Annotated in this window: 41 protein-coding genes and 1 pseudogene (1 of these 42 running past the window's edge); 17 read left to right on the top strand and 25 right to left on the bottom strand. The window is 65.7% G+C overall.

Going from position 1 to position 57,671, the window contains the following annotated elements; genetic code table 11:
• The 3 genes from GAK28_RS05760 to GAK28_RS05750 all read right to left on the bottom strand — a co-directional run.
• A protein-coding gene (locus GAK28_RS05760) for a PA domain-containing protein (RefSeq protein WP_291776095.1) crosses the window boundary here: on the bottom strand, positions 1-999 show its 5' portion. Its footprint begins 981 nt before the window's first position; 999 of the gene's 1,980 nt are visible here — the first part of the coding sequence; the start codon lies at positions 997-999; its stop codon lies off the left edge, out of view.
• Positions 996-1,439, bottom strand: coding sequence for a hypothetical protein (locus GAK28_RS05755; protein ID WP_291776094.1), 444 nt, complete (start codon positions 1,437-1,439; stop codon positions 996-998). The genes GAK28_RS05760 and GAK28_RS05755 overlap by 4 nt, the downstream gene beginning before the upstream one ends.
• 146 nt (positions 1,440-1,585) lie before the next feature.
• Positions 1,586-3,550, bottom strand: a complete 1,965-nt coding sequence (locus GAK28_RS05750) for a S8 family peptidase (RefSeq protein WP_291776092.1) — start codon at positions 3,548-3,550, stop codon at positions 1,586-1,588.
• A 336-nt stretch (positions 3,551-3,886) separates the two neighbouring features.
• On the opposite strand from GAK28_RS05750, the gene GAK28_RS05745 reads away from it, so the two are divergent.
• Positions 3,887-4,672: a TatD family hydrolase gene (locus GAK28_RS05745; protein WP_291776090.1), complete on the top strand. Its 786-nt coding sequence runs from the start codon at positions 3,887-3,889 to the stop codon at positions 4,670-4,672.
• A gap of 15 nt (positions 4,673-4,687) precedes the next feature.
• On the opposite strand, the gene GAK28_RS05740 is transcribed toward GAK28_RS05745, so the two are convergent.
• Positions 4,688-6,343 (bottom strand): Na+/H+ antiporter, encoded by a 1,656-nt coding sequence (locus GAK28_RS05740; protein WP_291776089.1) that lies wholly within the window; start codon positions 6,341-6,343, stop codon positions 4,688-4,690.
• A 526-nt stretch (positions 6,344-6,869) separates the two neighbouring features.
• On the opposite strand from GAK28_RS05740, the gene GAK28_RS05735 reads away from it, so the two are divergent.
• Both GAK28_RS05735 and GAK28_RS05730 read left to right on the top strand, forming a co-directional pair.
• Positions 6,870-9,923 (top strand): TonB-dependent receptor, encoded by a 3,054-nt coding sequence (locus tag GAK28_RS05735; RefSeq protein WP_291776088.1) that lies wholly within the window; start codon positions 6,870-6,872, stop codon positions 9,921-9,923.
• 475 nt (positions 9,924-10,398) lie between these two features.
• The gene (locus tag GAK28_RS05730) at positions 10,399-13,509 is read left to right on the top strand and encodes a TonB-dependent receptor (protein WP_291776087.1); all 3,111 of its coding nucleotides are present in this window, start codon (positions 10,399-10,401) and stop codon (positions 13,507-13,509) included.
• 159 nt (positions 13,510-13,668) lie between these two features.
• On the opposite strand, the gene GAK28_RS05725 is transcribed toward GAK28_RS05730, so the two are convergent.
• Positions 13,669-14,313 carry a hypothetical protein gene (locus tag GAK28_RS05725; RefSeq protein WP_291776086.1) on the bottom strand — a complete coding sequence of 215 codons (645 nt, stop codon included), beginning with the start codon at positions 14,311-14,313 and terminating at the stop codon, positions 13,669-13,671.
• A 109-nt stretch (positions 14,314-14,422) separates the two neighbouring features.
• Entirely contained in the window at positions 14,423-15,235 is an 813-nt protein-coding gene (locus GAK28_RS05720; RefSeq protein ID WP_291776085.1) for an AMP nucleosidase, read from the bottom strand.
• Between the two features lie 176 nt (positions 15,236-15,411).
• On the opposite strand from GAK28_RS05720, the gene GAK28_RS05715 reads away from it, so the two are divergent.
• On the top strand, positions 15,412-16,356 hold the full coding sequence (locus GAK28_RS05715) for a DegV family protein (RefSeq protein WP_291776084.1): 945 nt from the start codon (positions 15,412-15,414) through the stop codon (positions 16,354-16,356).
• Positions 16,357-16,358: 2 nt separating this feature from the next.
• Positions 16,359-16,997, top strand: a complete 639-nt coding sequence (locus GAK28_RS05710; protein ID WP_291776083.1) for a DUF4124 domain-containing protein — start codon at positions 16,359-16,361, stop codon at positions 16,995-16,997.
• A 6-nt stretch (positions 16,998-17,003) separates the two neighbouring features.
• Here the strand turns inward: GAK28_RS05710 and GAK28_RS05705 are convergent, their stop codons facing one another.
• Positions 17,004-17,786 carry an SDR family oxidoreductase gene (locus GAK28_RS05705; protein WP_291776082.1) on the bottom strand — a complete coding sequence of 261 codons (783 nt, stop codon included), beginning with the start codon at positions 17,784-17,786 and terminating at the stop codon, positions 17,004-17,006.
• Positions 17,787-17,847: 61 nt separating this feature from the next.
• Between GAK28_RS05705 and GAK28_RS05700 the strand changes: the two genes are divergently transcribed.
• Positions 17,848-18,663 (top strand): ATP-binding cassette domain-containing protein, encoded by an 816-nt coding sequence (locus GAK28_RS05700; RefSeq protein ID WP_291776081.1) that lies wholly within the window; start codon positions 17,848-17,850, stop codon positions 18,661-18,663.
• A 48-nt stretch (positions 18,664-18,711) separates the two neighbouring features.
• Positions 18,712-18,930 carry a hypothetical protein gene (locus GAK28_RS05695; protein ID WP_291776080.1) on the top strand — a complete coding sequence of 73 codons (219 nt, stop codon included), beginning with the start codon at positions 18,712-18,714 and terminating at the stop codon, positions 18,928-18,930.
• A gap of 81 nt (positions 18,931-19,011) precedes the next feature.
• Here GAK28_RS05695 and sppA read toward each other — a convergent pair whose 3' ends face one another.
• On the bottom strand, positions 19,012-20,925 hold the full coding sequence (sppA, locus tag GAK28_RS05690) for a signal peptide peptidase SppA (RefSeq protein WP_291776079.1): 1,914 nt from the start codon (positions 20,923-20,925) through the stop codon (positions 19,012-19,014).
• Between the two features lie 57 nt (positions 20,926-20,982).
• Positions 20,983-22,367 (bottom strand): annotated as a pseudogene (locus tag GAK28_RS05685) (MATE family efflux transporter).
• A 91-nt stretch (positions 22,368-22,458) separates the two neighbouring features.
• On the opposite strand from GAK28_RS05685, the gene GAK28_RS05680 reads away from it, so the two are divergent.
• The 3 genes from GAK28_RS05680 to tal all read left to right on the top strand — a co-directional run bounded on the left by GAK28_RS05680 (position 22,459) and on the right by tal (position 27,226).
• Positions 22,459-23,640 (top strand): DUF3667 domain-containing protein, encoded by a 1,182-nt coding sequence (locus GAK28_RS05680; protein ID WP_291776078.1) that lies wholly within the window; start codon positions 22,459-22,461, stop codon positions 23,638-23,640.
• A 370-nt stretch (positions 23,641-24,010) separates the two neighbouring features.
• Entirely contained in the window at positions 24,011-26,185 is a 2,175-nt protein-coding gene (locus GAK28_RS05675; RefSeq protein WP_291776077.1) for a primosomal protein N', read from the top strand.
• 87 nt (positions 26,186-26,272) lie between these two features.
• A complete protein-coding gene (gene tal / locus GAK28_RS05670) occupies positions 26,273-27,226 on the top strand; it encodes a transaldolase (RefSeq protein ID WP_291776076.1) in 954 nt (317 codons plus the stop codon).
• Between the two features lie 210 nt (positions 27,227-27,436).
• On the opposite strand, the gene GAK28_RS05665 is transcribed toward tal, so the two are convergent.
• The 15 genes from GAK28_RS05665 to GAK28_RS05595 all read right to left on the bottom strand — a co-directional run bounded on the left by GAK28_RS05665 (position 27,437) and on the right by GAK28_RS05595 (position 45,632).
• A complete protein-coding gene (locus tag GAK28_RS05665; protein ID WP_291776075.1) occupies positions 27,437-27,811 on the bottom strand; it encodes a hypothetical protein in 375 nt (124 codons plus the stop codon).
• 5 nt (positions 27,812-27,816) lie between these two features.
• Entirely contained in the window at positions 27,817-28,644 is an 828-nt protein-coding gene (locus tag GAK28_RS05660) for an enterotoxin A family protein (protein ID WP_291776074.1), read from the bottom strand.
• Positions 28,645-28,769: 125 nt separating this feature from the next.
• Positions 28,770-29,513 (bottom strand): CPBP family intramembrane glutamic endopeptidase, encoded by a 744-nt coding sequence (locus GAK28_RS05655; protein ID WP_291776073.1) that lies wholly within the window; start codon positions 29,511-29,513, stop codon positions 28,770-28,772.
• Between the two features lie 98 nt (positions 29,514-29,611).
• The gene (locus GAK28_RS05650) at positions 29,612-31,009 is read right to left on the bottom strand and encodes a coniferyl aldehyde dehydrogenase (RefSeq protein WP_291776072.1); all 1,398 of its coding nucleotides are present in this window, start codon (positions 31,007-31,009) and stop codon (positions 29,612-29,614) included.
• Positions 31,010-31,113: 104 nt separating this feature from the next.
• Positions 31,114-32,535, bottom strand: a complete 1,422-nt coding sequence (locus GAK28_RS05645) for an efflux transporter outer membrane subunit (protein ID WP_291776071.1) — start codon at positions 32,533-32,535, stop codon at positions 31,114-31,116.
• Positions 32,522-33,694 (bottom strand): efflux RND transporter periplasmic adaptor subunit, encoded by a 1,173-nt coding sequence (locus GAK28_RS05640; protein ID WP_291776070.1) that lies wholly within the window; start codon positions 33,692-33,694, stop codon positions 32,522-32,524. Before GAK28_RS05640 ends, GAK28_RS05645 begins: the two co-directional genes overlap by 14 nt.
• Positions 33,684-36,887 carry an efflux RND transporter permease subunit gene (locus GAK28_RS05635; RefSeq protein WP_291776069.1) on the bottom strand — a complete coding sequence of 1,068 codons (3,204 nt, stop codon included), beginning with the start codon at positions 36,885-36,887 and terminating at the stop codon, positions 33,684-33,686. Before GAK28_RS05635 ends, GAK28_RS05640 begins: the two co-directional genes overlap by 11 nt.
• A gap of 136 nt (positions 36,888-37,023) precedes the next feature.
• Positions 37,024-38,493, bottom strand: coding sequence for a HAMP domain-containing sensor histidine kinase (locus GAK28_RS05630; RefSeq protein ID WP_291776068.1), 1,470 nt, complete (start codon positions 38,491-38,493; stop codon positions 37,024-37,026).
• The gene (locus GAK28_RS05625) at positions 38,471-39,154 is read right to left on the bottom strand and encodes a response regulator transcription factor (protein ID WP_291776066.1); all 684 of its coding nucleotides are present in this window, start codon (positions 39,152-39,154) and stop codon (positions 38,471-38,473) included. The genes GAK28_RS05630 and GAK28_RS05625 overlap by 23 nt, the downstream gene beginning before the upstream one ends.
• 84 nt (positions 39,155-39,238) lie before the next feature.
• A complete protein-coding gene (rpoH, locus tag GAK28_RS05620) occupies positions 39,239-40,099 on the bottom strand; it encodes an RNA polymerase sigma factor RpoH (protein WP_291776065.1) in 861 nt (286 codons plus the stop codon).
• A 408-nt stretch (positions 40,100-40,507) separates the two neighbouring features.
• On the bottom strand, positions 40,508-41,212 hold the full coding sequence (ung, locus tag GAK28_RS05615; protein WP_291776063.1) for a uracil-DNA glycosylase: 705 nt from the start codon (positions 41,210-41,212) through the stop codon (positions 40,508-40,510).
• A complete protein-coding gene (locus tag GAK28_RS05610; RefSeq protein ID WP_291776061.1) occupies positions 41,209-42,051 on the bottom strand; it encodes a response regulator in 843 nt (280 codons plus the stop codon). Before GAK28_RS05610 ends, ung begins: the two co-directional genes overlap by 4 nt.
• A 13-nt stretch (positions 42,052-42,064) precedes the next feature.
• Positions 42,065-43,045, bottom strand: coding sequence for a permease-like cell division protein FtsX (gene ftsX / locus GAK28_RS05605; RefSeq protein WP_291776059.1), 981 nt, complete (start codon positions 43,043-43,045; stop codon positions 42,065-42,067).
• A complete protein-coding gene (ftsE, locus tag GAK28_RS05600) occupies positions 43,042-43,719 on the bottom strand; it encodes a cell division ATP-binding protein FtsE (protein WP_291776057.1) in 678 nt (225 codons plus the stop codon). Before ftsE ends, ftsX begins: the two co-directional genes overlap by 4 nt.
• 170 nt (positions 43,720-43,889) lie before the next feature.
• Positions 43,890-45,632, bottom strand: coding sequence for a DEAD/DEAH box helicase (locus GAK28_RS05595; RefSeq protein WP_291776056.1), 1,743 nt, complete (start codon positions 45,630-45,632; stop codon positions 43,890-43,892).
• A gap of 378 nt (positions 45,633-46,010) precedes the next feature.
• Between GAK28_RS05595 and trxA the strand changes: the two genes are divergently transcribed.
• The 4 genes from trxA (at position 46,011) to GAK28_RS05575 (ending at position 50,696) form a co-directional block, all read left to right on the top strand.
• Positions 46,011-46,391 (top strand): thioredoxin TrxA, encoded by a 381-nt coding sequence (trxA, locus tag GAK28_RS05590; protein ID WP_343161841.1) that lies wholly within the window; start codon positions 46,011-46,013, stop codon positions 46,389-46,391.
• A 167-nt stretch (positions 46,392-46,558) separates the two neighbouring features.
• A complete protein-coding gene (gene rho, locus GAK28_RS05585) occupies positions 46,559-48,403 on the top strand; it encodes a transcription termination factor Rho (RefSeq protein WP_291776397.1) in 1,845 nt (614 codons plus the stop codon).
• Positions 48,404-48,617: 214 nt separating this feature from the next.
• Positions 48,618-49,988: a glutamate--cysteine ligase gene (locus GAK28_RS05580; protein WP_291776052.1), complete on the top strand. Its 1,371-nt coding sequence runs from the start codon at positions 48,618-48,620 to the stop codon at positions 49,986-49,988.
• A 9-nt stretch (positions 49,989-49,997) separates the two neighbouring features.
• Positions 49,998-50,696 (top strand): UPF0149 family protein, encoded by a 699-nt coding sequence (locus tag GAK28_RS05575; RefSeq protein ID WP_291776050.1) that lies wholly within the window; start codon positions 49,998-50,000, stop codon positions 50,694-50,696.
• A 157-nt stretch (positions 50,697-50,853) separates the two neighbouring features.
• Here the strand turns inward: GAK28_RS05575 and GAK28_RS05570 are convergent, their stop codons facing one another.
• Positions 50,854-52,278 carry an outer membrane protein transport protein gene (locus GAK28_RS05570; RefSeq protein ID WP_291776048.1) on the bottom strand — a complete coding sequence of 475 codons (1,425 nt, stop codon included), beginning with the start codon at positions 52,276-52,278 and terminating at the stop codon, positions 50,854-50,856.
• A gap of 224 nt (positions 52,279-52,502) precedes the next feature.
• On the opposite strand from GAK28_RS05570, the gene GAK28_RS05565 reads away from it, so the two are divergent.
• The 3 genes from GAK28_RS05565 (at position 52,503) to GAK28_RS05555 (ending at position 57,578) form a co-directional block, all read left to right on the top strand.
• Complete coding sequence (locus GAK28_RS05565; RefSeq protein ID WP_291776046.1) at positions 52,503-52,802, top strand: YcgL domain-containing protein; 300 nt, start codon at positions 52,503-52,505, stop codon at positions 52,800-52,802.
• Positions 52,803-52,892: 90 nt separating this feature from the next.
• A complete protein-coding gene (locus GAK28_RS05560; RefSeq protein ID WP_291776044.1) occupies positions 52,893-56,351 on the top strand; it encodes an ankyrin repeat domain-containing protein in 3,459 nt (1,152 codons plus the stop codon).
• 216 nt (positions 56,352-56,567) lie between these two features.
• Positions 56,568-57,578 carry a hypothetical protein gene (locus GAK28_RS05555; protein ID WP_291776042.1) on the top strand — a complete coding sequence of 337 codons (1,011 nt, stop codon included), beginning with the start codon at positions 56,568-56,570 and terminating at the stop codon, positions 57,576-57,578.
• Positions 57,579-57,671: the final 93 nt, after the last annotated feature.

Here is a 57,671-nt window from a genome sequence, read left to right as displayed (position 1 = left end):
GCAGGTGCCACGGTCGATCAGCGCAATCTTGCCGACGAGGTCGGCGCCATTGGTGATGGCCGTGCAACCGTCGTTCGGAACCGCGCGGACCACGGCGCCGCTGAAGTTGGACGCGGTGGCGACCGGGCCGAACGTGGCCTGCGCGTAACCGTAGTCACCTGCCGCGCCCGCCGGGGCGGATACACGGAAGACGTTCGGCACGGTGAGCGCCAGCGGAGCCTCCGCCTTCACGGTGGCACCGGTGAACACCAGGTGGCCGTCGTTGAGCGCCGAGGTGACACGCTGCGCGTCGGTGAGGTCGTACCACTTCTTGTTCAGCGAGTTGTCGTACACGAACGACGAATAGATGTCCGGACGCGCGACACCGTCGTTGCCCTTGTAGGGCGAACCGGTGGTCAGGCTGTTGAAGCCCGAGAAGCCGAGGCCATGCGCCATTTCGTGCAGCACGACGTTGAGGAAGTTGATCGAGCCCGTCGGGGTGTTGCCGTCGAGACCGAAGTACCACTTCGAACCTTCCAGGCATCCGGTAGTGCCCAGGGCGCCGTTGAACTGGCTCTGGATGTCCGCTTCGCCCGGGGCGCCGTCCTGCTTGGACAGCGCGTCGAACAGGGCGGAGTGGTACCAGGTGTTGCGCACGGCACCCGCCGGCAGCGTGCTGGTGTCGTCGAAGTAGAAGATGTAGGTGGTACCCGAAGAGCCGAGCACGCCGGAGGTGGCGTCGCAGGACAGCTTCTGGAAGGTGGCGTTGTTGGTGATGGTGACATCGCTCTGCAGCACCGCACCCCAGATGTCGGCGGCGAACAGGTAGACGTTCAGCGCCTGCTGGCCGGCGGTGGTGCCGGGATTGCCACCGACCGGGGTGGCAGGTGTGGGATCGTCCAGGCCCTTGCCGGTGCCGGCATCCTGGTTGACGATCTTGATCTCCGCCGCGCTGGCGGCCATGGCGCCGAACAGGCCGGCGGTGAGGAGAGCGGAATAAAGGAGGCCGCGGCGGATCATCGGGTCACCTCCGGAGCCTTCGGCGCGGCGTGTACGCCGTGGTCGTCGTGATGAATGCTGACGGTGCCATCGGCGTTGCGCTCGGCGACGACGCTGCTCATCAGTTCCTGCGGTACGCGCACGGCCTGCGCCCGCACGCCGTTGGCGAGATTCACGGTGCGGAACGTGGAGCGGGCTTCGGCCGCCGTACGCGGCTGCGCGGAAAGCGCCGACACCTTGTCCTGCTGCACCTGGAACGCCTTGGCGAGCGCGGCGCGCTCGGCGGCGGTGGGTTCACGCAAACGGCCAGTAGCCGGGTCGATGGCGACCTGCACGCCCTGGACCATCACGGTCTGCGGCGCGGCGATCGCGGTCTGGTCGGCGGCCTGGGCCGCTCCCGCGAAGGTGAAGATGCCCGTCAGCACGAGGCCGAAGGCCTGTGCCATTGCTCGTGAAGTCATTACTGTTACCTCCCTAATACGGCGCCGGGACCCCTCCCTGCACGCCCACCGGCGAAGGCCCCCTCGCCGGTGCAAGACGTCGCGGACACGGCGCCCCCTGCGCCGGTCCCTTCGTCGTGCGCCACGCGGGCGCACGACGGTGTCGCTCAAGGCGCGGTGAAGCTCGCCTGCACGGTCACGTTGGTGAACGGCTTGCCGCCAGCATCCACGGTGACGTACCAGGTACCCGCATCGGGCCTGGCGACAGTAACCGTCTCGCTGTTGGTATCCGGCTTCGCGGATCGGTAGTCGTAGGCGGATGCGCTGGCGGCACCGCCGTTCTTCACGTAGATCGTGACGTCACCGCTGCCACCGAAGGTACGCAACGCCAGCGAACGAGCACCGGCTGGAACGACGATGCGATAGGCGAGCGAGCCACCGGAGGGCGCGGACTGCCCTGCCAGCGCGACACCGTTCTTGAGTTCGGTCGCCTTGGGCGGCTCGGGCGTATTGCCCAGCGCCTTGTTGACCGCGGCATACGCATCGACGATGCCCGCGCCGATCGGCTTGTCCGGCGTCGCCGGGAAGGCGAGCGCGGTGGACGTGAGCAGGTCGCGGATCTGCGCCGGTGTCGGCGTGGCGAGATGGGCGGCCTTCGTCGCCGAGAGAATCAGCGCGACGGTGCCCGCGACGTGCGGCGTGGCCTGCGACGTGCCCGCCATGCCACCGTAGCTGGCGGTCGTCGGCTCATGCGTGCCAGCGTTGATCGCCGACCATACGAAACCCGCATTTACCGGCGCACCGGTGGTGCCGTCGTTGGCGTAGATGCCACCGCCCGGCGCGGAGATCGCCACCGTGGAACCGTAGTTGGAATAGTAGGCACGCTTGCCGACGATGCCGTTCGAACCCACGGTGACGGCACCGGGGCAACTGGCCGGCGAGTACTTCGACGCGTCGTCGTTCTCGTTGCCGGCGGCGACCACCACCGTGGTACCGCGCGACATCGCCGAGGCGATGGCATCGGAAGTGACCGCGTCGCTGGCGCAGGAGCCACCGCCACCCAGGCTCAGGTTGATGACCTGTGCGGGGTTGGCGTTGTCGGGAACGCCGGCCACATGGCCGCCCGAGGCCCAGACGATCGCGTCCGCGATGTCGGAGGTGTAACCGCCACAGTGACCCAGCACACGCACCGGAAGCACCTTCGCCTTGTAGGCGATGCCGGCCATGCCGAGATTGTTGTTGGTCAGCTCCGCGATGGTTCCGGAGACATGCGTACCATGCCAGCTGGAGTCTTCCTGCTCGTCGCCCTTGGACGGGTCGATGCAGCCGCCGTTGACGGCGAGGTACTTGTCCTCGGTCGTCCAGTCGCCGGTGTCCCACCCCCCGGGGACGCGGCCATCGGTGGCGCGACCCGACATGAAGGCGTCGGTGACGAAGTCGTAGCCTGCGTCAGCCAGCGAGAGGTCGATATCCGGATGCTGGGTGATGCCCGTATCGAGCACGGCCACCACGATGCCCGTGCCGTCGGCCAGGTTCCACGCGTTGGCGACGTTGCTGCCACCCTTGTTCGCGTAACTCGCCGTGTCGCTGCCGATCTTCTCGGCCACGCCGGACGGTGGGCGCAGGTGCCACTGGTAGCGCTGGTAGTACGGGTCGTTGACGACGACGGGCACCACGTCGGCTGTCGCACGAACGTCATCGATCTTCTGCATGATCACGTCCGCTTCGACGTGACGGACGTTCGGATCGGCCGCGATCTGCCTGACGAGAGCCTCGGCATCGGCGGCGGAAAGCTTGCGCGATGTGCGGATCAGGTCGGCACCGGTGGCGAGCTTGCGACCATAGCGCGCCTGCAACACGGCCCCGTTTGACGTGCCCGCACGAAGCTGAGCGGAGAGCGCCGACGTACGCGACAACGCGGCCGACACCGCCTGCGTCGCCGCGGATGTGTCGAGTCGTTCGCGGGTGCCGTCACGGTACGTGACGAGGAAGCGATCGTAGCCTCCTGGCGCACGCAGGCCGGCGACATCGAACGTGGCCCGGGGCTGATCGGCCCCCTGGGCGAAAACGCCAGGCGCCATGCCCAGCATGAGCGAGGCGACGAGCGCCCTCGCAGCGATGCGATTTACCATCTGCACTACCCCTTGCCCGTGGTACTGCTCGTGGGCGGCCGATTGCGGGCCACCTCCCCTTGCTACCCCTCGCGAGGACTTCCCCCTGCGTCAGAATTGAGATCTTTCGCACCCCGCTGGAACCGGCGGTTTTTGCCGCCGGTCAGGGGAACCTAGCAGCAGGAAAATGCGAACGTCAATCTTTTGACGACACTTTTTTTCTTGACGCCCCGAGCCAGGCGCAAGAACGCGCAAAGAGCCGATCCGGACATCCATATGTGTTTCAATTCATAGTCTTGTGCGGCGATAACGCGCATTTCCCCCACTTCGAACTACCGTACCAAAGCGAAAAAAATCATGGACTTGATCGACATCGGCGCCAACCTCACCCACGATTCATTTCGACCGGATCTTGATGACGTGTTGGCTCGCGCGAGCGCCCACGGCGTCGGCCGCATGGTTGTCACCGGGGCCTCCCGCGAAGGTAGCGAGCATGCGCTCGCGCTGGCCCGCGCACATGGCGGGCGCCTCTACGCCACCGCAGGCGTACACCCCCATCACGCCATCGAGTACGACGACCACACCCACGACCTGCTCCGGCATCTGGCCCAGGAACCCGAGGTGCGGGCGGTGGGTGAGACCGGCCTGGACTACAACCGCAACTATTCGCCCCGCGACGTCCAGCGCGAGGTCTTCGAGCGGCAGCTGGCCATCGCCGTGGAGGTGGGCAAGCCGCTGTTCCTGCACCAGCGCGATGCCCACCACGACTTCATCGCGATCCTGCGCAAATACCGTGATCGCGTTCCTGCCGCCGTGGTCCATTGCTTCACCGACACCGAAGAAGCGCTGCGCGACTACCTCGATCTGGATTGCCACATCGGCATCACCGGCTGGATCTGCGACGAGCGGCGCGGCGCCCACCTGCGCGAACTGGTGAAGCTCATTCCCGCCAACCGGCTGATGATCGAGACCGACGCACCCTACCTGCTGCCACGCACGCTTCGCCCGATGCCGAAGGATCGGCGCAACGAGCCGATGTACCTCGCGCACATCCGCGACGAGGTGGCGCGCGATCGCGGGGAATCCATCGCTGAACTCACGGCGTCGACGGCACGTGTTTCCGAGGCGTTCTTCGGCCTGTGATCGTGCGCACGCGGCTTACGCCGCGTGCATCCCCGACAGGGCGGCCTCGGCGAGATCCACCTCGCGCAAGAGCGTGCGCAAGGTCTCGTCGTTGATATCGTGCTTGCGTCGCAGCGCGTAGAGTTCCTGCCGTTCCGCGCGAAGGGCGGCCAGGCGCATCACCCGCTCGGTGCCCGCCTCCGCCCTCGCCTTCTGCGGCACGTCGCCCTCTTCGCCGGCCGCTTCGAGGCGCTGCTGGTAGTCGGACATGACACGCGCCGCTACGTGCGACGCCAGCGCGATCGCGTTCTCGTCGCCCTCGCCTTCCACGCGCTTCTGTTCGTCCCCGATCGCACGCAGCGCCGCCTCCGCCACCAGTGCACGCGCCTTGCGCTCCTCGCGCACGCGGGGATCCTCGCCGGGCAGTTTCAGGCCCTTCACCAGCAACGGCAAACCGACAGCGCCGAAGCACAGCGTGGAGAGGATGACGCCCGTGGCCAGGAAGATCATCAGGTCGCGCGTGGGGAATGGCAGGTGCCCCTTCATCATCGGCAGCGACAACACGCCTGCCATGGTGATCGCGCCACGCACGCCGGCCAGCGATGTCGTCCAGATCAGGCGTGTGCCGGCCTTGGGCCGTTGCTCGCCGCGACGCAGCGAGCGGAGCAGCGCAAAGCGTATCGACACCCAGACCCAGATGAAGCGAAGGATCACGAGCGCGAGGGTAATCGCGACCACGTATCCGGCAAGATACCAAAGATGGCCGCCACCGGCCTGGGCCAGATCGAGCTTGGCGCCATCGACGATGCCGGGCAATTGCAGCCCGAGCAGGATGAAGATCAGGCCATTGAACGTGAACTCGACCATGCTCCATACCGCGCCGGTTTGCATGCGCGTGGCGTAATAGGTGCCCTTGCGGATATCCGTGTAGTTCAGGGTGATGCCCGCCGTCACCGCGGCGAGAATGCCCGACACGTCGAAATGCTCCGCAAGCAGGTACGCGGCGAACGGCAACAGCAGCAGGAGCACCACCTGGCTCGGCGGGTCCATCTCGCCGCTCCAGCGGACAAGGCGGCGCCGGAAGATGCCGAAGGCCTGCCCCACCAGCCAGCCCGCGGCGATACCGCCCCCGGCCATCAGGGCGAAGTCCACGGTCGCGCTCTTCAAGGAGAAGTGCCCGGTCATTTCCGCAACGACGGCGAACTGCAACGCCACCAGTCCCGACGCGTCGTTGAACAGGGCTTCCCCCGAGAGGACATGCATCAGGCGCGAGGGCATCTTCGTCCCGCCCGTGATCGACGACACCGCGACGGCATCCGTCGGCGAGAGCACGGCGGCGAGCGCGAAGGCGACCGCGAGCGGCACGGTCGGGATCATCCAGTGCACGAAGTAGCCGACGCCGACGATGGTGAAAAAGACCAGGCCGACCGAGAGCGCCAGGATGGGGCCGCGCAGCAGGAACAACTCGCGTTTGGGAATGCGCCACCCGTCGGCGAACAGCAACGGGGGAATGAACAGCATCAGGAAGAGGTCCGGGTCGAACTGAACGGACATGCCGAAGGGCCGGGCGAGCAGCGCGCCGAGTCCGATCTGGACCAGTGGCGTCGGTAGTTTCACTGGCAACAGGCGGGTCACGGCGCCCGAAATGGCGACCACGAGCAGGAGGACGAGAATGGTGATGACGAGGCTCATCGCCAGACGCTACCGAAGCAGGTCTCCGGCAGGCAAGCCCGGGAAAGCGTGACACACGCCTCGAAAATCCAGGCATTGCCGATTTCCGTGCCGATTACTGGCACGGCTAATAATCGTAATATGTCATAAATAATTCGTAATTTTTTACTTAGGACTAATTCCTATTGTTCCTAGGACTGACGCGGGCTTACGTTATTTTCACGCGCCGAATAGGCGCTGCCGAAAAAACCCGTTCCAGGGGAAGTGAACCGGGCTTCGGCTTAATCGCCACGGAGTGGTGTTTGCATGATTTGGGGAGGATCGACATGTCACACACACAATCGCTAATACCCCCTGCGACAGGCGCGCGACGACGCCCGACCTGACGACGCGAGGCGGCACGCCCGACAAGAGGCAGACCGTCGCCCGCAGCGTAATCCCGTTTCGGTGATCCGACCGTCCTGATGGGCGGAGCGTCCGCGTGCCGCGCGGATGGGGGTCACCTCACCCCGATGTTTGTCACGCGTTCCCTCAGGAGGGTAGGTAAATGCAGTACGCATCACGATCCATCGCGCATCCGCGCCGAAAACTCGCGTTGGCGGTCGCCGCCGCCGTCGCCCTCAGTGGCGCGGGTAGTGCTCTCGCCCAGAACAACAACAGCGGTTACATCTACGGCACGGCCAATCCGGGCGATGTGGTCCACATCGAGAACACGGCCACCGGCCTCAAGCGCGACATCACGATCGGGCAGGATGGCAGCTACCGTGCCAACTCGCTGCCCATCGGCAACTACGACGTCACCCTGCTTCACAACGGCGCGCCCGCTGATTCGCGCAAGAATGTCCTGACCCAGATTTCCCTGGGTACCAATGTCTCGTTCAACGCCCCGGCGACCTCGAAGGAAGCCACCGACCTGAATGCCGTGCAGGTCAGCGCTAATGCGCTGCCGAGCATCGACGTCAGCTCGGTCGACTCGCGCACCGTGCTCAGCGCCGATCAGCTCGCCAAGCTGCCCATCGCCCGCACCTCGATCAGCTCCATCGCCCTGCTCGCCCCGGGCACCACGCCCGCGGTCCGCGGCTACGGCAATGCCCTGTCGTTCGGTGGTTCGTCGGCCTCAGAGAACGCCTACTACATCAACGGTTTCCAGGTCACCAACCCGCTCACCGGCGTCAGCTCCCGCCAGTTGCCGTATGACGCCATCGACCAGGAGCAGGTGCTGATCGGCGGCTACGGTGCGGAATACGGCCGATCCACCGGCGGTGTCATCAACGTCGTCTCCAAGCGCGGTTCGAACGAATGGAAGGGCGACGTCCAGGTTCTGTGGTCGCCGAGCGCCCTACAGGAACAGCCGCGCAACATCTACCTGCGCAATGGCACCAAGTTCCAGCGCGGCAATCCGTACACGCTGCGCGACCAGGACAACCTGCAGTACTCCGGCTCGCTGGGCGGAGCGCTGATCAAGGACAAGCTGTTCATCTTCGCCGCCGCCGACTGGATCAAGCAGACCGGCAACTACACCGGCCCGTCGTCCGTCAGCGATGACGAGAAGGACACCGCCAAGACCAAGCGCTGGTTGGGCAAGATCGACTGGAACATCACCGACAACCACATCGTCGAGTTCACCGGCATCGGCGACACCGAGACCACCGACAACCAGCTCTACAACTACAGCTACCAGACGGGACGTGGCTCCTATCTCGGCAAGCAATACACGAAGAACTACAACGGCACGCAGACCAACGCGACCCCAGGTGGCACGACCTACATCGGCCACTACACGGGCTACATCACCGACGACCTGACCGTCAACGCGATGTATGGCCGCTCTCGCTCCAATCACCAACAGACCATCAATTCCGCGACGGGACTTGCCTGCCCGCAGATCACGGATAGCCGCGTGGCCTTCGCGGCCAACCCGCAAACCGGCTGCAACATCTCGCCGACGACCCTGCTGCCCGGTGCCAAGGACAGCAGCCGCGGCTGGAGTATCAACGTCGAATACCGCATCGGTGACCATGACCTGCGTGCGGGCGTGGACAACTACGTCCTCCGCGCCACGTCGGGTGCCATCCCGGCCGGTGGCACTGCCTATACGTACAACGATCTCGGCAACGGCCAGGCCATCAAGGATCGCCTGACCAGCCTCGGTCTCGATCCGGCGACCTATAACCCGGCCAACTTCCCGAACGGCTACTACGTCGAATCGGCAGCGCTTTCCACTGGCACCTCGGCGCGCACGAACCAGCGTTCGCAATTCGTGGAAGACAACTGGCAGGTGACCGATCGCTGGCATGCCTACATCGGCCTGCGCAACGAGCAGTTCACCAACTACAACGGTGCCGGTCAGCCGTACGCCAGTTCGCGTCACCAGCTCGACCCGCGCCTGGGCGTGTCCTGGGACGTCTACGGCGACAGCTCGTTGAAGGTCTACGCCAACGCGGGCCGTTACCACCTCGGCCTACCGACGTCCGTCGCCATCCGCGGCGCCGGTCCGTCGACCTTCCCGTCGCAGTACTTCGGCTTCACCGGCATCGATCCCGTCACCGGTGTTCCCACGGGCCTCCTCACCGGCAACTACTCCGCCACCTACTTCAACAATGGTGCCAACGGCGTGCCGCCGGATGCGAAGACCGTGGGTGCGCAGCACCTGCACTCGTACTACCAGGACGAGTACATCCTCGGCTTCGACAAGCAGCTGGCCGATACCTGGACGGTGGGCGCCAAGGCCATGTACCGCCGGCTCCGCAGCCTCATCGACGATACCTGCGACCCCCGTCCGTTCCAGGCCTGGGGTGCGCAGAACGGCTTGCTCGACGAGGTCAACGCCGGTATCGGTCGAAGCACCGGTTGCTACCTGTTCAACCCGGGTCGCGCGAATACCTTCACCCTGTCGCCGGCGCCCGGCCAGTACCTGAGCATCCCGCTTACGGCCGCCCAGATCGGCGAACCGAAGGCCAAGCGTTCGTACTACATGCTCGATCTGTACCTGGAGCACCAGTTCAGCGACAAGTGGTACGGCAAGGTCGATTACACGTACTCGCGCAGCTACGGCAACTCGGAAGGCCAGCTGGATTCGAACATCGTGCAGGCTGACGTGTCCACCACCGAGAGCTGGGACTTCCCGGAGATCATGGAGAACACGAACGGCAACCTGCCGAATGACCAGAAGCACCAGCTGCGTATCTTCGGTACCTATGCACCGACCGACGAGTGGCAGTTCTCGACGGTGACCCGCATCGCTTCGGGCTATCCGGTCAGCTGCCTCGGCTTGCGTCCGACCTCGGCCGGTGGCGATCCGTTCAACTACCACAACAACTACTTCTGGTGTAACGGAGAGCCGGCCAAGCGCGGTACGTTCGGCCGCACGCCGTGGACGTACAACGTCGACCTGAGCGTGGCCTGGAAGCCGGCGTTTGCCGACCACAAGCTGGCGTTTACGGCCGATATCTTCAATATCCTCGGCAAGCAGCGGGTCACGCAGTACTACGAGTACGGCGAAACCGCCGGCGGCGTGGCCAACCCGCAGTACAAGCGCGCCCGTTCGTTCCAGGATCCGCGCTACGTCCGCCTCGGTGCGCGTTACGACTTCACCCTCTGACGCATAACAACAACAGCTGCACGTTTCCCCGGATATTGGCCGCTCCAGAAGGAGCGGCCTTTTTTTCTTGGCTAAATGCCTCGTGAATACCTCGACATGCCGCTTGCGAACATGAAATTTTTTTAATTTCCCGCCTAACGAAATACCTAATTTCATACGCGAATTTCTTGTGAAATGGCGATGTGACGGGCGTCATCCAACCTATCCGCCCTACTGACCCTTGCGATGGGATGACATGCAATATTCGAAAGACCATGCGTTCATGAAAACACCATTGAGTGGCCCCACCGTGGGGCGTTAGCGTCAGCGAACGTGTTGCACTTTCGTTAAATGCCGCGCGGGCGCATCGATAGGGATTCGTCGACGCCATAGGGGGCTTGGGACGGCCAAATCATCGACAACACTCCGCGTTACGTTCCGGTGGAGGGGACGTGGCGCGGTTTGAACCATTTGGCCAATGGCCGGGGAGACCATCATGAATTCGCGTCGTTCACACAACGCCGTAAGGCGTTCGCTTGCACTCGCCATCGCAATAGGCCTGGGCTTCGTTTCGACCCAGGGTTTTGCACAGAGCACCGTCGGTAGCGTCTACGGCACCGCCGATGCCGGCGCCACCGTCACGGCGACCAATACCGGCAACGGAGCCGGTCGTTCCGCTACCGCGGGATCCGACGGACGCTTCAACATCACGTCGCTGCCGCCCGGCACCTACAAGGTGACGACTACCAGCAAGGGCCAGAGCCAGAGCCGGGAAATCCAGGTCGTGGCCGGCCAGGGCTTCAACCTGAACGTCGCCAACGCACCGGCCAGCACGTCCGCGAACGCCGAGGACCTCGGTGCGGTCTCGGTCACCGCCAACGCGCTGCCGCCCATCGACGTGACCTCGGCCCAGACCAGCACGGTGATGACCTCCGAGCAGATCAAGGCGCTGCCGCTGGCCCGCAACCAGACGGCCGTGGCCCTGCTGGCTCCCGGTGCGACGCGCGGCGATGCCGCCTTCGGCAACCTGGCCTCGTTCGGCGGCGCGTCCGTCGCCGAGAACAGCTATTACGTCAACGGCTTCAACGTCACCAACTTCTTCCAAAGCCTGACCTATTCGCAGGTGCCGTTTGAAGCCATCGACTCGCAGGAAATCCAGGACGGCGGCTACGACGCGCGCTACGGCAACTCGACCGGCGGCGTGATCTCGGTCAACACCAAGCGCGGCACCAACGAGTGGAAGGGCGGCGTCGACTACACCTGGAACCCGTACCAGTTGCAGGCGCACCAGCCCAACATCTACCTGAACAACGGTCAGCTGTATCGCAACGACCGGCACAACCAGAACTACCTGGTCGGCAATAACAACAGCGGCAGCGCCACCGACTTCGGCCAGCGCTGGAACGCCTGGCTCGGCGGTCCGCTGATCAAGGACAAGCTGTTCATGTTCGCCCTGGTCGGCGGTACCCGCACGGCCGACGAGCACTACGGTCGAGCGGATGATTCGGGCAACTACAATCGCACCACGTTCAAGGATCCACGCTACCTGGTGAAGCTGGACTGGAACATCAACGACAGCAACATCCTCGAGTACACCGGCTTCAACGACACCACCACCGAAACGGAAAGCCTCTACAGCTACACGTCCGACGCCAATGGCCAGCCGCATCGCGGCGACTACCTGGGCCAGGTCTATGACAAGACCGGCGGCATGACCAACATCCTGAAGTACACCAGCTACATCACCGACGACTTCACGATCACCGGTCAGTACGGCAAGAGCACCAACCGTCGCGTCAACCGTGCGACGGCGGCCAACGGCCTGGTGGAAGAGTACGACGGCAACATCTTCAACGCGGTCAACTCGCCGGGCTGCCCGTCCATCACCGACAACCGCCTGCCCGTCAAGGCCGGTGCCACCGCCTATCCGCACTGCTCGTTCGCCGGCACGCTGAACACGCCTGATGGTGAAGACAAGCGCGGCGCGGGCCGCATCGACTTCGAATATCACCTCGGCGATCACGACCTGAAGGCAGGCTGGGCACGCGACCACTTCACGACCGACACCGGCACCGCCGATGAAGGTGGCGCCGTCTACACCTATACGTCGATCTCACCGGCCATCCTCGGCCACGCACCGGGCCTCGATCCGGCCGACAGCGTCGTCCAGCGTACGATCTTCGCCACCGGCGCCAAGGTGGGTATCACGCAGAAGTCCTACTACCTGCAGGACGAGTGGCACATCACCGATAACTTCATGGCCCGCATCGGTGTCCGCAACGATGGCTTCGAGAACACCAACAGCCTCGGCCAGACCTATGTGAAGCAGGTGCACAGCTGGCAGCCGCGACTGGGCTTCTCGTGGGACGTCCATGGCGACTCCACGCTGAAGATCTACGGCAGCGCTGGCGACTACTCGCTGCCGCTGGACGGCAACGTGGCCCTGCGCGGCGCCTCCGCCTCGCTGTACGAGTCGCAGTACTTCAGCTACACCGGCGTGAATCCGCAGACCGGCGCACCGATCGGCCTGGGACCGCTGCCGGCGGGCTATGCCGCCGTGAATCCGGCGCGCGACCAGCCGTCGTTCCAGAACGGCGAAGCCGGCGTGGTACCGAACCCGAGCGCCGTCGCCACCAGGGATCTCAAGCCGTTCAAGCAGCGTGAGTTCATCCTCGGTGCGCAGCAGCAGGTAGCCGACTGGACCCTCGGCGTGAAGGGCATCTACCGGAAGGTCCTCACCGGTATCGACGACTCCAGCGACTTCCGCCCGATCGCGCAGTACGCCAACGCGCACTACGGGATGAACATCGACACCACCAGCCTGACGCCGCCGGCCACCAATATTCCGGGTTGCTACATCTTCAATCCGGGCAGCCAGGTCACCCTCAATACGCCGCTCGACGCGTCGGGCAAGCTGTACACGGTTCACCTGTCCGGTGCGGATATCGGCGAGCCGAAGTACAAGCGCGCCTACGAGGCCCTGGAACTGACCGCCGAGCGCAACTTCGACAACACCTGGTACCTGAAGGCGTCCTACGTGTGGTCGCACCTGCGCGGCAACTCGGAAGGCGGTGTCGACTCCAGCAACGGCCAGGCCGATACCGGCACGACCGAGCTGTACGACTATCCGGAAATCATGGCCGGCACCAACGGCTACCTGCCGAACGACCGCAAGCACACGTTCAAGGTGTACGGCGCGTGGCAGATCAACGATGAGTGGATGGTCGGCGCCAACGGCGTGTTCCAGACGGGTCGCCCGGAGAACTGCTACGGCTTGAACCCGATCGACGGCAACGTCAACGGCGGTTACGGCTCGGGCTCCTACCTGTACTGCGACGGCATGGTCGTGAAGCGCGGCTCGGTCGGTCGTACCCCGACCTACTGGAACATCGACCTCAACGCTTCGTACAAGCCGATGTGGGCCAAGGGCCTCACCCTCTCCGCGAACGTCTTCAACGTGTTCAACAAGCAGCACACGACGACGATCAACGAAACCGGCGAGGACGACAGCGGCAACTCGCTGTCGGGAACCACCTACAAGATTCCCACCGGCTTCCAGTCGCCGCGTTACGTGCAGCTCTCCGCCGAGTACGACTTCTCGCTGTAACCGGCACGCGTCATTACAAAAACGACAGGGTGCGCGTCCCTCGTGGCGCGCCACCTTGCAGAGCTCCCCGGATCGCCGCCCGCTCCCACGGGCGGCATTTTTTTTGCACGTTGCTCGCGACAATGTCGCATCGCGCGCAAGCGCGCTCCTACAACAGCATCACCTGGGCGTGCTTTCGTGCGTGCATGCCACGTCGCCACGCCATGCGTCGCCGCGTTCGCCATAGCGGAACACGACCGAGATTTTCCGCTCGGTCACCGTGGGCGAGGAATCGTGGATGACATCGCGTCCCTTCATCACCAGCAACGAGCCGGCACGAGCCAGGTAGTGGCGCTGTTCGACGCAAGCGCCGTGCTCTGGATGCACGCGCGGAATATCCATCCGCAGGGGTGCCTCGCTGTTGGTGGTGAGGTACAGCAGCGCGGTGATACCGTTGGCATCGTAATGACCGCCCTGCGCGCCACCGCCCGCCGGATAGGCGCGGATGTTGATGGAAGATCGCCGATGCGGCGACAGCACGACATCCTGTGACGTGATCGCCGACACGAGCGGCAGGCTCGCGTTGTACACCGCCGTGAGTTCGGGCAGGTAGATACGAACGTCATCACCTTCAAAAAGGTGATGCAGGCATGCGCCCCCCATCGGGCGATGGTCGATCCGACGGACCTGCCCTTCGGCAATCAGCCAGTCGACGCGACGCCGCAGGGTGCCGCACTGCTCCTCGTCGAGGAGGCCCTCCACGACCGTGGCGAAATCGTTGTGGTATTCGCGCCTGTGGCGCGACAGATCGAAACGCTGTGACATGACCGTCCTCCCATGCGAACCGTTCCGGGCAAGCTATCGGCCCGGTTCGCTGGGAGGTATGGAAGGATTCTAAAAAATCCGTCCGGACGGTGGAAGAACGCGCCCTCCGTCACAGGACGGAGAGATCGTCCTCGGCGTCGTCGCCTTCGTCGGCGAAGCGCAGGTGCTTCACGCTGCGGCCGTGGCGACGGACCAGCTTCAAGGCCTCCATGCCCACCTTGATGTGCCGCTCGACGAAGTTGGCGGTGACCGCCGCATCGCTGGATTCCGTCTTCACGCCCTCGGGGATCATCGGCTGGTCGGAGACCAGCAGCAACGCGCCGCAGGGAATGTGGTTGGCGAAACCGGCGGCGAAAATCGTGGCCGTCTCCATGTCGATGGCCATGCTGCGCGTGCGACGCAGGTACTCCTTGAAGGCCTCGTCGTGCTCCCAGACGCGACGGTTGGTGGTGTACACCGTGCCGGTCCAGTAGTCGTGGCCCAGGTCGCGGATCATCGTGGACACGGCGCGCTGGAGCTGGAAGGCCGGCAGCGCCGGGACCTCGGGCAGCAGGTAGTCGTTGGACGTGCCTTCGCCACGGATGGCCGCAATCGGCAGGATCAGGTCGCCGATGGCGTTCTTCCGCTTCAGGCCGCCGCACTTGCCGAGGAACAGCACGGCCTTCGGCTCGATGACGCTGAGCAGGTCCATGACCGTGGCGGCGTTGGGGCTGCCCATGCCGAAGTTGATAAGGGTGATGCCGTCGGCCGTGGCATTGGGCATGGGCCGGTCGCGGCCGCGCACCTCGACGCCGTGCTCCTGAGCGAAGCGGTCGACGTAATGGCCGAAGTTGGTCAGCAGGATGTGCTGCCCGAAACCCTCCAGGGGCGTGCCCGTGTAGCGGGGCAGCCAGTTGGAGACGATCTCTTGCTTGGTTTTCATGGGGAATCCGGTTCGCGCTTGCGCCGGCGGCGAACAGGGCCAGGCAGGGCCGACGGCGCGGTTACCGGCGACGCCACGCCGGCGAGGTGCCAATTGATTCGTGCAAGTGTAGCATCCGCCCGAGCGGCGCGTGACGGAGCGCGACGGGTGGTCCGGACGTCGCCGGGGGATGACCCATGCGGATCGGAATGGCGATCGACGCGGCCTGCGACCTGCCACAGGCCTTCCTTGACGCCCATGGCATCGCGGTGATGCCCATCACCGTCAGGGTCGATGGGCAGCGCTTCGTCGACGATCGGGCCCCCGCCGAGATCCTGCGCTTCCGCGACCAGCGGCTGGGTAGCCGCAGCCATTCGGCCGAGACCGAACCCAGCTCGATCACCGACGTGCAGAACCTGTTCCTGGAGCGGATGGTCCGCGAGTACGACTGCGTCGTCTGCCTGACCATCATGGCCACGCGCAGCCCGATCCACGACAACGTGATCAAGGCCAGCTTCGCCATCCTGAAGAACTATCGCCCTATCCGCGAGGCGGCCGGGCTGACCGGCCCCTTCCTCATGCGGGTGGTGGACACGCGCAACATCTTCGCCGGCTCCGCCCCGGCGGTGGCGGAGACGGTGCGCATGATCGCGGGCGGCCACTCCCCGGCCGAGGTGCGCGAGCGGGCCGCCCATATCGCGGACCACAGCTATGGCTACATGCTGCCACGTGACCTGAACTACCTGCGCTCGCGCGCCCGCAGCAAGGGCGATCGCAGCGTGAGCTTCCTCAGTTCCATGCTCGGCACGGCGCTGGACATCAAGCCGATCCTGCGCGCCCATCGCGGCGAGACGGGCCCGGTCGGCAAGGTGCGCGGCTTCGAGCATGGCGCGCAGCTGCTGTTCGACTACGCCGCCAAGCGCGTGCAGGCCGGGTTGCTGGTGCCCTCGCTGTCACTGAGCTATGGCGGCGACCTGGATGACCTGCGCAATCTTCCCGGCTACGACGCGCTGGCACGCACCTGTGTGGACACCGGCGTGCAGTTGCTCGAATCGCCCATGGGCATCACCGGCATGGTCAACGTCGGCGAGGGCGCGATCACGCTGGGCCTGGCCTCCGAAGACCACGTCGCCGGCTTCTGACCGTGCACCATCGGCATCTTGCGGTCCTGTTTCTGCTGGCTGCCGCCCCGGCTTGCGCGCAGACCGCGTACAAGTGCGTGGCCAACGGCCAGACCATCTACCAGCAGTCGCCCTGCGCCGCGCACCAGAAGCAGGAGACGATTCGGTTGGCCGACCCCGGGCCGGCCAACGTTGCCGCTCCCGTCCCTGGAGCCACGACGGCCACCCTCGGAGACACACCGGTCGCACCGCCACCGTCCCTGCCGCCGACGCCCCCGCCACGCCTCTTCGGCTGTATCCGCGCGACCGACGGCAAGCCCTATACCAGCGCGAACGGCGATCCCGCGCCCTATCTCGCACCCCTTGGCGTGCTTGGGGCCGTGACACCAAGCCTGGCGGACACCTACGGCAACCGGAATTCGGCGGTGGCGTCCGCCCCGGAGCTGAACCGGGGCAAGGGCAACCTCGCCGCCATCGCCAGCAGCAACTACGTATGGGTGCAGGACACCTGTCGCGCACTCGGTCCGGCGGAAACCTGCCAAGTGCTGCGCGACGAAGCGGAAGCGAACCAGAAGGCCCTGCGCAACGCATTCAAGAGCGAGCGTGCGCCCCTGGACGCACGCGACACCGAACTGCGCGGTCAGCTTGCCTCCTGCCGCTGAGTTCGCTCAAAAGCCGTAACGCAGGAACCCGCCGTCCACGGCGACGATCTCGCCCGTGACGTAGCTGGACGCCGGCAAGCAAAGGAAAGCCACCGTGCCGGCCACTTCCTCCGGCTCGCCGATTCGCCCCATGGGCGTGCGCGCCAGCACTTCCTCCAGGTAATCCACGTCGGCCAGCGCGGGCTCGCTGCGCTGCGTGCGGATGTACCAAGGCGCCACGCCGTTAACGCGGATGCCGTCCTCGCCCCATTCGCAGGCGAGGTTGCGGGTGAGCTGGTGCAGCGCCGCCTTGGTCATGCCGTAGGGCGCACCGGTACGCACGTGGGTGATGCCAGAGACCGAGCCGATGTTCACGATGGCGGCGTTCGCATGCTGCGCGAGATGCGGATAGGCGAGACGGCACATCTCGAACGCGGAGAACACGTTGAGTTCGAAGATGTCGCGATACTCGTCAGGCTCGTAGTCGAGCGCGGACTTCACCACGTTGCCGCCCACGTTGTTGACCAGCACCGACAGGCTGCTGCCAAGATCGGCGACCCAGTCGAACACGGCCAGGCGATCCTCGTGGTCGGTCATGTCGGCCGCCATCCACAGGATTTCGCTTTCCGGGCATTCGTCGGCAAGTTCGTCGCTGATTTCCTGGAGCACCGTCTCGTCGCGCGCCACGAGCAGCACGTTGGCGCCCAGCACGGCCAGTTCGCGCGCACAGGCGAAGCCGATGCCCTTGCTCGCGCCGGTGACGAGGGCCGTACGGCCGTCCAGGCGCCAATGGTTCAGACGTGGATGCATGCGGGACTCCTGATGATGTCGGCATGGTACAAGGAGGGGACCGCTGGAGGGATGTTCCACCATGATGCTGACGGCCCCGGACCCGACTTCACCCCTGCTCGCCATCGACCGCGCAACTGTGCTCCGCGAGGAGCGCCGCCTGCTCGACGGTCTTTCGCTCACCATCGCCCAGGGGCAGCATACGGCCATCCTCGGACCCAACGGTTCCGGCAAATCCACGCTGGTGAAACTGATCGAGCGACGCCTTTACCCGCTCGTCCACGAGGATGGCTCGCCGGTGCTGCGCGTGTTCGGACGCGAACGCTGGAGCGTCGCCGAGTTGCGTTCACTGCTGGGTGTCGTGTCGTCCGACCTGCGCCGCGAATTCGAGGCGACGCACGAGACCTCGCTCGACGCCGTACTGTCGGGCTTCTTCGCCTCGATGACCCTGGGCCTGGACCACGTCGTGGACGACGCCATGCGCGCCCGCGCCATGGATGCCTTGGCCCGGGTCGGCGCCACGCATCTCGCACGCCGCGATATCTCCACGCTGTCCACCGGCGAGGCACGACGCGTACTGATTGCGCGCGCGCTCGTCCACCAGCCGCGTGCACTATTGCTCGACGAACCTTGCGCGGGACTCGACCCGGGCACACGGCGACGCTTCCTCGATCTGCTGCGCCAGCTCGCCCAGGAAGGCACCACCCTCGTGCTGGTCACCCATCATGTGGAAGAGATCGTTCCGGAAATCGGCCACGTGGTGATGCTGCGCGGTGGTCAGCTGTTCGACGAGGGCCCCAAGGAGCGCCTGCTCGCCGACGATCAGCTTTCGGCGCTGTTCGACTGGCGCATGGAAGTGGACCGGGCCGACGGTTTCTACGGCGCGCGATTGCGCTAAGCCTTGCACGGCGCGAGACTCGGGGGCGAGCCACCGAGGACCACCGCCATGATGCTCCGTCTCACCGCGCCTATCGCCGTCGTGCTCGCGTGCGTCGCCTGCTCCAAGCCGGCGCCGCCCCAGCAGGACCCGCCCAAGCCGCAGGCTGCCGTCTCCGTGCCGTGGCAGTCCATGGAAGACCAGAAGAAAAAAGCACAGGACGTGCAGAAGGTCGTCGACAAGCAGGCCGAGGATCAGCGCAAGGCCGTCGAAGCCCAGGAACAGTAGCGCCCCCTACCGTGTAGGAGCGCGCTTGCGCGCGACAAGCCAACGAAGCGGTGAAGCCAAGGCTTCACCGCTTCGCCACCATCAACGCGGCGAACAGAAGCAATACGCGTAAACGTTCGGCTTTCCGGCCTCGGCCGTGCGGAACAACGCGAACTCCGGCGCCAGCTTCGGCAGCATCGCCACCCACGCGGGGAGGCGCAGGCCCATGGACATCGCCACGCGCGCTTCGCCGCTATCGCCCACGCTCGCCATGAAGCGCTCGAAGGCACCCATCGGCTTCTCGGCGTAACGCACGTGGAAATCCTTGCCGAGCTTGGCTTCCTCGGCCGCGTCGCGGATCGCGTCGTCGAGGTTGCCCATCTTGTCGACGAGTCCGCGCTGCAAGGCCTGCTCGCCCGTCCACACACGGCCCTGGGCGATGGCGTCGATGGACGCGAAGTCCTTGCCGCGCGCCTTGGCCACGTTGCCCACGAAGTCGCGGTAGCCCTTGTCGATGATGCTCTGGATCAGCACGCCCACCTTCGGATCGAGCGGGCGGCTCATGTCGAACGCGCCAGCCAGCGGACCGGTGGAAACGCCGTCGCTCTTCACGCCGATCTTCGCCAGCGTATCGGGGACGGTGAAGAACATGCCGAAGATACCGATTGAGCCCGTGATGGTGTTCGGCTCGGCGTAGATCCGGTTGGCGTTCATCGAGATCCAGTAGCCGCCACTCGCCGCTACGTCGCCCATGGAGACGATGACCGGAATGCCGGCCTCGCGGGTCAGTTCGACCTCGCGACGGATCTGCTCGGCCGCGTAGACCTCGCCACCCGGCGAATTCACGCGCAGCACCAGCGCATGGGTGCGGCGATCGTTGCGCGCGGCGCGGATGAGCGCGGCCGTGGAGTCGCCGCCGATGGTGCCCTGGGCCTGCTTGCCGCCGGTGATCTCGCCCTCGGCCACCACCACGGTGACACTCGGCCCCGTCTGCAGCAGGTCGATGTTGTTCAGGCCCTTCACGGTGAGGTAGCCGGCCAGGTCGACCTGGCGGAAGCCCTGGTCCTTCTTGCCGGCCGGCACGCCATCGTCGCGCAGCATCTTCACGAAGTCCTGCTCCGTGGCGAGACCGTCGACGAGCTTCTCCTGCACGGCGAGGTCGGCGAGGTTGCCCTTCGCGTCGCGCACGCGCTCGGCGAGGCCGTCGATGTCGGAGCGCAGCGCGGCCGGATCGATATGGCGCAGCTTCGCGATCTCGTCGATCCACGTGCCCCACAGGCCTCCCAGCCAGAAGGCATCGGCTTCCTTCGATTCCGGCGAGGCATGGTCGAGGATGAAGGGCTCCGCGGCGCTCTTGAACTGGCCGACGCGGAACAGGTGCACCTGCACGCCGAGGCGGTCGAGGAGGTCCTTGTAGAACAGGCGGTAATTGGCCAGGCCCGTGGCGATCACGCCGCCCTGGGGATCGAGGTAGATCTTGTCGGCATGGGCCGCCAGGTAGTACTGGCCCTGCTCCAGGTTCGACGCCCAGACCAGCACATGCTTGCCCGACGCACGGAAGCGATCGAGCGCCGCACCGACTTCACGCAGCGAAGCGAAACCGCCGGCTTCCATCTTGTCCGGGCGCAGCACGATGCAGCTGACCTTCGGGTCGGCGGCGGCGGCGTCGATGGCGCGGACCAGGTCACGCACCTGCACCTGCTTCACGCCGTCGCCGGACAGCTTGGCCACGGCGCGGGAGAACGCATCGGCGCTGTACTGCTCGACCAGCGCCCCCTCGGGCGCCAGCACCAGCACGGTCTGGTCGTCGATCGTGTTGCCCCGGCTGCCGATGTACATGACCAGCGCGAACAGCGCCAGGAAGCCGAAAAAGAACACGTTGAGGAACACCAACCGGATCAGGTTGAGGCCACGACCGACACCACGCAGGAACCTGCCGAAACCGCCGCGACGGCGCGGCGCGGGCTGGGCCGTGCGGGGAAGCGGCGGCGGCGTGTGGTCGAGATGGTCCGGCATCGAGGCGGTTTCCTTGGAAAGACTTGGGGTCGAGCGTAGCGCGTCAGGGCGCTTGCATCACGTGTGGAATGGCACGGGCGTCGTGTCGGCGTCGTCAGGCCAGCGTCCACGGGCACTGCTGCGCCAGAAGCGGGCGAACAGCAGGATCGCCGCGACGCTCAGGCCCGCGATCAGGCCCATCCACATGCCGCGGGCACCCAGCGCGTGCGGGAAGGCCAGGTACCAGCCCACCGGCATGCCGACGAACCAGTACGCGAACAACGTGATGAACATGGGGACCCGGGTGTCCTTCAGCCCACGCAACGCGCCGTTGGAAGCCACCTGGATGCTGCGGAGAACTGGAAGAACCCCGCGAGTATCAGCAACTGCGAGGCCATCGCGATCACCGCCGGGTCGTTCGTGTACAGGCTGGCGATGGGCATGGCGAACAGGAGCATGGCGCCCGAGGACAGGAACTGCGTGACCAGCACCAGCGAAATACCGGAGAGACCCGCGTAACGCACACCCAGCGCATCGCGACGGCCCACCGCGTTGCCCACGCGCACCGTGATCGCCATGGACAGGCCCAGTGGGATCATGAAGGCGACCGAAGCCACGTTGAGCGCAACGTGGTGGCTGGCCGTGACGGTCTCGCCGAGGCGACCGATCAGCAGCGCGACCGCCACGAACAGGCCCGCTTCCATCAGCAGCGTCACCGCCATCGGCACGCCCACGTTCAACAGCTGGCGGATCTGCTTCATGTCCGGCCGGGCCATGCGCTGGCGCAGGTTGAGGTCGCGGTAATTGCGATGCTTCAGCACATAGATGCCGAAACCGATCATCTCCAGCCACAGCACGATGGCCGTGGCGATGCCGCTGCCGCGCGCGCCCATCACCGGAAAACCCAGCTTGCCGTACATCAACACGTAGCCCAGCGGCGCCAGGATCACCAGGCCGCCGAAGCTGAAATACATGGAAGGACGCGGCATCGACAGGCCTTCGGAGAGGCCGCGCAACGCGAAGTAGGTGGTGAGCGCCGGCGCGGCGAACGCGATGGCATGCAGGAACGCCGTCACGTCGGCGCGCATGGATTCCACCACGCCGAACACCGTCATCAGCGGCGACGCGTGCCACACGGCGATGCCCAGCAGGAGACCGAGGCCCCAGGCGATGTACAGCGCCTGGTGGAAGGTGGCACCCACCTCGCCCCGGCGACCCGCGCCATCGAGCTGTGCGACCGTCGGCGGCACGGCCATCATGGTGCCAATGCCGGTGACGATCGCCAGTGCCCAGATGTTGACGCCGGTGACCACGGACGCCTGCGTGTGCGCGCCCTGATGACCGGCGAGCACGGCGTCGACGACGTTGGTGCCGATGGCTGAAAGTTGCGCCGCGATCATCGGCAGCGCCAGTCGAAAAGTGGCGCCAACCTCGCGACGCGCACGGGTGCGGTCGATGGACATGGCTCGGAACTACCGTGTATGGCCCTCCATTGTAGCCGCTGCCGTGCCATGATCCGCACCTGCGAGGGGAACCCAACTGGGGAGTAGGGGCATGAAGGAGCTGGAAACGGCGCCGGTGTTGATGTGCGCGAATTGTTCGGCCCCATTGCAGGGCCATTTCTGTCACGAGTGCGGACAGTCCATCCATAGCGTGCTGCGCCCCATGGCGCACCTGCTCGAGGACGCCGGCGACATCTTCTTCCACATGGACGAGCGCATCGTCCATACCGTGCCTCCGCTTTTCACCAAGCCTGGCTTCCTGACCCTGGAGTACTTCTCGGGCCGTCGCGTGCGCTACATCGCGCCCTTCCGCCTGATGTTCGTGTTCTGCCTCATGGCGTTCTTCTTCGTGCACGTGGCGGTCAACGGCACGCATTTCAGCGGCCACGGGGACAGCACGTCCAAGGAGGCGCTCGGCGCGTTCGCCGCCGCCGGTACCGCCGACGAAGTCCATGAACTCTACGACGACCAGATCCGCGACCTGCGCCGCACGGAGTCCGACCCGGCGGTGCCTGGACTGGCCAAGATGGGCATCGCCACCGCCCGCGGGCAGATCCGTGACAGCGCGAACAAGCGTCTCCAGGAACTGGGGGCGCCCCTGCTGGCCGCGGAACCGGAACCCGCCGCGCCCGCCCAGGGCACGCCGAAGGTCACCGTGGGCTGGACCTCGGAGGCCGACCTGCTGGACGAACACAACACCGTGGCGATCGGCTGGCTTCCCGATGCCGTCAACCAGCGGCTTACCGCATCGCTGGGCCGCCTGCGCAACAACATCCGCCAGGCCCGACACCCCGGCCCCGAACAGGACGAGGCGATTCACCGGATCGTCGAGGGCGTGTTCGGCGTGCTGCCGCTGACCATGTTCGTGATGGTCCCGGTCTTCGCCCTGCTGCTGAAGGTGTTCTACCTGTTCCGCCGCCGCCTCTACATGGAACACCTGATCGTGGCGCTGCACAGCCATGCCTTCCTGTTCCTGGGCCTGTTGCTGTTGATGCTGCTGGGCTTTGCCCGAAGTGCGCTCGCCCCCCATGTGGGCATCGCCGCGACCGCCATCGGCCTGGTCCAGTGGGCCATCGCGATCTGGATGCCGGTGTACCTGCTGGTGATGCAGAAACGGGTCTACCGGCAAGGATGGCCGATGACTATCCTCAAGTACTGGTTGATAGGCAGCGTCTATTTCTGGCTACTGATGTTCGCCCTCCTCATCGCCATGGTGATCGGGCTGACGCACTAGGATTTCTTCCTAGCAACGGAGAGTTGCACACAGGCCGCCGGACGCCTTCGCCTTTGTCAAGGTTTTGGCCACATCCGGTGAACCCTTTTCTCGTCGAAATTTTAAGTGCCTGAAATATTGAAATATTTCAGCTTGGTTAAAATGTACCCAAGCTAACCCGAAAGGCTCAACGGTGCGCCTTGGACCCCCTCCATCCGACCCTCATCCACAGACTTATCCACAGCTCCTGTGGATAACCCTGAAACCGTCCGGGGGCCGGGCACTTACCTGCCATTCCTCTTTCGACGCATGCGATGTGGGTCCAAGCCCATGTGATCGTGGTCAATCATTGACCAGCACAATCGGCATATCCCATTAAACTAGGGCCCGAATGACTCTCGTCCTCCGCGTCGCCCTGCCGGTTCCCCTGCTGACCCTGTTCGACTATCTGCCTCCGGAGGCAGGCAGCGCCCAGGCGGGATCCCGCGTGTGCGTACCCTTCGGCAAGGGCGAGATGGTGGGCGTGGTGGTCGATCCGGCGGCGGAGGCGGCGGTCGGTGCCAAACGGCTCAAGCGCGCCCACGAGATCCTCGACGACGCGCCCTTGCTCGACGCCGAACTGCTCGCCACCCTGGCCTGGGCGGCGGACTACTGGGCGGGCGCGCCCGGCGAAGCCGTAGCCAACGCCCTGCCGCTCGCGCTGCGCGAACCGCGTCCCCTGCCGGCCACCGGGCGCGAAGTCTGGGCACTGACGACCCAGGGCCGCAGCGCCCGCGACGCGCGCAGCCGCAAGGGCGGCTCGGCCGCCTTGCTCGACGCGCTGTACGACGGCCCCCGCGCCGCCGACGAACTCGGCCTCGCGCTGCCGGACTGGCGCGCCGCCGCGCGCCGGCTGCTCGACGCCGGGCTGGTGGAGAAGCGCGAGGTGGAGGATGGCGGCCTTCCCGCGTCGCCCGCGCCGGGCCCCACGCTCAGCGACGAACAGGCCACCGCCGTCGCGGCGATCGGCGAAGGCTTCGGCCGCTTCCAGCCCTACCTGCTCGATGGCGTCACCGGCAGTGGCAAGACCGAGGTCTACCTCGCGCTGATCGAACGCGCCCTGGCCGAAGGCAAGCAGACCCTGCTGCTGGTCCCCGAGATCGGCCTGGCGCCGCAGACCGTGCGGCGCCTGCGCGAACGCCTCGGCGTCACGATCGAGGTGTTGCACTCGAACCTCGCCGAAGGCGACCGGGCCCGCGCCTGGCTGCGGGCCCGCAACGGCACCGCCCGCGTGGTCATCGGCACGCGTTCGGCGGTGTTCACGCCGTTGCCGACGGCCGGCCTGATCATCGTCGACGAGGAGCACGACCCTTCCTATAAGCAGCAGGAAGGCTTTCGCTACCACGCCCGTGATCTGGCCCTGGTGCGCGCCCGTGCGCATGGCGTCCCGGTGGTGCTTGGCTCTGCCACGCCCTCACTGGAAACGCTCGCCAATGTCGAGGCCGGGCGTTACCGCTCGTTGCTGTTGCGCGCCCGTCCGGGCGCCACCCAGCCCACGCGCGTACAGATCGTCGACATGCGCGCGCAGCGTCTCGACCACGGCTTGTCACCCACCCTGGTCAATGCAGTCGCCGCCTGCGTCGGACGCGGTGAGCAGGCGCTGGTGTTCCGCAATCGCCGCGGTTACGCCCCCGTGCTGCTGTGTCACGACTGCGGCTGGCATGCCGACTGCCCACGCTGCGACCGCCCCATGACGCTGCATGCCGGCAAGCGTCGGCTGGTCTGCCACCACTGCGAGAACGTCCTCTCGGTACCGTCGGCGTGCCCGTCCTGCGGCTCCGCCAACCTCAGCCCGCAGGGCCAGGGCACCGAACGCCTGGAAGAGGCCCTGGCCGAGCGCTTTCCCGAGATACCCGTGGTGCGGATCGACCGCGAAACGACACGGCGACGTGAAGCCTTCGGCGAAATCCTCGATAGCCTGCGCGACGACAAGCCGGCGATCCTGGTCGGCACGCAGATGCTGGCCAAGGGCCACGACCTGCCCAACCTCACCCTCGTCGCCATCGTCGGCGTGGACGAAGGGCTGCACAGTGTCGACTTCCGCGCCAGCGAACGACTCGCCCAGCTGGTTGTGCAGGTGGCCGGACGCGCGGGGCGCGCGAGCAAGCCCGGCAATGTCCTGCTACAGACCCACCACCCCGACCATCCCATGCTGCACGCCCTGCTCCGTGGCGGCTACGGGGCGGTGGCGACCGGCCTGCTCGAAGAGCGCCGCCTGCTCGAACTGCCCCCGTTCTCCCACCAGGTGCTGCTGCGCGCGGACGCGCACGGACGCCCGGAGGTCGATACGTTCCTCGCCGAGGCGCATGCGGCCATCGGCGACCCGGGCAACCTGCGCATCGCCGGCCCCATGCCCGCCCCGATGCCGCTGCGGGCCGGCCGCCATCGTGGCCAACTGGTCGTGGAATCGGCGACCCGCGCGCGCCTGCACGCCTTCCTGCGCCCCTGGCAGCACGCCCTCACGAGCCTGCCGTCGGCCCGCAAAGTGCGCTGGTCTCTTGATGTCGACCCCATCGACCTATATTGAACAATCGACCCGATATCATCGGACGCCTATCTCCTGTCGCCCATCGGCGCGACAATGTGACATCTCCCCGGTAACGGAACCCCTGACGTGACCACCCAACTCGAACAACTCCGCAAGATCACCACCGTCGTCGCCGACACGGGCGACATCTCGGCCATCGAGAAGTACAAGCCGCAGGACGCCACCACCAACCCGTCGCTGCTGCTCAAGGCCGCCGGTATCCCGACCTACGCGGGCTACATCGACGAAGCCGTGCAGTGGGCCAAGGGCCAGAGCAAGGACCGCGACCAGCAGCTGATCGATGCTGGCGACCGCCTGGCCGTGCTGGTCGGCCGCGAAATCCTCAAGCTCGTGCCGGGCCGCGTCTCCACCGAAGTGGACGCCCGCCTGTCGTTCGACGAAGAGGCCTCCATCGCCAAGGCCAAGCGCCTGATCGGCATGTACGAAGAGATCGGCATCAAGCGCGATCGCGTCCTCATCAAGCTGGCCTCCACCTGGGAAGGCATCAAGGCCGCCGAGAAGCTGCAGAAGGACGGCATCGACTGCAACCTGACGCTGCTCTTCAGCTTCGAACAGGCCGTGGCCTGCGCCGAGGCCGGCGTGTTCCTGATCTCGCCGTTCGTCGGCCGTATCTTCGACTGGTATGTCGCCAACACCGACAAGAAGACCTACGCCCCTGCCGAAGACCCGGGCGTGCAGTCGGTCCGTCGTATCTACGACTACTACAAGCTGCACGGCTACAAGACTGTGGTGATGGGCGCCAGCTTCCGCAACATCGGCCAGATCCAGGCCCTCGCCGGCTGCGACCGCCTGACCATCTCGCCGGAGCTGCTCAAGGAACTGGACGAAACCACCGCCGACCTGCCGCTCGCGCTGAAGGACGCCGGACGCAACGAAGCCGCGCCGGCCAAGCTCACCGAAGCGAAGTTCCGCTGGGGCCACAACGAAAACGCGATGGCCACCGACAAGCTCGCCGAAGGCATCCGCAAGTTCGCCGTCGACCAGCGCAAGCTGGAAGAACTGCTTGGCGCGAAGCTGTAAGGCGTAAGCGAAAAGCAAATGAAAAAGGGCCCGCAAGGGCCCTTTTTTATGGGGAATCGCCGATACGATCGGCGATGGGTGCTCGCGATCCCGTTTCACCTGTAGGAGCGCGCTTGCGCGCGACTCGCGGCAGCGGCAATCTGGCCCGCTGCCGCGGGTCGCGCGCAAGCGCGCTCCTACAGGGAGGTTGCAAGAGTGACACAACCGAAATCACGGTCGCGGATCCAGGAAAATGATATTGACATCGATGCCGTTTATCGCGTCGCCCCGGGTTTGATAACAGACCTTCCGCCCCATGGAGTAGGCCGTATAAAGCAAGGGAAGCATGGCGGCCTTCTTTACGCGATACCAGATCTTGTCGTTCGAGAAGGCCGCATAGACGGATTCGCCTGCGCTGATCCATACGCTCTCGACCGTCACCTGGCATGTGAATCCCTGCGACTCCATGGCGATGTTCATCGGTGTATTTACGGTATTGCCGGGTGACGGTCTGACGTTGAGCTCGTGGGCGTTGGCAGCCGCGCATGCCAGCATCAACGAAACGCTGACGGTGGCTGTTCTCCGTACATGGAAACTGGCTTTCATGTGAGTCATGGTTCCTTCCCTTGAATGGTGTCGACGCCTTTGACATCCGCATGCTCGTCAAGGCTTGGATCGGCAAACGATGCAATCAGGGCGGATACCCTTCCGAATACCGCCTTCCTGCATGAATCCACGTGCAAGGTGGCATCGTCGATGGTGTCCACCTGTCGCTTTCTACGAAAGTTCAGCACGACATCGAGCGAAGGATTAAGGCAGGCCGCCTCGCAAAGTGCATGTTGCCCGCCCACCGAAGACGAGCCGTCACCTTCCGTATTCCATCGATAGGGCTGGACATTCACCTCAGCTGGCGCCTCGACATACCCTGTATTGGTATGGATCGTGACCCGTGTCGGCGGCAGACCTCCCGAACCGCGGCTGATGTACTCCGTGGCATCGACGATGCTTAAGGCGGGAATTCTTCCCCGAGACACCCATTCACCCTGCCCGATGAAGCGATCGGCCAACATCCGGTAGGCCTCACGGCCCTCGGATTGATAGGCATGCATCAAGCTGGCCGTCGTGCTGTAGAACTGCGTCGTGGGTCGTATGCGATAGACGAAGAAATGCGAGCCGTTGGATAGCCACCAGCTTCCCCAGCCCGTGGCGAACGACTCGTCGTCCGTGGTCGCGACGAAACCCGACGTACGATCTCCGCCAAAGCACGTAAAGCCTTCCACGTGTTCGTAGAGATTCGTGTTGTGGCCGACGGGGATGAAACCGTTCCTGAAAATGTCGTCAGGCGACCGCGTGTCCATGCGATACACGAGATCGGGCGGAGGATAGGCCCAGGCCGGCCACATCCCTATCAGGCAAACCCAGGCGAACAGTATCTTCATGACGCGGCCTCATCCTTCGAGGTCCGCATGATGGGAGCATTGCCGTCACACCGAAGCCGTTGAACGCAGGGCGATCGTGAAGGCCCCGCGCTTTACGTGAGGTCGTCCCTGGACGCGGGGCTTCGTCAGGCGGGCAATGGGGTACGCAACGGCCGTGCGAATCCCGCCCGCACGTCGATCAGCACATGAAGCACCATCGGCAGCAGCAGGCTTCCCGAATACAGATACATCCAGCAGAGCACGGCGCCAAGGAAGGTCGTCGCCAGTACGCCTCTCTTGCCTTGATAAACATGAGCGAAGCCGAATACCACCGCCGAGATGGCGATGGGCCAGTAGATCGCGGCATCCGGAGCGATCGCATACACCGCGAATACGACCATCCCCCGCCAGACGATCTCTTCGAAGATCCCCGCGGCGAACGAAAGCAGGATGAAGTATCCGCGCTCGACGCCAGTCGTCGGCAACATGGCCACGATATCGCCCATCATGGGCGGGGGCGTGCCGCGGCGGCGCGCCATGAGCATCGCCACCAAGCTACCGGCGGTGCCTCCAACGGCCAGCGCAACGATCATCTGGGGTTCGACACGCGAGGTGTCCATGCGCATGCCCAGCGCCGACCAGTTCAAACCCGGCACGACGGCGAATGCCACCAGTACCAGGCTCCCGAGCGCGGTCAGCAGGATCGTCCAGCGAAGATAGAATCGCCGACGGGTGTCGTCCTCATGACCCAGTTCGGCGAGGAAGCGCCGATGCCCCTTCACGCCCAGCCATGGCTCGACGAATACGATCCAGGCAAGCATCCCTCCCAGGGCCGTCCACGCGAACGGGCCCAATGGATCGTGCGCTACGATCCAGTCCAACGGTGCCATACGTTTTCCCCTGTGGCCGGGCGGAGTCGCGCGGCGCGAGCGATGACGTTACGGCATCGAACCGATGTGGATCAATAGCGTCGCGCGGGGTGCCCGGCTCAGCGCCGGATCTTCGTCTTGAGCACCGCGTCGATACCGCGTCCGTACGGCGGACGCAGCAGCTTGCCCACGTCGAACCAGGCCTGACGGTAGACGCTTCGCGCATGGCTGAAGGTACGGAAGCCGTCGAAGCCGTGGTATGCCCCCATGCCCGACGGACCGACGCCTCCGAACGGCAGGTTGTCCATCGTCAGGTGCATCACCGTGTCGTTGATCGTGACACCGCCCGCGACGATATCGGCGAGTAGCCGTTCCTGCATGGCGCGATCGTCGCCAAAGCAGTAGAGCGCGAGGGGGCGCGGTCGGGCGTTTACATAAGCGATGGCGTCGTCGAGTCGACGGTACGGCACGATCGGCAAGATGGGACCGAAGATCTCCTCACGCATCACCCGCATGTCGTCCGTGGGATCGATCACGAGATGCAGGGGCAGCTTGCGGTCCTCGACGATATCGACCGACGCGTCGAGGGAACGCACCGTGGCGCCCTTCTCGCGCGCGTCGGCGAGATAGCCTTGCAGACGGTCGAGATTCCGCTCGTTGACGATGCTCGTGTAATCGCCATTGCCGCGCAGGGTGGGATACATGAGCGTGAAGCGCTGCGCCAAGGCACTCGCGAATGCATCCACCTTGTCATGAGGTACCAATGCGTAATCCGGAGCGACGCAGATCTGCCCGGCATTGAGCGTCTTGCCGAACAGAAGGCGCTCGGCTACGCGATCAAGATCGGCATCGGGACCGACGATGGCCGGCGACTTGCCGCCCAGTTCCAGCGTCACGGGCACGAGGTTTTCCGCCGCTGCGCGCATTACATGCTTCGCCACCGAGGTCGCGCCGGTGAACAGCAGGTGGTCGAAGGGCAGCGCCGCGAAGGTCTCGCCAATCGACTGGTCGCCCGTCACCACCGCCAGTTCGGCCGGATCGAACGCCTTCGCGATCATCGTCTGCATCAGCGCCGACGAACGTGGCGTGAATTCCGAGGGCTTGATCATCGCGCGGTTACCCGCGGCGAGGATGCCGGCCAACGGCGAGAAGGTGAGGTTGAAAGGGAAGTTCCAGGGGGCGATGACGCCCACCACGCCCTTGGGCTGATAGTCCACCCAGGCTCGTGCACCCAGCAGGGCAAGTGCTGCCGGTGTGACAGCCCGGCGCTCACGGCGCATCCATCTGCGCACATGGTTCTTCGCGTGCTTCAGCGGTTCGATCGAGGCCGCGACATCGGTGACCAGCGAGCCCTGAATCGAGCGGTGACCGAAGTCGTCACTCAAGGCATCGGCGATCTCGCGGGCATGGTCGACCAGGAGGCCGATGACCCGGTCGAGGCGATCGATGCGGATGGCCGCGCTGGGCGTACCTTCCGCCTGCTGGGCCTGGCGCTGCTGGATGAGGATGCTTTGCATCCGTGCAGGCTAGCACCGCGACCGGCGCCGTTGTAGGAGCGCGCTTGCGCGCGATGGGGGGACTCGGCGAGCCCCATCGCGCGCAAGCGCGCTCCTACAAAAGGTCAGGTGGCAGACCAGCCGCCGCCGAGGGCGCGGATCAGGGCTACGCTGGCGCGGAGCTGGCGGGTTTCCAGGTCGATCACGCTGCGGCGTGCGTCGAGCTCGGAGGTTTGTGCCTGGACCACGTCGAGGTAGCTCACGGCGCCTTCGCGATAGCGGTTGAGCGACAGATCCACCGATTTCTGCGCGGCGTCGGCCGCCGCGCGCTGGTCGGTGAGTGCCGTGCCGAGATCGCGCAGCAGGGTGAGGTTGTCTTCCACCTGCGCGAACGCGTTGAGCACCACGTCACGGTACTTCGCGCCCGCTTCGTCCGTTGCCGCCTTCGCCGATTCCACGGCCGCCTTCCGGCGACCGCCATCGAACACGCTCAGCAGCGCCGTTGGGCCGATGGCCCAGAAGCGGTTCGGCGCAGTGGCGATGTTGCCCCATGCGCTGCTCTGCCAACCGCCCTGCCCGTCCAATGTGATCTGCGGGAAGAAGGCCGCGCGCGCCACGCCAACGCGCGCGTTGGCCGCGGCGGTACGCCGTTCGGCAGCGGCGATGTCGGGGCGACGCTGCAACAGCGCCGACGGCACCTCCAGCGGAATGGTTGGCACCTTGACGGCGTCGTCCTTCGTTTCCAGCGTGAAGGTCGACGCGTTGTCGCCCACCAGCACGGCGATCGCATGCAACACCACCGCACGCTGTGCCTGCGCCTGGGTCAGCTGCGACTTGGCGTTGGAGAGCTGGGTCTGCGCACGCGCGACATCCAGGCCCGAGGCGATGCCGCCATCGTGACGTGACTGCGTGAGCTGCAAGGACTTGGTGAACGCGTCGATGCTTTCGTTCAGCACCTTGATCTGGCGATCCTGCCCGTTGAGCTGTAGGTAGTTGTCGGCCAGCTGGGCTTGCAGGCTCAGCTGCGCACCGGCGAGGTCGGCCGCCGAGGCCGCCTGTTCGGCGGTACCGGCGGCGACGGTGTCGCGCACGCGGCCCCACAGGTCCACTTCGTAATCGAGCTGGCCGCTGACGGTGTACGAGTTGTAGTACGCCGGCGATGTTGCGCCGCGCAGCGGCCTCGTGTCCGATTCGCGGTTACGCGTGGCGTTGCCGTTGAGGCCGAACGTCGGGAACAACCCCGCACGCGCTTCCTTGGTGAACGCCTCCGCCTGCTGGTAATGCGCATACGCGGCGGCGAGCGTGGCGTTGCTCTTCAGCAACTGTCCCTGCAAGCCATCAAGGCGCGAGTCACCGTACAGCGACCACCAGTTCGCGCGATCGAGATGATCGGCCGGCTTGGCCTCCACCCACGGCGAATCGACATTGGCGAACTGCGGGGCGACCGGCACTTCGGGCACCTTGTAGATCGGTGCCATCGAGCAGGCCGCGAGGCCTGCCGAAAGCAGCAAGCCCGAGAGCAGCCGCAAGGGTTCACGCCTTGCCATTGCCGCCTTCCTTCTTCGACGGGATCACCTTGACGGTATCGCCATTGGCCAGGCCATCGGGCGGGCTCTCGATCAGGCGATCGCCGGCGGCGATGCCGGAGGCGAGCTGCACCGTCTTGCCGAAGTCCTGCGCGATGGTCACGTCCTTGAACGTCACCTTGTTCTGCGCATCGACGATCGCCACGCGCAGGCCGCTGCCGTCATAGACGAGCGCGCTGGCCGGCACGCGGAACAGCGACGCGTTGGCAGGCAGGTCGAAGATCACGCTGGCGTAGCCACCGGGGAGCAGCCGGCCGTCGGTGTTGTCGACCGCCACCTGCACCAGGGTCGTGCCGCTGGCCGCATTGATCGCCGAGGAGCTGGATTCCACCTTACCCTCGAAGGTCTGGCCCGGATATTCCGGCACACTGAGCTTCACCGTCGCGCCCTGCTTGATCGACGGTGCGTAGTTCTGCGGCACGTTCACATACATGCGCAGCTTGTGCGTGTCGGACACCACGAACAGTTCCTGGCCACCGCCGCCGGCGTTGATCAGCGCACCGACGTCGGTCTCGCGCGCCGTGACCACGCCATCGAACGGCGCCACGAGCTTCGCGAAGCCCTTGGTCGCCTGGATGCGTTCGAGGTTGGCCTGCGCCGCCTCGGCAAGCGCACGCTTGGCGTCGTAGTCGCCGGTCTTCTCATCCACTTCCTGCTTGGAGACGGAGTCCGAATCACGCATCGACTGCCAGCGCTTGGCCGTCGTCTGGGCCAGCATTTCGTTGGCGCGTGCGCTGGCGAGGTCGGCCTTGGCCTGCAGCAACTGCTGGTCGAGGTCGGGCGTTTCGATCTCGCCGAGGATGTCGCCGGCCTTCACTTTCTGGCCGATGTCGTACTTCCACGACTTCAGGTAGCCGCTGGTGCGGGCGTAGATCGGTGCGCGGGCATAGGCTTGCAAACGACCCGGCAGGTTGAGGTCGCCGCCACCCTGCCCGCCTTCGGGGTTGACCAGGGTGACGGACGGCGTGGCCTGCTCGTCCGTCCATTCGCGCAGGTTGCGCGATTCGTTGGCGCGGGTGGCCACGCCGGCGACGACGATGGCGAGGATCACGATGGCGGCGATGATGCCGGCAAGGCGAAGGCGACGCGGCGGGGGCGTATGGATCGTATCAGGCGACATGGACGGGCTCTCCGGAAGCATTCACCGGGGTTTTGGAGGCGTGGCCGCGACGGCCATGGATGATGTTGAAAACGACTGGCACGAACAGCAGCGTGGCCGTGGTGGCGAAGATGAGGCCGCCGATCACGGCGCGACCCAGCGGCGCGTTCTGCTCGCCGCCCTCGCCCAGCCCTAAGGCCATCGGCAGCATGCCGATGATCATGGCCAGCGCGGTCATCAACACGGGGCGGAAGCGGACGAAACCACCTTCCGACGCCGCGATGAAGGCGTCGCCGGTATCGGCAAGGCGTTCACGGCAGAAGCTCACCACCAGGATGGAGTTGGCCGTGGCCACGCCCATGCACATGATGGCGCCGGTGAGCGCGGGCACCGACAGCGTCGTGTGCGTCGCGAACAGCATCCAGATGATGCCGGCGATGGCGGCGGGCAGCGCGGTGACGATCACGAACGGATCGGCCCACGACTGGAAGTTCACCACGATCAGCAGGTAGATCAGCACGATCGCACCGAGCAGGCCGAGGATCAGGCCAGTGAAGGCGCTGTTCATCGTCTGCACCTGGCCGAGCAGCGCGGTGCTCGATGCCTTCGGCAGGTCCTTCTTGTGCGCGTCGAGGATCTTCTGGATGTCGGTGGCGACGCCGCCCAGGTCGCGATCCTGCGTGGTGGCGAAGATCTCCACCATCGACTGGATGTTGTACTGGCTGGCCACGGTGCTGCTGGTGGTGCGGTTGAACGAAGCGAAGCCGCCGAGAATCTGCGAACCGGCCGCACCGGTACTCGGGCTGATCGGCACGTTGGCGAGGTCGGGCAGCGTATCGATCGCGTACTGCGGCGTCTGCATCACGATCGGGTACGACACGCCATTCTGCGGATTGAGCCAGAAGGTCGGCGCGATCTGGCTGGAACCGGCGAGGTTCACGCCCAGGCTATTGGTGACGTCACGCTCGGTGATACCGACCTGCTGCGCGCGGCTGCGATCCACGTCGACGTTGAAGGTCGGGCTGGACTGCGACTGCTGGATGCGTGCATCCACCACGCCCGGCACGCGACGGATCTCGCGCAGCAGCGTATCGGCGTACTTGAAGTTCGCCGCCACGTTCGGACCGCGAATCTGCAGGTCGATCGGCGCGGGCGAGCCGAAGTTCAGGATCTGACTGATGATGTCCGCCGGCGGGAACGAGAAGGTGGCCGTCGGGAACAGGCGCGGCAGCTTCTCGCGCAATTCGCGCACATAGTCCGCCGTGGGCTTGTGATCTTCCTTCAGCGAGATTTGCAGGTCGCCATCGGCCGAGCTGACCGTGCCCGTGTTGTTGTAGGTGTTGTTGATGCTCGACGACGACAGGCCCATGTTGTCCACCACGGTACCGAGTTCCTCGGCCGGAATGATCTTGCGCACTTCCTTGGTGACGGCGGCGAACAGGTTCGCGGTCTCTTCCACGCGGGTGCCGACCGGGGCACGCACGTGCATCAGGATCTGCCCCGAATCCACTGCCGGGAAGAAGTTTCGTCCGAGCATCGGCACCAGCGCGAACGACAGCACGACGAAGACCATGAAGCCGATCACGAAGGGCTTGCTGTTACGCAGCGCGAGTTCGAGCAGGCCGTGGTAGCTCTGGCGCAGCGCTTCGAAGCGCTTTTCGAAACCGCGCTGGAAACGGACCAGCGGATTGCGCGACACCTTGCCGTGCTCGCCGTGCGGATCCTCGTGCGAATGCGGATGCAGGAGGTACTTCGCCATCGTCGGCACGAGCGTACGCGACAGGATGAACGAGCAGATCATGGAGAACATCACCGCTTCGGCCATCGGCACGAAGAGGAAGCGGGCGACGCCGTCCAGGAAGAACATCGGCACGAACACGATGCAGATGCACAGCAGCGAGACGAAGACCGGCGTCACGATCTGCGCCGCGCCGTCGAGGATCGCGGTTTCCACGTCCTTGCCGTGCTCGAGATGCCAGTTGATGTTCTCGATGGTCACCGTGGCGTCATCCACCAGGATGCCCACCGCGAGCGCCAGGCCGCCGAGCGTCATGATGTTCAAGGTCTCGCCGAACGCGGACAGCATCGCGATCGCGCCCAGGATGGCCAGCGGGATCGACGTGGCGATGATCACCGTGGAGCGCCAGCTGCCGAGGAACAGCAGGATCATCAGGCTGGTGAGCGCGGCGGCGATCACGCCTTCGCGCGCCACGCCGACGATGGCACCGCTGACGAACAGCGACTGGTCGCCGATCGGGCTGATCTTCAGGGTCTCGGGCAGGGCGTCCTTCATGCTCGCCACGCGATCCTTGATGCCCTGGATGATCGCCAGCGTCGAGGCGGAGCCGTTCTTCAGTACCGTCAGCAGCACCGAGCGATTACCGTCGACGTGCACGATATTGGTCTGCGGCGGCGAACCGTCGCGCACATGGGCCACGTCGCGGATGAACACCGTCGCGCCGTTGACCACCTTCACCGGCAGGTTGCCCAGCTCGTCGACCACGGACGGCGAGTTGTTGAGCTGCAACGTGTACTCGAAATCGCCGATCTTCTGCGTGCCGACCGGCGTGATCAGGTTCTGCGCGGCGAGCGCATTGGCCACGTCCTGCGCGGACAGTCCACGTGCCTGCAACGTGGCCGGGTCGATATCGATCTGCACCTGGCGGGTCTTGCCGCCGAACGGATACGGGATCGCGGCACCGGGCACCGAGGTCAGCTGTGGACGGATGATGTTGAGACCAAGGTCGGCGAGGTTCTGCTCGGTGAGGCCCTCACCGGACAGCGCGAGCTGGATGATCGGCACCGTCGAGGCGCTGTAGTTCAGGATCAGCGGCGGCGTGGTGCCGGGCGGCAGCTGCTTGAGCAGGGTCTGCGCGACGGCGGTCACCTGTGCGTTGGCCGTGCGGATATCCACCGTGGGCTGGAAGAAGATCTTCACGATGCCGAAGCCGGCGATCGAGTTGGCTTCGATGTGCTCGACGTCGTTCACCGTGGTGGTAAGCACGCGCTCGAACGGCGACGACACACGGCCCACCATCTGGTCGGGCGGAAGGCCGGTGTACTGCCACACCACCGCGATCACGGGGATCTTGATGTCGGGGAAGATATCGGTCGGCGTACGCATCGCCGACAGCGGACCCACGATGAGGATCAGCAAGGCGAGGACGACGAAGGTATACGGTCGCGTAAGTGCGATCCGGACGATGCCAATCATGGAGGACGGGTTCCGAGCGCGAATGTTGCGTCGCGGCGAATTCTGCCTCCGTACCTTCCTACGGCGTAGTTAAGATTTATTTAGACGTCTGCGTGGACGCCGAAAAATCGCGCCGGGATAAGGGCTTGCGTGCCAATCACCGAGTGATCGGCGACGCCTCCGGCAACGTGTCGGCGAGGGGACCGGACTCGGCCGGTTTCACACGCGCCGCGGTGACCACGCGGCTCTCCGGCAACGCATCGCAGGGGCAGATCACCGAGAACACCGCGCCCTTGCCGTCGCCACCCACGGACAGCGCATAGCCATGCAGGCGCACGATGGCGCTGACGATGGCCAGGCCCAGGCCGCAGCCTGGCTTGGATCGCGTCTCGTCGCCGCGATAGAAACGACGGAACACCGCCTCGCGCTCGTCCGGCGGAATGCCCGGACCGGTATCGGCGATATCCACGCGGGCATCGCCCGTGGTGTCGGTAAATGCCACCAGGCGGATGCGCCCGCCGTTGGGCGTGAACTTGATCGCGTTGCCAACGAGGTTGGCCAGCGCCTCGAACATCAATTGCGGATCGCCGCGCAGGGCCGGCAGGCGATCCACCGTCAGCTCGAAGGCCTGGTCGCGGTCCTCGGCCAGCGGCGCGTAGAACTCGTGGACGTTGCGCAGCACGGCGCCAAGGTCCATCACGGCGAAGCAGGCGCTACGCTGGCGGTCTTCCAGCTCCGAAACGCGCAACAGCGCGCGGAAGCGCGCCAGTACGGTGTCGATCTCGGCCACGCAGTCGTCCAGTTGTTCGCCTTCCGGCTTGCCTTCGAACTGCTGTTGCAGGCGGTAGAGGCGCGTGCGCATGCGGGTCAGCGGCGTGCGCAGGTCGTGCGCGATGTTGTCGGTGACGCCCTTCACCTCGCCCAGCAGGCGCTCGATCTCGCCCAGCGCCTGGTTGACCGTGGCGGCGAGCAGGTCGACCTCGTCGCCCCCGCGGCTCACCGGCAGGCGCACGCTGAGATCGCCCTGGCGGATGGGTTCCATGGCCTGCTGGATGGCGCGGATGCGCTTGGCGGGGCCACGCGCGATGAGCACGCCACCGAGCACGCCCGGCAGCAGGGTCAGCGACAGGCCCCAGAGCAGCCCGCGCCAGATGATCGCCGTGAGGCCATCGATGGTGGTGCTTTCCTTGGCGACGACCAGGCGCTCGCCGTTGGGCAGCTCGCGGGTGATGCCGCGTGCGCGCATCTCGCCGCCGCGCTTGGAATCGAGCAGGCTGGCGCGGATGGGATGGACCACGCTGTCCTCGTCCATGCCCTTGGGCACGCCGGCGATGTTGCCGGCGAGGCGCCGACCCTGCGCGTCGAACAGTCCCACCCACATGAAGCCCTGGATGTCGATCGCGCTGGCGGCGTCCACCGTGTCCGGCAGGCGCTTGGCGTCGGTGTTCTCCAGGTAGTGGATACGCGCGACCAGCATCTGGTCGACCACGTTGGACAGGTAACGCGTGGATTCCCACTGCACCACGCCGACCAGCACCACGCACCAGATGGCGAACAGCGCCCCATAGATGAGGATCAGCCGCGAAGTGGCGGAGCGCCAGGCGTCAGTCAGCGGGCGCAAGGACATACCCCGAACCGCGCACCGTACGGATGAGCGGCAGCTGGCCGGCACCGTCGATCTTGCGACGGAGGCGGCCGATATGGACGTCGATCACGTTGGTGCCCGGATCGAAATGGAAGCCCCACACGTGCTCGAAGATCATCTGCCGCGTCACCACCTGACCGGCGTTGCGCATCAGGAATTCGAGCAGGCGGAACTCGGTAGGCAGCAGCGTGAGCGGCTGGCCGTTGCGCAGGGCATTGTGGCGAACGAGGTCGAGTTCGAGGTCGCCGACGCGCAGGCGGGTGTCCTGCGTGGCCGCGCTGCGATGGCGGCGCAGCAGCACCTCGGCGCGTGCGGCGAGTTCGTCCGGCGAAAACGGCTTGGTGAGGTAGTCGTCGCCGCCGGCGCGCAGGCCGCGCACGCGCTCGTCCACGTCGGACAGCGCGCTGATCATCAGCACGGGGGTCTCGACGGAGCGCTTGCGCAGCTCGGACACGACGTCGATGCCGTCCATGCCGGGCAGCATGCGGTCGAGGGTGATGATGTCGTAACCGTCGGCCAGCGCACGCTGGAGGCCATCGCGGCCGTTGGCCACCCAGTCGGCGGCGAGGCCGTGCGCGCCCAGCTCCGCGACGATATCGCGGGCGGTCACTTCATCGTCTTCGATGACCAGCGCCCTGGGCATCCTGTCTGACTCCAACACGGTGGGGGGCAACGGAAAACGGCTCCCGCGAGGGAGCCGTTTCCGATCTTACGCCGTTACGACCGCTCAGGCGGCGATGGCGACGCGCATCTTCTTCATCGCATTCGCCTCGATCTGGCGGATGCGCTCGGCCGAGACGCCGTACTCGTCGGCCAGGTCCTGCAGGGTGGCCTTGTTGTCTTCGGCCAGCCAGCGACGCTGGATGATGTCGCGCGAGCGGTTGTCGAGGTTGGCCAGCGCCGAGCTCAGCGCGCCCATCTGGTTGTTGGACGCGTCGGCCTCGGCGAGGTTGTCGTACGGGTCGGCGCCTTCATCGACCAGGAACGCGGCCGGTGCCGGCTTCTCGTCGTCATCGGCGTCGGCCGGGGCCTCGAAGCCCACGTCGCGACCCGACAGGCGCGATTCCATCTCACGCACAGTGGCTTCCGGCACGCCCAGGTCGTTGGCAACCACGCGGACCTCTTCGGCGTTCATCCAACCCAGGCGCTTCTTGCTCTTGCGCAGGTTGAAGAACAGCTTGCGCTGGGCCTTGGTGGTGGCGACCTTCACGATGCGCCAGTTACGCAGGATGAATTCGTGCATCTCGGCGCGGATCCAGTGCACCGCGAAGCTCACCAGGCGCACGCCCTGATCCGGGTCGAAGCGCTTCACGGCCTTCATCAGGCCGATGTTGCCTTCCTGGATGAGGTCGGACAGCTGCAGGCCGTAGCCGTTGTAGCCGCGGGCCACATGGACCACGAAGCGGAGATGGGACATCACCAGCTGCTTGGCGGCGTCGAGGTCGGCGTCGTCGTGGAAGCGCCGCGCAAGCGTCTGCTCCTCGTCAAGGCTGAGCACCGGAATGCGATGGACGGCCGCGATGTAGGAATCCAGACTGCCAACGACGCTCGGGAGCCCGTAGTTACGGGTAGCAAGAGCTTGGGACATGTGTGGAACCTCCTGAAGTCTTGGTGCAGGTTAGCAGTCCCATGTTGGGAGTGCTAACCCCGCCGGAAGTTCAACACGAGCTTCCAGGGCGGGTAGCTGTACTCAATAGTATAGAAATACCCCCCGGATGTCCAGTCGACGGGCCCGGGAGTTCAGGAGACAGACGGCTACCCGACCGGGCCAGGAGGAACCCGGCGGGTAGCGTCGGCGCGGCTATGTAACTGCTGCGCAAGGGAAATATGGGGTCGACCGAATTCCTTTCAACCGACCGGCGCAAAAGCGATTGTCCTGGCGGGCAAAAATCCGGGGCCTGTTCCAGGAGCGTTCCGGAAGGCGTGCCAGGACATGGCTGACACCCTATCTATGGCACCACCGTCGCCGACCCAAGCCCTCGGCGACCGCCCCTGGTTAAGAAATGTCCAGCTCCGCCCGCCTCGGCAGCGACCAGTCGATCGGCGGCTCGCCGCGCGATTCGAAATAGCTGTTGGCCTTGGCGAAGTGCCCGCAGCCCATGAAGCCGCGGTGCGCGGACAGGGGCGAAGGGTGGACGCTGCGCAGGACGCAGTGGCGCTTGCCGTCGATCAGCTGGCCCTTCTTCTGGGCGTGGCTGCCCCAGAGCATGAAGACCAGCCCCTCGCGCTCACGGTTAAGGGCGTCGATGGCCGCGTCGGTGAAACCTTCCCAGCCCTTGCCCTGGTGCGAGGCGGCCTGCCCCGCTTCCACGGTGAGCACTGCGTTGAGCAGCAGCACGCCGCGGTCGGCCCAGGGAGTGAGGCAGCCATGGTCGGGGCGCGGGATGCCGAGGCAGTCCTCGATCTCCTTGAACATGTTCTGCAACGACGGCGGCACCCGCACGCCGGGGCGTACGGAGAAGCTGAGGCCGTGGGCCTGGTCCGGACCGTGGTACGGGTCCTGGCCCAGGATGACCACGCGGACGCGATCGAACGGCGTATGGGTGAACGCGTTGAAGATGTCGGGGTCCGGCGGGTAGATGACCTTGCCGTGGACCTTCTCGTCACGCAGGAAGGCCGACAGCGCATGCATGTCGGGGCGGTCAAGGTAACTACCGATGCGCTCCTTCCAGGAGGCATCGAGACGGACGCGGTCGTTCAACCTTCGGTCCTTTCGCGCAGGTGCCGCGCCACGCGCAGCTGGAACAGCAATTTGGTGATCAAGAGTCTTTCCTCCACCGGCTTCTCCACCAGGTCGTTGGCGCCCGCGCGCAGCAGGGCCGTCTGGTTGGCCGGGTTTTCATCGCCGGTCATGACCAGGGTGGGCAGGCGCCCCTTGCCATAACCGAATTCGTTGCGGATGCGCTCGACGAGGTCGCCACCGGTCAGCTCGCCCTTGAGGCTCACATCGGTAAGAACCACGTCCGCGCCCACCTCGCCCTTCGCCTGCGCCGCCCGCAGATGGACGAGCGCGTCCTCGGTGCTGATGACGTGGTGCACGGTGAGCCCGTATTTTTCCATGATGCGGCGGGTGGCGAGCGCCACGACGCGACTGTCCTCGACATAGAGCACTTCGCCGTCCGCCCCACCTTCCGGCGACACGTAGCCCCGGATGAACTCGCCCAGCGCCTCGAAACCCATCGACTTGTCGAAATAGTCGGTGACGTACTCGCCCAGCTCGCGCCGGTGCAGGCGCTGCTCGACATCGCCCGAGACCACCACGATGGGCATGTAGATCTGTGGCGAGGATTCGCGTACGTAGCGCGCCAGCTCCAGGCCGTCCATGTCGGACAGGCGCAGCGCCACGGTGACGAAGTCGAACACGCCGTGCTGCAGTTCGGCCTGCGCCTCGGCGCCGGTGGCGACAGCGACGATCTCGACGTCCGGCACCTCGGCCTTCACCACTCGGGATATGAGCTGGCGGACGACCTTCGAGCCGTCCACCAGCAGGATGCGTGGCGCGGCCCCCGCCGCCGACCCGATCCGGTTGCCCGCCCCCATCGACTGTCCCCCGTCAGGCGGCCGCCATGCGGCGGATCTGTCGTGCGCTGACCAACCGCGCGCCCAGCCAACCCAGCAGGGCGGAGGCGAACGGCACCGAGAGCAACAACCAGGCCGGCAGGCCACCGAAGCTGACGCTGCCATCGTAGGCGGCGGCCAGGCGCGACACCGGGCCGACCATCGCCAGCTCCAGCAGCACCGCCAGCACCACGGCGAGCACGCCGGCGAGGAAGCCCAGCCAGATGCCGGTGTAGAGGTAGGGCCGGCGTACGAAGGGCCGGCTTGCGCCGATCAGCAGCAATACGCCGATCTCCTCGGCGCGGCTCAGGATATCGACGCGGATGGTATTGCCCACCACCAGCAAGGCGGCGACGCCGAGCAGCGCGGCGAGCAGGCTGATCGCACGCGACCCCACGCCCAACAGCGCGTCGAGGCGCTGCCGCCACGCGCCGGTGTCCTGGACCATGTCCACGCCCGGCGTGTTCTTCATGGCGTCGACCAGGCGGGCGATGTCGTCGGCGGAGAGGCCAGGCTTCGGCTGCACCGACAACACAAAGGGCAGCGGATTGGCGTCGAGCGATTGCAGCGCGCCGGAGAAGCCCTGCACCTCGGCAAGTTCGTCGAGGCCGTCCTTCGGCGTGCGCACGGCGATATCGGCCACCTCGGGGCGACCGCGCAGCGCGGACGCCGCCGTCTCGGCCATGCCGGCGTTCTGGCCCGGCTTCATGAAGACGCTGATCGACTGGTTGCGGCCCAGGGCGTCGCCCATGCGCTGCACGTTGCCCAGCAGCAGATAGAAGGCCAGCGGCAGCGCCAGCGCGACGCCCATCACCGCTACGGTGAGCAGAGTGCCCAGCGGGCGCGCGCCGAGGCGGCGCAGGCTGATCGACAGGCTCCACGCGTGGTGCTCGCGCCAAGCGCCGACCTTGTGCGGCTCGGTGCGGCGGGTCTTTTCCGGTTCCGCCGCGCGACGCGGCTCGCGAACGGCGTTCACTGGACCTCCGTGGCGGGCACGTCGGCCACCAGCTTGCCGTGGTCGAGGACGACGACGCGTTTCTTCATTCGCTTGATGAGCATGAGGTCGTGACTGGCGACGAGGACGGCGGTGCCGACCTGCTGGAATTCGGCGAACAGGCTCATGATCTCCATGGCCAGTTGCGGATCGAGGTTGCCGGTGGGTTCGTCGGCGATGAGCACCGCCGGCTTGGCGACGATGGCGCGCGCGATGCCTACGCGCTGCTGCTCGCCCGTGGACAGCGCCGACGGCAGCTGCTTCTCGTAGCTGAGCAGGCCCACCTTTTCCAGCGCGGCGCGCACGCGGCGGCTGCGCTCGGATGGCGTGACGCCAGCGATGACCAGCGGCAGTTCCACGTTGGCGAAGACGCTGCGGTCGAGCAGCAGGCGGTGGTCCTGGAAGACCATGCCGAGCTTGCGGCGCAGGCGCGGGATGTCGTGGGCGCGGACGGTATTGAACTTTTGGCCGTCGAGGGTGACCACGCCGTTGGTGGGACGCTCGATCATCGCCAGCAGCTTGAGCAGGGTGCTCTTGCCGGCGCCGGAGTGACCGGTGACGAAGGCCATCTCGCCCGCGTCCACCCGGAACGACACGTCGAGGAGGGCTTGATGGTCGCCCTCGTATCGTTTGCTCACCAGATCGAAACCGATCACCGCGTTACCCGTTGGCCCGTGAAGGACTAGAGGATACGGGATGTGGCGCGGGTTTGCGGGGGGTGGTGTCGCGGTTTGGGTGGGGGGTTCAGCGTGGGGGGCGATGCGCTGCCCCGATCGCGCGCAAGCGCGCTCCTACGAGGAGCGTGCCTGCGCGTGACGGATCACCTTCAGCGACCGCCGAACAGGCGACCCAGGCGGCGGAAGAAGCCGACCTTTTCCTTGACCGGCGGGGCGGCGGGAGCCGGCGTGCTGGTCGGGCGGCTGGCCTCGACCTGGCGCGACGGGCGCTGGCCCGGGGTGGACTGCGCCGAGCCGCGACGCGACTCGCCCTGCGGACGACCGCCGGCCTGTGCCTGCGGTGCGGTGTTCTCGCCGCCTTCGCGCTGGCCGCGACCGCGACCGCCACGACGACGGCGACGCTTCTTCTGCTCGCCCTCGGCCTTGATGGCGTCGGCGGCGGCCGGCAGGTCGGCGATGGTCTCGGCGACCACGACCGTCTTCACCGGCACCTCGGTGGAGGCCGGCTTGTCCTCGCGAGGAACGCGCGGACGACGCTCGCGGTTGCCCGAACGCTCACCGGAACCGGAACGCTCGCCCGAGCGCGAACCGCTGCGACCGCCACGCGCGTTGCGACCGCCCTTCTCCGGCGGCGCACCGCGGGTGGGAACGTGGCCGTCGTTGTCGTTCGGATCGTCCACTTCGTCCTGCACGCCGTCGGCGCGCGGGCGCGGTGCCGGCATCACCAGCATCTGCGCCTCGATGGAGGCGGTGGGGATCTTCTGGTTGATGTAGGTCTCGATGTCCGGCAGGCCCATCGCGTAGAGATCGCAGGCAAAGCTGATCGCGTCGCCCTCGGCGCCCAGGCGCGCGGTGCGGCCGATGCGGTGCACGTAGTCTTCGACGTCCTGCGGCAGGTCGTAGTTGAAGACGTGGCTCACGGCCGGGATGTGCAGGCCACGGGCGGCGACATCGGTGGCCACCAGGATGTCGATCTGACCGTCCTGGAAGCGCTGCAGCAGCTTCTGACGCTTCACCTGCGGCACGTCGCCGGAGATGGCGCCCACGCGGAAGTTGTGGCGCTTCAGGCGATCGGTGATGCGCTCGGCGGCGGCCTTGGTGTTCACGAAGATGATGCTGCGCTCGGCCTTGCTCTGTTCGAGCAGGTTGAACAGCAGCGGCATCTTTTCTTCCTTCGACGGGAAGTAGACGACCTGGCGCACGCGGTCGGCGGTGACGTTTTCCGTTTCCACCACCAGCTTCTCGGCCTCGTGCATGTGCTCGTAGGCGAGTTCGAGCACGCGGTGGCTCAGGGTCGCGGAGAACAGCAACACCTGGCGCCTCTCGCGGGCCGGCAGGCGACGGAAGATGAAGCGCACGTCCTTGATGAAGCCCAGGTCGAACATGCGGTCGGCTTCGTCGATGACCATCACCTCGACGCTGCCGAAGCCGAAGACGTCCTGCTTGTAGTAGTCGAGCAGGCGGCCCGGGGTGGCGATGATGATGTCGCAGCCGTCACGCAACTGCTGGCGCTGCTTGTCGTAGTCGACGCCGCCGTAGATCAGCGCGCTGCGCAGGCCGGTGGCCTTGCCGATGGTGCGGAAGTCCTTCTCGATCTGGATCGCCAGCTCGCGCGTGGGCGCGATGACCAGGGCGCGCGGATCGGAGTCCTTGCGGTCTGCGTGGGCCGGGTTCTTGAGGAGGCGGTCGACCAGCGCCACGAGGAAGGCGAAGGTCTTGCCGGTGCCCGTCTGGGCCTGGCCGGCGACGTCGCGACCGGTGAGGGCGACCGGGAGGGTCAGCGCCTGGATCGGGGTGCAACGGGTGATGCCGGCGGTGGCGAGACCTTCCTGGAGCAGCGGATGGAGGTCGAGGTTTTCGTAGAAGACGTCGGTGAGAACGGTTTCGGACATGGTGTGTTGAAAGGCCTGGAAGCTTGCGCCGCGGATACGCGGCGCCGTCCCGGCGGCAGGTAGGCACCACGGGACGAAAGGGATGATCCGACCGGCGTCACGGGAGAGTCGGGAGCGGCCGGTTGTCAGCCCGGCGGCCTGTCGACGCGCCCGGCGCGCGAAGGCCGGAGGCGGTGGTGGCCGGCCCGACGGCTTCCGCTGGCATAGGTGAACCGGCTTGGGAAAACGGTTCACCTATGTCAACGGAAACCACCCGGCGGTGGCCTTGAATCGCTTGAATCGCGCCCCTAGTTGGGTTGGAATGAGGGCCGCCGGCTGCAATGGCCAAGACCTTCGGTTCCGGTTGGACCCGCGACATGGGGCTCCTAAGTGTAGCCGATGCCAGCGTCAGGGTCGTCAATCCCCCTTTTTCACATTTTTTTGGAGACCACGGTGAGCGACAAGATCACCCATACCAGCGACGCCGCCTTCTCGAAGGACGTGCTTGAGTCCGAAACCCCTGTCCTGCTCGACTTCTGGGCGGAGTGGTGCGGTCCGTGCAAGTCGATCGCCCCGGTCCTGGACCAGCTGGCCGGCGAGTACGAGGGCAAGGTCAAGATCGTCAAGATCAACATCGACGAGAACCAGGCCACGCCCCGCCAGTATGGCATCCGTGGCATCCCGACCCTGATGGTGTTCAAGGACGGCAAGGTTGCCGGCACCCAGATCGGCGCCGTTGGCAAGAGCCAGCTGGCCCAGCTGATCGAAAAGTCGATTTAATTCCTTTTTTACGCTTTACACAGCCGCCGCGTGGGGCGCTTTACCTCGCGCCTCACGTGATGCTAGGCTCTAGGTGTTCGCCGGGACATGCGTTGTCCCCCCTGCTGCGAACCCTCTCTTCCCTTCTTCCTTTTAACGGCGCCCCGTGAGGTTTGCCCGTGTCCGATATCGAAACCAAAGACTCCATCGACGCCAAGGGCGCCGGCGATACGCCTGCGACCGAACCGCGTCCCCGCACGCGCCGCAAGGCGGCGCCGGCCGCCGAAGCCCCCGCGGTCGAGACGAGCGCACCGGCTCCGGCCAAGGCGCCCGCTCCGGCTCCCGCGCCGCAGGCCGAGCTCCAGTTGCCTCCCCTGCCTCCCGTCGAAGCGCGCCAGGCGCCGTCCGCGCCCGAAGCGCCGCGCGAGGGCGGCAATGCGCCCGCTCCGCAGCAGCCCAATCCGTACCAGGGCAGCCAGGCCAGCCAGAACCAGGGCGGCAACAACCCGCAGGGTGGCCAGGGCCAGGGCGGCCAGGGCAATAACCGCAACGACCGCGAAGGTCGGGGCCGTCGTCGTCGCAATGAGCGCAACGACCGCAATGACCGTAACGATCGCGGCCCGCAGCAGCAGCGCCAGGGCGGCAACAACGGCAATAGCAACGGCAATGGCGGTGGCAACAACGGCAACTACCAGCACCCGCGCCACAACAATAACAACGGCTATCCCGTCGACGACGACGAGAACGCCGACGCCGGCAGCAACGATCGCCTGATCAACCTCACCGAACTCAAGCGCAAGAACTCGATCCAGCTGCTCGAGTTCGCCGAATCGCTGGGCATCCGTGAAGGCGTGGCCCGCCAGCGCAAGCAGGACGTCGTCTTCAGCGTCCTCAAGGCGCACGCCCGTTCGGGCGGCGGCATCTGGGCCGAAGGCGTGCTCGAGATCCTCCAGGACGGCTTCGGTTTCCTGCGCTCGGCCGACGAGTCCTACCTGGCCGGTCCGGACGACATCTACGTCTCGCCCAGCCAGATCCGCCGCTTCAACCTGCGCACCGGCGACTACATCACCGGACGCGTCCGCCATCCGAAGGAAGGCGAGCGCTACTTCGCGATGCTCAAGGTCGACGACATCAACGGCGATCCGCCGGAAGCGTCGAAGAACAAGCTGCTGTTCGAGAACCTCACCCCGCTGTTCCCGCGCAAGGCGTTCAAGCTCGAGCGTGGCAACGGCTCCACCGAGGACATCACGGGCCGCATCCTCGACCTGGTCGCGCCGATCGGTCGCGGTCAGCGCGGTCTCATCGTCTCCCAGCCGAAGTCCGGTAAGACGATGATGCTGCAGAACATCGCGCAGGCCATCCAGTACAACCATCCCGACGTCCACCTGATCATGCTGCTGATCGACGAGCGTCCGGAAGAAGTCACGGAAATCGCCCGCACCGTTCGCGCCGAAGTGATCAGCTCCACCTTCGACGAGCCGGCCGTGCGCCACGTGCAGGTCGCCGAAATGGTGATCGAGCGTGCCAAGCGCCTGGTCGAGCACAAGAAGGACGTCGTGATCCTGCTCGACTCGATCACTCGCCTCGCCCGCGCCTACAACACCGTGGTGCCCAGCTCCGGCAAGGTGCTCACCGGCGGTGTCGACGCCAACGCCCTGCAGCGCCCGAAGCGCTTCTTCGGCGCGGCGCGCAACGTCGAGGAAGGCGGCAGCCTCACCATCATCGCCACGGCCCTCACGGACACCGGTTCGAAGATGGACGAGGTGATCTACGAGGAGTTCAAGGGCACGGGCAACATGGAAGTGCACCTGTCCCGTCGCATCTCCGAGAAGCGCGTCTATCCGGCCATCGACATCAACCGTTCGGGTACCCGTCGCGAAGACCTGCTCATCGAGCCGGACCTCCTCGCGAAGATCTGGATCCTGCGCAAGCTCCTCCACCCGATGGACGAACTGGCCGCGATGGAGTTCATGCTCGACCGCATGAAGAACACGAAGTCGAACGACGAGTTCTTCAACTCGATGAAGCGCTGACGCTTCGTCGGATCGCACACGAAAAGGCCGCCCCTCGGGGCGGCCTTTTCGCTACTGGAAGAGTCATCCGGTACAGGAAAAAGACCAGCGCCATCACGCCGTTGCCGTCTTTTTGCTACCCTGCCGCCGCGCCATGGGATGATCCCTTTTTCCTGGCGACGCCGCCCCCATATGGAGCGGCTCAGGCCTAGCCTCCCTTCTCCAAGGAAAGTCCGTGTCCATCCCCAGCGCAGCGAAAAGCACGCCCATCGGTGACCGCAACGACCTGGTCGCCTATCTCGCCGAGGGCGAGAAGCCGCGCGACAAGTGGCGTATCGGCACGGAGCACGAGAAGTTCGGCTTCTACACCAACGACCTCACGCCGCCGCCGTTCGAAGGCGAACGCCCGGGCATCCGCGCCATCCTCGAAGGCCTGGCCTCGCGCTATGGCTGGGATGTCGCCCGTGAAGGCGAGACGCCGGTGGCCCTGACCAAGGGTCTGGCCAACATCACCCTCGAACCGGCCGGCCAGCTCGAACTGTCGGGTGCGCCGCTGGAGACGATCCACCAGACCTGCGACGAGGTCACCAACCACCTGAAGGAAGTGCGCTCCGTCGCGGAAGAATTCGGCATCGGTTTCCTCGGCATGGGCTTCCAGCCAAAGTGGCGTCGTGACCAGATGCCGTGGATGCCCAAGGGCCGCTACAAGATCATGCGCGAGTACATGCCCAAGGTCGGCTCGCTCGGCCTGGACATGATGACGCGCACCTGCACCGTGCAGGTGAACCTCGACTACGCGACCGAAGCGGACATGGTGAAGAAGTTCCGTGTCGCGCTTGCACTGCAGCCGATCGCCACGGCGCTGTTCGCCAACTCGCCGTTCACCGAAGGCAAGCCCAACGGCTTCAAGTCGTTCCGCTCGCACGTGTGGACCGACACTGACGCCGATCGCACAGGCATGCTCGACTTCGTGTTCGAAGACGGTTTCGGTTACGAGCGCTACGTCGATTACATCCTCGACGTGCCGATGTACTTCAGCTATCGCGATGGCAAGTACGTCGATCTCTCCGGCAAGGACTTCAAGGCGTTCATGCGCGGCGAACTGACCGCACTGCCGGGCGTGAAGCCCACCATGAAGGACTGGGCCGACCACCTCACCACCGCCTTCCCCGAAGTACGCCTCAAGCAGTACCTGGAAATGCGCGGTGCCGACACCAGCACCTGGAACCAGCTCTGTGCGCTGCCGGCTTACTGGGTTGGCCTGCTCTATGACGACGTCGCCCTCGATGCCGCGTGGGACCTGGTGAAGGACTTCAGCAAGGCCGAGCGTCATGCCTTGCGCGATGGCGTGCCGAAGCATGCGCTGCACCTGCCGTTCCGCGGCCACCATGTGCGCGAGCTCGCCCTGGAGTTGCTGAAGATCGCCGACCATGGCCTCAAACGTCGCAACCAGCACGGCACGCGTGGCGCCGACGAATCGATCTACCTTGAACCACTGCTGGAAATCGCGCTGTCGGGCAAGACCCAGGCCGATACGAAGCTGGAACTGTTCCACGGCAAGTGGAACGGCAGCGTCGATCCGGTGTTCCGCGAATACGCTTACTGAGTCCGATACATGCAGATGAACGACACGAAGCTCGGCCGCCTGGACGAGCTACTCGCCACCACCAACCGCTTCTCGCTGGAGACGCTCGACGGCCTGTTCTGCGCCGCGCTCGTCGGACCGGCCGAGGTCGATGTCCACGATTGCATGGCCGTCCTGGAAGAACAGGACGACGCCCTGCCCTGGCCATCGGATACCGTGCGTGACGAGGTCTATGGTCTTCTGAACGAGTTCTGGGCCGTGATCGCAGCGCGTGTCGCAGGCGATCCGCGCGTGATGGCGGAAGACTCGCTGCCCTTCGTCGATTCGCCGGAAGAGTTCGACGAGATCGAGGACGTCAGCACCTACGACGGCGACTTCCCGCTCGCCAGCGACTGGGCGCTGGGCTTTCGCTTCGCCCTCAACGAGTGGGGCGAGGAGTGGTCGGAGTGGACGGATGAAAGCCTGTACCCGTTCATCGGCATGCTGATGACGCTGACGGCCGACCAGACCGAACCCACGCCGGACATGCCGCCGATCGCGCCGCCGTCGTTCGAAGAGCGCATGAACCTGCTCAACGAGATCCCGTTCCAACTCGCGACGCTGTACCGCCGCCGCCATCCCCAGCACGGCCAGCCCGTGCGCCGCGACGGCGACAAGGCCGGCCGCAACGACACCTGCCGCTGCGGCAGTGGCAAGAAGTACAAGAAGTGCTGCGGCAAGCAAGACTAACGCCACTTCTGTAGGAGCGCGCTTGCGCGCGATGGAGATAACGACAAGTCCCCATCGCGCGCAAGCGCGCTCCTACAAAAATCCCGCAAGCCATAAAAAAAAAACCTCCCCGTCGCCGGGGAGGTTTTTTCGTTTCAGGCCCTGATCGAGGAGACGATCAGAACTGGTACTTCGCCGAGACCGAGAGCAGGTTGCCCTTGTCGTCGTTCTCGCCGACCAGGCGGTCGTTCGTGGAGCTGAGCGCGTTACCGATGTGCGCCTTGTTCACGAAGATATGGGCGTAACCGGCGTTGAGCTCGAAGTTCTCGGTGGCCTTGTAGCCGACACCGAAGGCGAGCCACTTGCGGGTCGAGTCCGGCACGCGCGGCGAGCGGGTGTCGTCGTAGGTCGGGGTGCTGTCCACAGCCACACCGCCACGCAGGGTCAGGCGATCGTTGACGTAGTACTCGCCACCGGCTGACACGAACCAGCTGTTACGCCAGGCGTACTTTTCGGTGGTCTGCGGCTGGTTCGGGTTCGAGTAGTTGACGGTGAGGTTCTGGAACGAATCCCACTTGGTCCACGACAGGTCGAAGCCGAGGCCGAACTTGACGTCCTGGTGCCAGAAGCTGGCGGTGGCGACGGCCGGGGTGGTGAAGCCCGCGGTGCCGTTGGTGTGGGTGAACGGCGACTGGCCGGTGCCCAGCAGGGCGCCAACAGCCGGGTTCGACAGCACGGCGGTCACATTGGACGGCATGGTGAAGTTGCCGGTGCCGTCGAGCGTGTGCTTGATCTTGCTGCGGTAGTTCAGGGCCAGGCGATCGTTCTGGGTGATCTTCCACAGACCGCCGACCTGCCAGCCGTAGGCCCAATCGTCACCCTTGATGCGGGCGATGCCGTCGCTGCCCGGGGGCACGACGGTGGCGTAGGTGGTGGCGAGCTGACGGGCGACGAGCGGCGAGATCTGGCCCGCGGCGGCGGCGCGCTGGATCAGGCCCAGGCCGACGGTGTTGTAGTTGATGGCGCTGGTCAGCTCGGCGCTGGTCTTCTGCGCGATGCCGCTGACGCCGATGGCGAAGTTGTCGCTGACGTCGTACGAGACCGACAGGGTGGCGTCAAGCGACTTGAAGTCGGACTTGATGCCGTTGTAGCGGCCCTTCCAGTCGTTGTCGTATTCGGTCTTGAAGCCGAACGGCGCGGTCAGGCCCAGGCCGACGTGCCACTTGTCGGCCACCTGGGTGGCGAAGTACAGGGCCGGGACGGGCATGGTGGTGCCGGCGTCGCCGCCATTGCCGCCGCTGATCGGGCGACCCTGGGCGTCGGTGGCGTTGCCCTTGAACTTGGTGCTGAAGTTGATGCCGGTGACGTCAGCCTGGAACACGTTGCCCTTGAGCATGCTCATGGCGGCCGGGTTGTTCACGATGACCGAGGCGTCGTCGCCCGCGGCGGTGGAACCGGCGAACGCGCGGCCGAGGGCCTTGGCGCTGTTTTCCTTCAGCTGGAAGGCGCTGGCGTGAGCGGCCTGCGGAGCCACGAGCGCGCCGGCGATGGCCAGCGTGAGGGTGGCAACGGCCAACGGGCGGGTACGGAGTTTCATCTGCATGCGGGGCTCCTGCTTCTTCTTCTGTGTTGATGTCACGTTCGCCGAAAACTTATCTGTTTTCATACGCGCGTTTAACAATCCGGGGTTGAACTCTGGACGACTTGACGCAGCTTTTGCAAGTGCAACCGCAACAACCTTGAAACGATCGCAAGGTTGTGACTCCCGCTCGGGGGGGACTTTTGCTAGGGTTACGCACCAAGAGCCGCAGCGAGAGACCTGCCGTCATGCACTGCTTCGTCTACGCCAGCCTGCGCAAGCCCGACACCTATGTATGGCTCAGCCGTCGCGAGGGCTTCGACCTCCTGCCCGAAACCCTTGCCCTCATGCTGGGCGACCTGCGTTTCGCCCTTGAGGTAGAACTCACCCCACAGCGAAAACTGCCCCAGGAGGACACCCAGCGTGTCCTCGACAACCTGCGCGAGCAGGGCTGGCACCTGCAGACGCCGCCAAACGAGACGCTGGTGGCCTGCAACCGGCCCAATCACCACCACGAACTCGATCTCGATCCTTCCGTCCGGCGCTGATCCGGCCGAAAATGCACATCCTGGCCATGTGGAGCGCGGGTTAACACCTCGTTACCGCGCCGCCCGAAACCGCTTCGTATACTCCTGCGCATGGCCAATCCCAAACGTCGACGACCGCCGCTCATCAAGGCGCTGCCCTGGTTCCTTCCCGCCCTCGCCGCCGTCGCGTGCGCGGGGCTCACGGCCTCTCCCCTCGCGCTGATACCGCTCTTGCTCGCCAACGCCCTGGCCATGGGCGCGGTGTGCCATGCGATCGGCTTCGATCCGGAGCCCAGCTACCTGCGTACCGCCCTGCGCCGCGGTGCGGCGCACGTGGTGATCTTCACGGTCTACACCTTCGCGGTATTCGTGCTGGTGGCCTGGCCGCTGCTAAAGCTCACCCAGGCGCCCAGCCTCGGCATCGCCCTGCTGCTGGCCGCCACGTTGGTGGTCGCCCTGGCCGCGCTGTGGCGTGTCTGGCCGGCCTTTGGCCTGCTTTTCCTGTGGGATGACGCCTACCCCGAGGACAGCGGCGACGGCTCGTGGATCTTCACCGCCGTAGCCCGCTCGGTGAGCTTTGGCCGCCACCTCTCGGCCGAGGAGCGCTTCTTCTCGCACTTCCTGCCTGCCGCACTGGCCCTATTGGTGCTGGCCTTCTGCGCCGTGGCGCTGTCGGGCCTGTACGGCGTGTTCCCGTCCGAGCTGCGCATCGCCGCGCTCGGCCTCTATGGCGTGGTGCTGCTGCCGCTGGGCTGCATGGTGATCGCCAACCGCACCCTGCGCGCCCTGCTCTGCGACCGTCGCGGCCATATCCACACCGCCCGCGGCCCGCGCCCCGGGGCCGCCGAGCCGCGCCGTGAACCGTTGGTGGATCTCAACGAAGTCCACGCCGTGCCCACGCCCGAGCCGATCCCCGTGCTGAGCCAGGAAGAAAGCCAGCCCGGCGTGCGCGAGCGCGAGCTGCTCGCCGCCGTGCGCGGCGGCGACATCGCCCGAGCCGTGGCCCTGGTGGAAGCCGGCGCCGACCCGAACACTCAGGCCGAGCCCGGCGACCGCGACCAGCGGCCGGTGCTGACCCTCGCCGCGCTGTCTCCAGACACTCGCCTGCTGCGCGCGCTGATCGCTCGTGGCGCCAAGGTCGACCGGCCGCACAACGGCCTCACCGCTCTATTGGCCGCCAGCCGCGACAGCTGGCACGGTCGTCCGGAAGCCGTGCTCACCCTGCTCACCAACGGTGCCAACGCCGCCGCCACCGATGCCGAGGGCAACACCGCCCTGCACGGTGCCGTGATCGGCGGCGAACCCACGGTCGCCGCGATGCTGCTGGATTCCGGCGCACCGATCGACGCGCTGAACGCCGCGGGTGAAACCCCGCTGGCCATCGCGGCTCGCACCGCCAACTGGACCCTCGTCCGCTTCCTGCTCGAACACGGCGCGAAGGCCGCGCCGGTCGGTGCCGAGCCGGCGCTGGTGGCCGCCGCCGGCGTGCCCGACGACGATGCCGAAGGCGTGAAGGTGCTGCTGCGCCACAAGGGCTCGGTCAACGTCGTGAATCAGCAAGGCCGCACGGCGCTCATCGCCGCCGCCGCCGAAGGCCACGAACAGATCGCCCGCGCCCTGCTCCAGGCCCACGCGAACCCCAACCTCGCCGACCGTCACGGCACCACGGCCCTGATGGAAGCCGCCCGCTCCGGCGCGCACGGCATCGTGCAGTTGCTGGCCGAGGCCCAGGCCGACGCCTCGCCGCGCGACGCCCATGGCCGCGACGCGCTCACGCTGGCCTGCCAGTCGCCGCGTGCGCAGGCCGCCACCGTCCGCGCGCTGCTCGCCCTCGGCGCACGCCCGAAGGAGCCCGGCGCCGACGGTCGCAGCGCCCTCGACCATGCGGCCTCCGCCGGTCGCTGGGACTTCGTCGCCCTGCTCGATCCCGATACGCCGCTGCCCACCTCGCTCAGCGAAGCCGTGCTTCCCGAGGCCGGCGCAGACTCGCCGCAGCATCTGTATGACGCGCTGCGCTTCGGTCACTGGGCCGTCGCCTCCACGTTCAACGGCAAGGTGCGTGAATGGCCCACGCAGGAATTGGCTGCGCTCTACATCGACCTCGCCGGCACCGGCTACGACGGTGCGCGCGCCTGGCTGCTCGACCACGGCCTGCCCGCGGAAACCCGCCTGGCGAATACGCCGGGTGACGAGACGACGCTGGGTCGCCGACTGTTCGACGCCCTGCTGCCACAGCTTCCGCAATCCGCCGACGCCCTGCTCCAACTGATGCGCGCGGGCGCGTCGCCAGCCGGCACCGGCCTGCTCGGCCAGGCCATCTGCCGCCTCGACGGCGTGGACGGCCGCCTGCCGCTGGCGATGCTCGATGCCGGTGCCGATCCCTTCGGCGCCGACGCGCGTGGCCGTACGCCCGTGCACATGGCCGCCGCCACCGGACAGGCCGGCATCCTCGGCGCCCTGCTCGCACGCGGTGTCGATCCGAATGTCCGCGACAGCGGCGGCCGCACGCCGCTGCACGCCGCGCTGGAACACGGCGGCGATCCGCTGCCGCTGGTCCGTCTACTGGTCTCCCACGGCGCCGATCCGGAAGCCGCCGACGTCAACGGCGAAACACCTTACGGCCTGGGCATTGGCCACGGCGATGTCGAGCGCTGGCTGAGCTGGCCGTCGTGGCAGCCGCCGCGCCGTCCGCTGCGCGCCGACGATCTTCCGTCGGCGGGCGCCGCTGGCGATGTGCATGCCGTGGACCGCCTGCTCGAACTCGGTTTCGCCGTCGACACCCGCGACAGCCAGGGCGCCACCGCGTTGCTTCGCGCGGCCGGCGCCGGACATCGCGACGCCGTCGAACGCCTGCTCGATGCAGGTGCCGACGCCAACGTCAGCGCCACCTCGGGCATCACGCCGCTCGCCGCGGCGGTCAACGCCCGCCGCGACATCGTCGTCGACCTGCTGCTCTCGCGTGGCGTCACCGCCGACCAGCGCCTGCCCGGCGAGACCACCTCGCTCATGATCGCCGCCGCGCTCGGCTACCCCGAGATCGTGGAACGCCTGCTCGCCGCCGGCGCCGAAGCCAACGCGGAAGACGCCCACGGCCACACCGCCCTGCACGCCGCCGCGCAGTACTGCTTCGGCAGCAGCGACAGCCTGCGCGCCCGCCGCCTGCTCGACATGCTCATCGGCAAGGGCGCCGACGTGAACAAGGCCGACAAGGACGGCGCCACGCCACTGCTGTTGCTGCTGGGCTCGCACATGCGCCCCGGCAGCGCTGCCGACGCCACCCATCTCGGCGCGCTGGTGCCGGTGCTTCTGGAAGCCGGCGCAACCATGGAGCACGCCGACCACCGCGGCGTGAGCGCGCTGCACGCGTGCGCCATGCATGCCCTGCTCGCTCCGGCTCGCGTGCTACTGATTCGCGGCGCCAACCGCAACGCCGCCGACGCCTTCGGCCGCATGGCGGGCGATGTGGCGCGTCACCTGGGCTATGTCGATATCGCGCACGAACTGGGCGTTCGTGCGAGCGCCGTGCCAAGCGTGCGGCAGACGCTAAGACAACCGGCCCAGCCGGATTGATAAAAAAAGCCCCCGCTCGCCGGGGGCTTTTTTTATCACAATGATGCAGACGCCTAACTTGTGCTGGTCCGCATCCAACTTATTTCTCGAAACCAAGTCAGTACTTTGTAAGCTAGCCCGATCAAAGTTGACCGCCACAAATATCTGACAAAGACTCAGCTCTGGTTAGCAGATGTTCGGGCAAAAAAATATATTTACTCCAAAAGGAGCTCATAGGTGAGCATCGCGGGCATACGCTCCAACCGAGGCGACGGCTATCAAACGATGGTGGCATTTGACTGGGCATTGACGGTCCTATCCGACCCGAACTGCCTTTGGCTTGAAGTCGATTCGATAACGTATCCGGTGGACGACGTGGTGATCGGCAAAGCCGACGGCACCGTGATTGCGTGCCAATGCAAGAAAAATCAGACTGATTTCAAGGCTTGGTCAATAACAGATCTTTCGGATGAACTAGATAAAGCAGCCGATCTCCTGAGCAGCCAACAGCGTATCGAAGTACGCTTCTACTCACGAAACAACTTTGGCGACCTGGCTAAGTTGAGAGAACACAGCTCGACTCAGAATAATGAAATTACTTACCGAACAAGTTTAGGTAAGGAGCTTCAGACAACAGATGCCGCTCTAACAGCACGACTTGCCACATATGCCCATCATCTTTCTTCCTATGACTTCCTGCGTCGCACTAAATTCGTAGTTAGTGATGAACTCGATCGCATGGCCGAAGTGTTATGCGAACGCCTTCGCAACATGATGAGCAATGCGGATGCAGCATTCGATGCCTTATGGCGGACTCTCGATCAACTCGGGGCCCGCATGGAAGGGAATAGCACGTCCACCATTCGATATCGACTAACCAAAGACGATCTCAAAGCTACTATCAGCAAGGCTGGATCCTTGTTAGCCCCTCCAATAGATATTGTCGAGACCCGCTCGGCATTTGCTGGCACCTCAGCTATCGGCAGAGCATGGCGGAGAGAGATAGCGAATCAACGAATACCTAACCCAACGGTGAACGAATTACTTTCCGCGATCGATGAAAAAAAACGTGCCATCTTGCTCACGGGCCTACCTGGATCTGGAAAGACCTGTGTCATGCTTGAATTGCAAGACGCGTTGGAGATACGGGCTCAAGCATCTCCAGAGATCGCACCCATCTTCATTCAGTCTCGTGAATTTGCCGATTTGGTGACTGATCTTGCCCCCGTTTCACGGACACCCCTATAAGCGATTAACTATCGCAATAGGAGGTGGACGATGACCAAGAGCAAGGCAGGCAGAAAGGGGCAGGAGTTCAGCCTGGAGTTCAGGCAGCAGGCA

The sequence above is a fragment of the Luteibacter sp. genome, assembly GCF_009912395.1.
GTDB lineage: Bacteria > Pseudomonadota > Gammaproteobacteria > Xanthomonadales > Rhodanobacteraceae > Luteibacter.
The sequence above is the reverse complement of the archived record's forward strand: the minus strand, read 5'-3'. Positions and strand labels throughout refer to the sequence as shown.

Excerpts from the sequence above, each read along its gene's own strand:
- GAK28_RS05635 (WP_291776069.1), bottom strand. The coding sequence starts at position 36,887 with ATGATTGGCATCGTCCGGATCGCACTTACGCGACCGTATACCTTCGTC.
- GAK28_RS05680 (WP_291776078.1), top strand. The coding sequence starts at position 22,459 with ATGAAGGAGCTGGAAACGGCGCCGGTGTTGATGTGCGCGAATTGTTCG.
- GAK28_RS05750 (WP_291776092.1), bottom strand. The coding sequence starts at position 3,550 with ATGGTAAATCGCATCGCTGCGAGGGCGCTCGTCGCCTCGCTCATGCTG.
- sppA (WP_291776079.1), bottom strand. The coding sequence starts at position 20,925 with ATGCCGGACCATCTCGACCACACGCCGCCGCCGCTTCCCCGCACGGCC.
- GAK28_RS05715 (WP_291776084.1), top strand. The coding sequence starts at position 15,412 with ATGCGGATCGGAATGGCGATCGACGCGGCCTGCGACCTGCCACAGGCC.
- GAK28_RS05655 (WP_291776073.1), bottom strand. The coding sequence starts at position 29,513 with ATGGCACCGTTGGACTGGATCGTAGCGCACGATCCATTGGGCCCGTTC.
- rpoH (WP_291776065.1), bottom strand. The coding sequence starts at position 40,099 with ATGTCCCAAGCTCTTGCTACCCGTAACTACGGGCTCCCGAGCGTCGTT.
- GAK28_RS05650 (WP_291776072.1), bottom strand. The coding sequence starts at position 31,009 with ATGCAAAGCATCCTCATCCAGCAGCGCCAGGCCCAGCAGGCGGAAGGT.
- GAK28_RS05700 (WP_291776081.1), top strand. The coding sequence starts at position 17,848 with ATGATGCTGACGGCCCCGGACCCGACTTCACCCCTGCTCGCCATCGAC.
- GAK28_RS05630 (WP_291776068.1), bottom strand. The coding sequence starts at position 38,493 with ATGTCCTTGCGCCCGCTGACTGACGCCTGGCGCTCCGCCACTTCGCGG.
- GAK28_RS05625 (WP_291776066.1), bottom strand. The coding sequence starts at position 39,154 with ATGCCCAGGGCGCTGGTCATCGAAGACGATGAAGTGACCGCCCGCGAT.
- GAK28_RS05645 (WP_291776071.1), bottom strand. The coding sequence starts at position 32,535 with ATGGCAAGGCGTGAACCCTTGCGGCTGCTCTCGGGCTTGCTGCTTTCG.
- GAK28_RS05665 (WP_291776075.1), bottom strand. The coding sequence starts at position 27,811 with ATGAAAGCCAGTTTCCATGTACGGAGAACAGCCACCGTCAGCGTTTCG.
- GAK28_RS05735 (WP_291776088.1), top strand. The coding sequence starts at position 6,870 with ATGCAGTACGCATCACGATCCATCGCGCATCCGCGCCGAAAACTCGCG.
- GAK28_RS05730 (WP_291776087.1), top strand. The coding sequence starts at position 10,399 with ATGAATTCGCGTCGTTCACACAACGCCGTAAGGCGTTCGCTTGCACTC.
- GAK28_RS05675 (WP_291776077.1), top strand. The coding sequence starts at position 24,011 with ATGACTCTCGTCCTCCGCGTCGCCCTGCCGGTTCCCCTGCTGACCCTG.
- GAK28_RS05570 (WP_291776048.1), bottom strand. The coding sequence starts at position 52,278 with ATGCAGATGAAACTCCGTACCCGCCCGTTGGCCGTTGCCACCCTCACG.
- GAK28_RS05725 (WP_291776086.1), bottom strand. The coding sequence starts at position 14,313 with ATGTCACAGCGTTTCGATCTGTCGCGCCACAGGCGCGAATACCACAAC.
- trxA (WP_343161841.1), top strand. The coding sequence starts at position 46,011 with ATGCCAGCGTCAGGGTCGTCAATCCCCCTTTTTCACATTTTTTTGGAG.
- GAK28_RS05705 (WP_291776082.1), bottom strand. The coding sequence starts at position 17,786 with ATGCATCCACGTCTGAACCATTGGCGCCTGGACGGCCGTACGGCCCTC.
- GAK28_RS05745 (WP_291776090.1), top strand. The coding sequence starts at position 3,887 with ATGGACTTGATCGACATCGGCGCCAACCTCACCCACGATTCATTTCGA.
- GAK28_RS05595 (WP_291776056.1), bottom strand. The coding sequence starts at position 45,632 with ATGTCCGAAACCGTTCTCACCGACGTCTTCTACGAAAACCTCGACCTC.
- GAK28_RS05575 (WP_291776050.1), top strand. The coding sequence starts at position 49,998 with ATGCAGATGAACGACACGAAGCTCGGCCGCCTGGACGAGCTACTCGCC.
- GAK28_RS05660 (WP_291776074.1), bottom strand. The coding sequence starts at position 28,644 with ATGAAGATACTGTTCGCCTGGGTTTGCCTGATAGGGATGTGGCCGGCC.
- GAK28_RS05560 (WP_291776044.1), top strand. The coding sequence starts at position 52,893 with ATGGCCAATCCCAAACGTCGACGACCGCCGCTCATCAAGGCGCTGCCC.
- GAK28_RS05755 (WP_291776094.1), bottom strand. The coding sequence starts at position 1,439 with ATGACTTCACGAGCAATGGCACAGGCCTTCGGCCTCGTGCTGACGGGC.
- GAK28_RS05695 (WP_291776080.1), top strand. The coding sequence starts at position 18,712 with ATGATGCTCCGTCTCACCGCGCCTATCGCCGTCGTGCTCGCGTGCGTC.
- GAK28_RS05720 (WP_291776085.1), bottom strand. The coding sequence starts at position 15,235 with ATGAAAACCAAGCAAGAGATCGTCTCCAACTGGCTGCCCCGCTACACG.
- GAK28_RS05565 (WP_291776046.1), top strand. The coding sequence starts at position 52,503 with ATGCACTGCTTCGTCTACGCCAGCCTGCGCAAGCCCGACACCTATGTA.
- GAK28_RS05740 (WP_291776089.1), bottom strand. The coding sequence starts at position 6,343 with ATGAGCCTCGTCATCACCATTCTCGTCCTCCTGCTCGTGGTCGCCATT.
- GAK28_RS05610 (WP_291776061.1), bottom strand. The coding sequence starts at position 42,051 with ATGGGGGCGGGCAACCGGATCGGGTCGGCGGCGGGGGCCGCGCCACGC.
- GAK28_RS05640 (WP_291776070.1), bottom strand. The coding sequence starts at position 33,694 with ATGTCGCCTGATACGATCCATACGCCCCCGCCGCGTCGCCTTCGCCTT.